This is a genomic window from Paraburkholderia sp. RL18-101-BIB-B (assembly GCF_046026985.1).
Classification (GTDB): domain Bacteria; phylum Pseudomonadota; class Gammaproteobacteria; order Burkholderiales; family Burkholderiaceae; genus Paraburkholderia.
In genome coordinates this window covers 1-57,204 of record NZ_JARESV010000025.1, presented here as the reverse complement: position 1 = coordinate 57,204, position 57,204 = coordinate 1, and the positions used below count along the sequence as shown (strand labels likewise).

Sequence of the window (57,204 nt, the reverse complement as noted above, 5' to 3'; positions counted from 1 at the left end):
TTCCGCGTGCTCAACTTCCTTGTAGCGATTGAGCGAAAGGTCGTAGGTGCCGGTAGCGGCAATATCAGCCTTGGGCACACAGAAGCTTTGCGCGGTGCGCGGATTTTCAAGCTCCCCCTCAGCCCGACGCAGCCAACGCGCCAGTGCGTCGGGCAGATTGTTCTTGGCGTGATCGTTGCCACTGAAGGGAGATGCGGGCAGCGCTCCCAACTTTGTATCGTCGAGCAGCGCCGTGCGCTTATCATCCAGTGAAAAGCCATCGGCCTGAAGATCGTAGAACCAGACGTTTTCGGTTCCACCCACGCCGGTCTTGGTGAAAAACAGGATGGCGGTGGACACGCCCGCATAGGGGCGGAAGACGCCAGAGGGAAGTTTCACCACACCCTCAAGCTTGTGCTTTTCGACCAGCATTTCCCGCAAGGATTGGTGAGCCTTTGATGAACCGAACAGCACGCCATCAGGCACAATCACCGCAGCGCGCCCGCCGGTCTTAAGCAGGCGTAGGAAGAGCGCAAGGAACAGAAGCTCGGTCTTTTTAGTCTTGACGATTTGTTGGAGGTCTTTGGCCGTGACTTCATAATCGAGCGATCCGGCAAAGGGCGGGTTTGCAAGGATCAGCGAATAGCGTCCAGCGTCGCCATCATGTTCCTGCGCCAGGCTGTCTCGGTAGCTGATATCCGGGTTATCGACGCCGTGCAGCGTCATGTTCATGTTGCCAATACGCAGCATGGTCGGGTCGAAATCGAACCCGTGGAACATATTGCCGTGGAAATGCTTGCGCAGGCGTTCGTCCCGGAACAATTGCGGATGATTGTCGCGGAGATATTCTCCTGCCGACACAAGGAAGCCGCAGGTGCCAGCGGCGGGGTCGCAGATTACGTCCTCCGGCGTGGGGCGCGTCATCTCGACCATTAAGCGAATGATGTGCCGTGGTGTTCTGAACTGCCCGTTCGTACCTGCGCTTGCGATTTTACCAAGCATAAACTCGTAGAGGTCGCCTTTGGTATCGCGATCCTCCATCGGAATCTTGTCGAGCATATCGACGGTTTTGGCAAGCAGGGCCGAGTTGCTGAATCCGAGCCGAGCATCTTTCATGTGCTGGCCGTAGCTAGACCCCTTCTCGCCCATTTCTCGAAGGAAGGGGAAGACTCGCTCGCCCACGACGCTCATCATTTCGCGAGCTTCGAAGTTTCGGAAGCGCGACCAACGAAGGTCCGAATATGGCCGTCCCTGATCATCGTTCCCTTCAGGGAAGATGAGCCGCTCAATACCTATACCGAGGTTGGCGGCCTTGTTCTCTTCCAGCGTCTGGAGATCGTCGAGTCGCTTTATGAAAAGCAGATATGTGATCTGCTCGATCACGGACAGCGGATTGGATACCCCGCCCGACCAGAAGGCATTCCAAATCTGGTCAACTTGATTGCGAATTTCCCCGGTAAGCACCCTTAGTCGTTCCCATTGTTTGATCGTCTCACATCGCAGGCCCGCGACATACGATCGCATTGATTCAAGTAAATCTGCGCGACGGCCCGATCCTGCCGGCGGCAAAAATTTCAATAAACTGGTCTCTAACAGACCACCGAAGCTCCGGATCGAGCTGAAAGCCTTGCCACAATCATTAGCTTCGCGGAGCTACGACGCCGACATGTTTGTAAAGCGTGGTTCGGGAAACCCCATACTGACGCGCAACATCCGCCACCTGGATATCGGGGTCACGCAGCAGCGCCTTGATCTCCCGCACTTGCTTTTCTCCGAGCTTGGGCTTGCGGCCGCCTGAGCGGCCTCTAGCACGGGCTGCGGCTAGTCCGGCGCGGGTCCGTTCACGGATCAGACTACGCTCGAACTCGGCGAGTGCCGCGAAAACGTGAAAGACGAGTTTGCCAGCCGCGCTGCCTGTCTCGATTTTCTCGGTCAGGCTTTCGAAGCTGACGCCAATGCGTTCCAATTCGGCCACGATTTGCACCAAGTCGGGAAGGCTCCGGCCGAGCCGATCCAACCGCCATACCACTAGCGTGTCCCCGCTCCGCAGTGCCTTCCTGCAATGCTCGAGCTCGAGACGCTCCGCACTCTTGCCGCTCGTGGCCTCCTCATAGATGACGCCGCACCCAGCCTGCTTCAGCGCATCACGCTGAATGTCGAACTTCTGATCCTCCGTAGAGACCCGGGCATAGCCGATCCGCTGATTCATTGACACAACCAGGACGTTGAAAACTTGACGCGAATGTTAACCCGACAAAGGGGGTTCGGCTAGCCACAATGGGCACTTTTTGCGTGTATAGAAAACCACGCGTTTGCGTGACACGCCGTAAGATCGTAACTAGCTGGGTCGCGCCCGGGCGAGACTTGGGAATCACTGTAGGGGCTAGGTCATGCATTCATGATTGAGCACGCAAGTAAAATCTTCTAGCGTAAGTCGCCCGCGATATCCTATGCCTCCCCTCGATCAGATCCTCAAACATGACTACGCTCTTGACCAACGAACGGCTGCTGGACATATGGACAAACGAGTTCAGGACCTATCTGAAGCAGCCGGGAATAGAGCGTTGGCGCGATCGTTACATCGGGCAGGTGCGCGTGGTCAACGACACGCCTCATGACGAGTGGATGAAACCGGACTTCCAGACAAGGCTCTGGAAAGACAACCCCGTGGCAAATATCGGACCGGGCAATTCGGTCACGGTGACGGGCGCGCTCACCGATTTGGAACTTGCGTTTTGGCTCTTCGAAGCGCGCGAAGCCAAGCGCGATGACGAGGCCTCAGTGCGCGGCGCGCGGATCGACGCGCTCTACACGAGGGTGTTGCAACGCGTCGCCGAGAAGCAGCACGCCACGAAACAGCCTAAAGCGCGTCTGATCCGCCTGCTTGCTTCGCTGTTCCCACACGACATGGCGTGCTTGATGGACGCGAACCGCCTCTGGCAGGTCCACCGGCTACTGGGACAGCACCGTGTGTCGAACCAGTTCATCGCGCATCATGCATTGCTGCGGCAGCATCTGCGCAGTGTGCTGGGACCGGACGACACCATCGAGCGCGCCGTCGAACAGTCGATGCTGACGTGGTATCTCTGGGACACCTATGTGAAGGCTCCCGACCAAGGAGCGATCGAATCGCCGAAGGCCGTGGAAGCTGAAGCGCTCCCGGAAATCCCGCTGCTTCCGGTGGATTCGCAGCGGCGCGGCCTGCCGTGCGTGAGTGCTAACGTCGCGTTGCTGGTCGCGATCGCGCGCGAAACCGAGCATGGTCTGAGCCGGGAAGATCTGATCACCACCATCATGCAAGAGGCGCCCCAGTTGAGTAGCAGTACGGCGGCGATAATCATCTCGCAAGCACTGGGTGGGCTTGGTCTCATCACGCTGGCGGACGGTGGATATCGCCCCACAACGCGCGGGCTGGATCTGCTGAATGCTCCCGATCCACGTGAAGTCCTGCGTGGCCCGTTGGTCGGCCGGGTGTTCGGCGTGGGGCATCTTCTGCTCTGGCTCGAAAAGGCGGAGGAGGGACTGCCGTTTGCGGAACTCTCAGCGAGGCTCAAGGCGCTCGTTCCTACCTGGAATTCGTCGCAGCCAGGCAATTACACAATCACTTGGGCGAAGATGGTCGAACTGATCCGCCCGGTCACGATGAACGGCGTGACGAGACTCGTCCTCACCGACCACGGCGAAGAATACGCCGAAGCATTACCCGACGAGTTCGAGCAGCGCTGGAAGATTCGCGATGACGAAGCAGCCGACGCTGTCAAGGAGATTGGCGCCGCCCTCCCTGCCGCCGGCGGCGAAGCGGACGCGAACGCGAACGGCCCATACAGCGTACAGAGCATCATCAACGAGGGCTGCTTCGTCGCGAGGCAGGACCTCGACACCATGCTCACGTTGCTCGACAGCAAGCGAAACATCATTCTGCAAGGGCCACCCGGGACGGGCAAAACTTGGCTAGCCAAGCGTTTGGGCTATGCGCTGCTCGGACGAAAGGACGCGAGCCGGCTCGTGTCTCTGCAGTTCCAGCCGTCGCTCTCCTATGAGGACTTCGTGCGCGGCTGGCGGCCCGGCGCGGACGGCCGGCTGGACCTGATCGACGGCGTTTTCATGGAGGCGATCGAGGAGGCGCGAAGCGACCAGTCTCGTCCCTATGTCGTAGTGATAGAGGAAATCAACCGCGGCAACCCTGCTCAAGTGTTCGGCGAGATGCTGACGCTCCTCGAACGTGACAAGCGCAAGGAAGAGGAAGCGCTGCGTCCCGCTTACGTGCGCGCACCCGACGAGCGGATTTTTATTCCCGAAAATCTCTACGTGATCGGCACGATGAACGTTGCAGATCGCTCTCTCGCGCTCATCGATCTGGCCTTGCGTCGCCGCTTCGCGTATTTCCCGCTCAAGCCCGAGGTCGGCGACAGATGGCGCGACTGGTGTATGAAAGAGAATGGCTTTTCCAAAACCGAGGCCGACGATATCGCCGAGCGCATGCGCCAGTTGAACAAGCGCATCGCTGATGACGAATCATTGAACGAGCAGTTCTGCATCGGTCACAGTTTCGTCACGCCTGCGCAGGGCAAGAAAATCGACAACGTGCGCGCCTGGTTTGCCCGCGTCGTGGAAAGCGAAATTAAACCACTGCTGCGTGAGTACTGGTTCGACAATCAGGCGACGGCCGAGGACGCGTGCAAGAAGCTCCTCGCCAATCTCGAGCCATTTTCAGGCGGGTAGCCGTGTCGAAGCCGATCCCGATCAAAAACCTCTGGTTTTTGTTGTCCTATGCGCATGGCCTCGCCAGTTTCTTCGACAAGCAGCCGGTGGAAATAGGCGAACACGATGATGTGCCGGAACTGCTCGCCCGTCTCCTCGCGGCGATGGTCGAGCGCCGCATCAAGCGCAATCTGGCCCGCGCCTATCTGCCGCGGGAAGCGCGACTGACGCGCGTGCGCGGACGCATCGATCTATTGGCGACGTTGTCCGCCGGCGAATTGCGGCAGGGGCGCGTCATCTGCCGTTTCGAGGAGCCCAGCGCGGACACGCCGCGCAACCAGCTTTTCCGCTTCGCCCTAGCGCGGTTGGCTTCGCTCGTCCGCGACAAGCCGCTCGCCCATCGCTGCCGCCGGCTCGGCTCCGAACTCGCGCGATTCGGCGTGTCGTTTCGAAGGCCGGAGCGATCGGAAATGACCCGCGAGCAGACCGGCAGAAACGACGCCGACGATGCGGCGCTCATCGTCGTGGCGAATCTCGCGCTCGATCCGCGGCTGCCGACCGAAGACGCAGGCGATGTTCGCCTCGCCCGTCTCAAAAGAGACGAACGGATGCTGCGCGAAATCTTCGAAAAGGCTGTCGCGGGCTTCTACAAGCAGGAACTCCCGAGACAGGAATGGAACGTCCGGTCTCAGAAGGCGCTTGATTGGCCGATTGAAGCGCCCACTGCGGGATTGACGAAATGGCTTCCGTCGATGTACGCCGACATCGTGATCGACAGCCGGGTTGCTCCCAGACGCATCATAGTCGATACGAAGTTCACGGACATTTTCACTACAAACCAATACGGCCAAGCCAGGTTCAAGAGCGATTACATCTATCAGATCTTCACATACCTGCGATCGCAGGCCGACCGAGGCGACGCCTATGCGAACAGCGCGGAGGGCCTCTTGCTGCATCCTGCCATCGGCGTGCACGTGGACGAATCCTTCACCGTGCGAGGTCACCGACTGCGCTTTGCAACGGTCGATCTCGCCGATGACAATGCTGGAATTCGCGCGGCGCTGAAGTCGCTGGTTACCGGACCCTAGCGAAGAGCGAAGCCAGTTTCCGCGTTCGGCGGATATGAAGCAGAGCGTGCGATCGGGTAGCTTGGCTGGTACGCTCTTGTCTATTGCACCGGCAGCCAAGTTCACCCTAGGTAGGTACTGCGCGTTGCGCGACCGGCTCTCGCGTGAAGTTTGACGTACCGAATGAGCTCGGCGGCGAACGGCGGCTATCGGTCGTGCGAGAGCCGTTAGTTTGACGGTGTACCGAACGGCCGAGTCACGCCCTGAGTCTGTCCGTCAAGGTTTTTGAGCGGTAAGTTGCGGCTCGCCCCGCTCGGCCCGCACGAGCCAAGCGGCGAGACAATCTTGTCCGTTATCCAGGGCAGATGAGCCTACATCCCGCCTTTAGCCGTGCGCCCGGTTGGCGAGTTGCCCACCGTCGGCCAGCGTCATGGTCATAACAGGCGGCCCGCCGGCCGGCCGGCCTGACTTCATCCTATTGCTCTGGGGGAGGCGTTCGGCGTTATTTCAACTCGATCTGTTGAGCGGGTATCGCGTTTAAGATCCAACATTCTTGGTGAACGTAAAGCAGCGCCAATTGCGATTGGTAGTTTGTGTAGGCCGCTTCCATCGCCACCTGCATTGACAAATCCGGATTTTTGTTATACGCGGCTCTCGCGACAATCCATTTTTCTTGGAGATCGACCGAATTCGCCAAGACATTAGCCTTCACATTTTTACTTACAAAATTGGACTGGACACCTGCGTATTTGTAAGAGTCAATGATCGTCAAGCGACCATCACCATCCACATCAACTGGATTGGAGAACCACTTAAATGCGTGAAGTAAAAAGAGATTAGCCGCCCACGGAACAGTGGCTCCCGACACGAAAGTTTCCTGAGTCGAGCAACTCAGACTTTCGTGTAAGTTAGTCGCGCCAATAAAAATGACATCCGGATCACTTACGCCTTTCGGATCCGTCTTCTTGCCAGCACCGATGTAATTGAAATTTCCGGCGAAGCATTGCCCAAGATAGACTATCGCCCGTTCGAGCGTGGGCGAGGACTTAATACAATTGAGCAGCTTATACGGGGTGATCGGAACAGCACCGTCAATGCCAAGCAGCCCACCATGTCCGGTAACAAACATCACCAAGTTCTCATGCGTGTTCGCGGCCTGATCCGCGAAGAAGTCATTCGACTCTTTTATCGTGAGCGCGGAATTGCTGCCATACTTCAATATGTTTTCTATGTTCGATCGGTCTTTTCCGTCGACGTAGATATAAATATCAGAAATGGGTATCCCTCCCGCCTCCAGACAAAGAAGGCCGAACGCCAAATCCAAGATGTGGCGATAATCAGCGGCGTCCGCGCCGGTAGAGAGAAAGAGCACCCATTTGGTGTGGCCATCCAACAGAGTCATTATTGTTTTTGCGCCGAAGCTTTTATTTATCGTGCCGCTCCTGCAATTACATAGTTACTCAAAGATCTCGGCCTAGGGAGATCTGCGAAATAGAACAACTCGCCTATTTCGAGACTGTCTTCGTCATTATCGACCTTTTGGAGCACTTTGCCGCTATCGCTTAGTTCGAATACACTTGAACCCGTTTTCAAGTAAAAAGCAACTTCATCGTGCCCATCGGCCTTAAACAGCAACCATTGCCCCAAGTTCACGCACTCCTTCACGGACTCGTCGATTTCTGGCAATTGCTTTGACAAAATATCGTTCTGTTTCATTTCATTCTCCTAGCTTTCTGCGTGCCGATACGCATTGTCTACTATCTATTTTCGGATTCGATAGAGTCCGACTATCCGTGCAGCACAGCAAAACCGGCGACAGTGTGACACAGAACCAATGTAGTCGAATTGTTCCTCGCGCGTATGCGAGTAATCCCGCATAACGAGCACCTGCAAGCTGCGTTCCTCGTCGAAATGAAGCAGCAAAGCGTCGATGCATCCTATCCTTGACGGGTTATCGGCAGCCCAGATGTCATCTTGAAAAAATTTTGAACAGATATTGAATGGGCTCCGGCGGATAACGGCTTACGACCGTGACGCATGTTCGAAATGGTATGAGCGCTCACGTGGCACCGCTTGAGGACTTTTGTCCGCTACCGCGTGTGTAACAGCCATTCGAGTGTCGGCGTGGCACATGCCGGTGAGTGCCGTAAATTGGCCGGCTGGATACAGCCTATTTACTATGCAATACGAAGTAATTACACGTGGATCCGTTCCACTTCATCGAGGCTGATGTCGTCGTGGCGCCGGTCATACAGCTGCGTGGTGCGCGTCGACGCGTGGTTCGCCATCGCCGCGGCGTTCTCGAGCGTGCCGCCATTCTTGAGATAGGCAGTGATGCCCGTGGCCCTGAACGTATGGTTGCCGATCCTGGTATCGATGCCGGCCGCGAGTGCGCGCCGTCGCACCATCGCATAGGCGTTCGCCTGCGGCAGTGGCGTCGTGCTCAGCCGCCCGGTGCCACGCGCAACCGTACGGAACAGCGGCCCCTTCGGGTCACCTGCGATGCCGGTCTCGTCCAGATATGCGTGCAGATACGCCTCCAGCGTGTGATGGCACGGCATCTCGTGGCGCTTGCCGCCCTTTTCGCGAAGACGGACCCACAGGCGCCGGTGCTGCACATAGACATCCTCGACGCGCATCGCGAGCGCCGCGCCGACGCGTGCGAACGAAAACACCATCAGTGCAATCAGTGCGCGATCGCGCAGGCCGATCGGCGTGCTCACGTCGATGCTGTCGAGCAGCTGGCGCGCCTCACTCGCATCGAGCACCGGCGTTTTGCCCTTTTTCGTGGTGTGGCTGGGGCCGCGCACCGACGCGGCCGGGTTGTGCGGCACGATCTGGCCCGTGACGAGCCAGTCGAACAGGTGGCGGATCGCCGCGAGCTGCTGTTTGACGGTCGGCGCCGAGGACGCCTGCGTCTGCCGCTCGATCCACGCGGCCACGTGCAATGGCTGCACCGCCGTGATCGAGCTCACGCCGGCGCCGGCGCACCAGTCGAGAAAATCCCCCGCCGCGCGCGCATACGCGCGACGCGTATGCGGATTGCGGATTGCCGACGCGAAAAATTCGAGGAAGCGGATACCGGCGCGCTCACCGGCGGCCATCACGAGCGCCGGTGTGGGAATGGCGTCGAGCGCGACAAGCGAATTCACAGCGAAAATGCCTTGTTCAGATCCACCTCGTGGCCTGCTGCCTTGAGTTCACGCGCCAGGGCCAGCTTCCAGCCGCCACCGTCATCCATCTTTTCCCAGACGACGCCGACGTAGTCGCTGGGCAGCTCGACATCACCACGTTTGAGAGCACAGACCTTGTTCCGTCCGAGACGGCCAATGAAGTACCCGAGCTCGAGCAGGACGTTCTGCCGCGCCCGTGGTTTGAGATCGTCCTCCTTGACGCTGCGGCCCACGTCATCGGGGGTCAGCAGCACGACGGCAAACCCCACATCGCTGTTGGCTTCGAACTTTTCGATGATGGTGCCGCCCTGGTTCGCCTGCTCGTGCAGGATGACCGGGTCGAAGTCCATCGCTTTTAGAAAGCGCGCGACCAGCTCGCGCGCCTCGCCGTCATGGCCATGGACCACAAATACGCGGCGAGTTGGCGAGACCTTTTCGGCCCATTGCGCGGGCGCGGCAGGCACCGTTACCGCCTCGTGCTCCACGTCCGCAAGATCCTCGCGCAAGACTCGTTGAGCCTCCTGCAAAAGCGCAACCGAGTGTTCGATTTTTTTCCTCACACCCTCTTGATACTCTCGCGGTGGAGTCGACGGCCCATATCCCATCTGGATAATCATCGGCCACCAAGATAGAGAGGTAGCCTCTACAAATCGCCCGAAAGTCGAGGTCTCTTCTCCAAAGCAACGCACCAAGGTGTCCTTGATCGCGGCAGAAAGTGCCTGCAATTCTGGAGAATCACCTTCAGGAACGGTAGCAAGGTCGAATGCTCGCAATTCTTTGGTGCGTTCGTCGAGTCGCTGAATGCTACGTTCGATCTGCGCAGGCGTAAGGATAAGTTTCGGTGCAGGCGCGCGCGGCGCAGCGGATTTTCGGGTAGCCATCGGTCTCTCTCTTTATATGTGATAAAGGACATTATCATATATACAAACGCCAGCGGAAGCCGCAACAGGTCAGTGGCCAAAAAATCACCGACCCGTCACGGACTGCAGGGTGACGGAGAAAAAGATCGGGATTGGCGCCTAGTGAATGAGGTGCTGGACCTGCGTCACCGTGATCGCCTCATGCGCATGAATCGCAGCAACCGCGATTGCCTTGAGTGCATGGATGAGGGCGATGATGATCAGGGTCCAATTGACCGTTTTCATTTTGCTTGTGCCAATAAAAAACCCGCCTCGATGGGCGGGTCAGAAATGCAAAAAGCCGCACGAGGCGGCTTTTTGCGAAAAAGCGGGGCGCACGAAGGCCCCACTTGCGAAATCTTACATGAAAAACAGCGGCACCGAATCCATCCAGATCGGCAACGTCCAGGAATCACAATCCTGGACTCTATGCATCTGTTGTCTACGACGTTTCGTGGCGCAGATTAGTTGGCCACGACGGTGTGTTGACGCAGCCCGGTCAATCCTGTCACCGGTTATGCTTTTTCAGGGCGAGCGCCGCTTACGCGGCTCGTGGAGTTTGGGCGACCATACTGGTCGTAGCATCCTGCAACGCCAGTTGTCGGCTGACGATGTTGCAGCGCGTCGCGCTGCCAGGACCTCGGATCTTCTTTCGCCTGCCAACCGGTCGGGCGCTCGCGCACGACGGCGCGACTTCCAATTAAGCACATCTCTCCTGTCCGACGACCAGCGGCGATGGCTGTTCTTTCGCCGATGTGATCAGATTCAGGGTGCGTTATTTTTGTCGAGTGCACTCGCTGGTTGTCCGGGGATTGCCGTTTGTCTACGGTAGCGCCTGCCGGGCCGGGCGAAATGCGATTGGATTCGCAGGTATGAAAAACAAGGACGCAACCGTCCAGGCCGAATTGTGGCGGTTTGCGTAACACTTTTCAATATATCTTAGTGGTGCGATAGATGCCGACATCGAGAACGCGAACAGTGGCGTTGGCTCAGCGATTATGAAACGCTCGGTGGACGGAAACTGCGTGTGCCGGTCAGCCCTGCGCATCAGCCTCACACTGAACATGTTGCGTACTGTCGTCGCAGTGCCAATCTGGTTAAATTAGCGCTTAACACGATTCTGTCCCGGCCGACTCTAGCGTTTCGCGCGGCTTGGTCGGGAATGAGGTTGAGTGTAATCACTTATGCCAGTGACCGTAGTAACCCGCGCGACGGTAATGCCACCAGCCGCGTGACAGATAGCGCGTGTCGTACTCCCAAGGACAGGTGAGCGGGCCGCACTCGGCTGTGGGCGCTACGACGGCGAGAAACGTCGCGACCGTTGCCGCGAACGCAATTTGCGCTGCACTATTCTGCCTCTCATATGAGTATGGATCCCCTGACGCGGTGGCATGCGTCACACAGTCCACAACCTCACTATCTGACGCCCCGTCGCAATCAGCAGGATTCTCCCCCGACGGCTTATGCACATAGCCCTCGGTGCCAGCACGCTCGATTTCCGCGATGATCGCTTTATCTGCCTCAGTCAACTTCTGGTCATGCGTGGCATACCAGACGCATTCACTCTGTTCTGAAGCCGACTTCGTCAGACACGCTCGGACAGCTGCTATCGCCGTTGACCCGTCGTTGGTTGGCTTTTCTTCACCCGGAAGCACGAATTGAGCACTAGCGTGCCCCGACAGCAACGTGAGAACCAGGATCACGGGCGCTATCGTTGTTTTATTCATCTCTCTGTCTCTTTTTGGTTTTGACCGATGCGCGCACAGTGTGCCATCCCTGCACCGTGAAAGGAACGGGATTCTGTCCAGGTATGCAGCGTGGTATACGCGTCGCGTAACGGCTTTAGCCCTCAAGGGCCAAGAGTTCGTCTTCAACGATCACGGCCGAGCCTTCTTCAACCCTAGCCTCGTAGGTCGTCACTTGGCCTTCGTACAGGGTCGACTGGATCAAAATTTTGAAGCGATCATCGGGATCGAAGTAGATGTGCAAAGCTTCGTACTGAAAGTCTCCATCACCGATGTTACGGTTACCGTCTTCTTCAAGTCCGAACTGGGCGCCGTTGATCTGGATTTCTTCGCCGTTGTACTTCACAACGATCGAGCCTTGGATGTTCAATGTAGCCATCGGGTTCACCTACGTTTAGGCAACGGCAACCGGCCGTCATGCGGGGCGAAAAAACGCCGTGTTCAGTGGTTTTTAGGTCCGAGCGCGGGCATCGTCATACGCCTGACGGATGGTTCGCTCGTGCTCGTCGGAGAGTCGCATGGTCTTGAGCAAGTCGTTTAGGTCGACGCCGAAGCGGCTACCGAGCGCGCCGGCCGTCGCGGCGGCCGTGGCATGGTTCGCGCGCTTGACTGCCTCGCTGAAGCTACGCCCCACGATGAAGCCGAGTTGGTACTGCTGCACCCTCGAGCAGAGTTCGAGTGGCGTGGGGTCTTCGTCGGCCTCAGCGCCGTGCTCGAAACCCAAGTCGAACGACGTCTGGCGAGCGCGAATGGGTTTGTCGACCATGTCACGCTCCCGCGTGAGGCGCAGATGCTTCGGGCGTGGCGCTGGCCTTGAGCTTGATGGCCGGTTTGTGCATCAGCTTCCAGGTGCCCTCGAAGGCGCGCAGAGCCAGGGAACCGCGGTACGCATGGAGGAATTCTTCGAGCGCTTCCTGCGTAACCGTGTCGCCGCTGCGACCGCGCGGCGGGCGTGCGTCGGCGAGCATTTCTTTTGCCGTGAAAACGGTGTGGCCCGTGTCGAAGCGCGTTTGCAGAATCTCCACGAGGTGGAGCGCATGGGGGCCGCTCTCCTTGCAGCGGTGGGGTGCGATGCGCGGCGCGAAAACCGCCATGCACGCCGGGCAGACGTGCACACGCGGCAGCGACATAAGGGGCGCGCCGATCATATCCGCCAGGGAGTGGCCGCCGCGCGCAACGCGATCGGTCTCATAGTACGTGGTCGACACGATACCGCTTGTGCGCCACTTGTTCGGCGTAGCGCGGTAGTGCAGGATCGGCGCGAAGAGCTGGTAGTTTTGCGACGGTTTGCGGCCCACGCCGGCGTACGGCTTCACGAGGCTAAAGCCGAGACCGAGTTCAGCCGAGAACGGCTTGTTATCGCGCATGTCCACACGGTCGAGGTAGACCGAGTCGACTTCACGCAGGTCGCGCGGCGGGCGGTTCCAGAGATACGTAGTGTCGCGCGAAACGACCTCTGCGAAGTTGAGATCCTGGCCGATCAGCTCGAGGCGCGCGGCGAGACTCGTTTCCGGCCACGGCAGCACGCCGGCGCCGATTGCCACCGACGCCTGCGCCGGCGGAAAATCCGGGTCGTGCAATGCTTTCAGGATCTTCGTGCGGGAGTGTTCGAGGTGCTCATCGAACAGGACTGAGTGCATGTCGATGCGCAGGCCGAATTTGCGCACCAGATCCAGCGTGATGGACGCCAGCTTCTGTGCCTTCCACTCGTCGACTTTCAGCAGCTTTTTGATGCGCTCGATCACCCAGCGCAGATGCAGGTGCGCTGGGAGTTCGGGATGCGTCGTGGGCACTGCGACAACGATGAACGGCGTCTCGTATTCCCTCGCGAGTTTCGCAGTCCAGAAGCCGAAAGCGGTAACGATGATCTCGGACACCGAAGCGGGCCCGATGTGTTCGCCTTCACGTGCGAACGCCGCGATCAGATCAGCGCTGATCGCCTTGAACAAGAAAGGGGCTTGCATGACTCTCTCTCCATGCAGCCGGGACGCGTCAGGGTACTACCTGGTTGCTGTTCACGTGACGTCCCGAGCCGACTGGAAAGTGGCCATGCCAAAGGTGGACATGCCGAAGGGGGGTACACGATGACGACGTTCGTAAGCCTCCGTTGACCAGCAACCAGCTGTGTCGTTTGGGCAAAACGTCGAGCAACAAGAATAGCGCGGCCGTGTCGGGCGTGTCAACGTGTGCTGCGGTCAGCGCGAGTTCTCGACGTATTGAGGCATGGGCGCGGCGGCCGAGATACCGGTGCCCAACCTAGGCGAGCCAGCCTGCGCAGGCGAGCTGCGCGTCGGGCTTCGATCAGTGGCATGCAAGATATTTTGCCCCCGGCATTGATACATGCGAAGCCTTGGAACCAGTCGTTGGTTTGTCACGAGTCCGAACAGCGCTTCAGGGTCGATCTGAGCCATTCACCAAACCCGGCGCCGCCTGTGATTGACATAAAACCTGATGTGCACGACAGGCCGTGCTCATCCGTCCGGACCTGGCGACGAGCGCCCACTAGCTTGCAACGCTTTCCGTATCTTGCGGTCCAGCCGCCGGGCCTCCTTCTCCAGCGCGTCAATCTGCTGGAGGAACGGGTACATCTCATCGAGGAGGTGGGCTTCCCGCTCCTGAAGTTTCGGGACCACGTACTTGTAATCCCACTCGTATCGTTTCAGGGCGAGCCGCGTATCGGACCACGCGCGATCGATTGGGCGCAGCTTAGCCCGCAGCTCGCGCAGCTCCTGCCAGATGTCTTTCTGCCGTCGCTGGTCGGCCTTGATAAGGGCCATTCGCCGCAGTTCTTCAGCCAGTTCGGGGCTTATGGTCATGAGTCGTGTTTCGTGGAGGAAGGAGCGTCAAGCTCCCGACTTCGGCGTTGCGAACACCGTAGTCTCCCATCTGAGCTATCCCCATCACCCGACAGAAAGTGCGCTGTTTATCGTTGCACTCGCCATGCTGATGCTCGCTATTGTAGTCGTCCGCCTCTCGGACCACGCCGCCGCAAATCGTCGTGACTAGGGCGCGCCGTCAGCTGTGCAGAGAAACACAGCCAATCGCTATACGTGAATCCGTCGGTTAACACCGAGCAAGCGAGCAACCTCCATGACACTCAACTCAAAGCGTTCCAGACATTGCTGGCGAACCAGTTCGCCAAGGATGAGAAAAATCGAGATGCACCATCAAGTTACATTAATGGCAAACGATCATGCCGCCAAGTGACAGGCGACACTTACGCGCAGGTTGCCCCCGCCGTTTGGACGATCGCGAATCCCCGCTCGCCACTGTTCCGCTGGTCATTTGCTCAGCAACAACCTTGTTAGATCATCCGCTCCAAAGTCCTAACGCACTCCGCCCCGATGCGCCGGAAATCTTCGTTGTCGAACTGTGCCTCGCCGCTGATGACGGCGTTGCGCAGTTGGCCGACTGCCTTCGCTAGATCGGTGATCGCCCCTACGGCGTCGGTGTCGTATCGGACGGCTATACGCCGCCCGAGCGCGCAGCGCCGAACAAATTCCGAAGCGCTTAATCCTGCTTTTCTCGCTCGCTCTGCAATATCCAAGGCTTCTTCCGGCAAAAGTCTCAGTTCCATTCGCGCGGTACGCGCGTTGTCAGTTTTTCTGAATCCCATCTGCGTTTGTCCATCCGTAGGCGTGTCGTTGTTCTCGGCGCAGCCGGGGTCTCGGGGCGAAGCCCTGAGTATCCCCAGAGGGTGATTGCGACGGGCGCGCAGCGACCTAGCAATCACCCGTGTGGACGGACAAACTTTAGTTTGTACGTACACCTGGCATCCTGTCCGAGATTTGTGCTGGTGGATTCACATGGTTTGAAGACGAGTTGCAGACGAGTTGAAGACGCTTTTCACATGGAGATGGGGCGTTATGCCGAACGTTTCCTGATGCCTTGATCAAGCTTCCTCAGGGTAGGCCGAACCAGCTCGCCACCTGCTCGCCGACATCGTCAACCCGGATGTTGTACGCCGCAGAAGCATCCGTAGCTCTTCTCCAAGAGGCTTACAATTTACCTTCCCCGCGTCTCCGTCGCGTCTCGATCGCATCCCCAAGTCGTCCTCAGATCATGTGAATTCCTCGGCGCAAGTTCGGGACAGGATGCGTGATGTACGTACAAACTGAAGTTTGCGCGTACCTAACGGGATGACTCAGGGCCGAGCCCCGAGACCCGTGCTCGCGTTCGCCACACAAACTTAGACGTATCGGACAAGTGGCAAAGGCCGTTCTGTGTACGACTCCCGCCGCCCCTCCTCTCCCCGGGCACAGCAGCAGGACTAGCGAAAGGCGAACGCATTCGCGCGGGCATCATGCAGCGCATGATGTTCTCCGCCGTGCTCTGCGATGTACTCGGTGAAGCGTTGCGCGTCGATCCTCTGGGCCACGTTTTCATTTTTCCACCCGCGCGGCAGCGGCCCATCAAGCAGATGGCCAAGAAGGTCGAAATCGCCCTGAAAGTCGTAACACAGCACGGGCTTGGGCTTGACTGGCACCGCCAGCAACCACGCCCGCAGTTCGACGCGCAGCTGTGCGAACGGCATCGATCGGCCCGGGAACTGGCCGAGCTGGGGCAGCACCACCTCGCGTACAAAGTCACTGCACAGCGGGCGTTCAAAGTCTATGGATTCGCCGTAGAACTCACGCCCGTCCTCGCCCACGATTGCTACGCTGATAAGCTGGAACGCATTGAAATCCGTAAACTCGGTATCAAGGAAGTAGCGGGTTTTCCACGGACTACGTGGTCCTTGGTTCCTGACCGATGCCGCCATAGTCGTCATTTTGTCCATATGCGCTCCATAAGCGGGTGCCCCTCAGCTCGCCCAGATCTCCCAGTTGCTCGCATAGTAACGTCGGTTGCATCCCGCGCAGAGCCGTTTGACCTCGCCGGACAGGTTCACCAGTATTGCCGGCATCGCCCCACACTGCTCGCAGGGCATGACCACGTCTCCCGGTTTCCGGGCGGCATCAAACAGTCCGTTCACATGCTCATGAGTCAATCTAGGTGGAAGTGCCATGTAGAAGTCCTAAGTTTTTCGGATTAAAAATCGCCCTTCCTCTCTGTGAGAAGGAAAGGCTAGAAAAGAGCCGGTTGCCGCTCTGATGCAACCGGTACGACATTCAATTCGGCAAGCCGCTCGCGAGCCCGCGCAAGATCATGCAGCAGTTGTCTTTGAAGCCAGGTTTCTGCACCATCACCGAAGGCCAGATCGAGCCGTAGCGCCATTTCAGGTGAAATGCCAGCCTTGCCGGTGATCAGGTTCGTCAGTGCCTGCCGGCTGACACCCAGCACGCGCGCGCCATCCGTAACGGTTAGCTCGAAGCGCTCCAGACACTGCTGACGTACCAATTCGCCAGGATGGGAAAAATCGGAATCGACCATTAGCACACGATAAGCCAACTCTAACGATTTGACAAGTGACACGTTACACTTATCAGGACGCTCGCGCTTGTGAAAAGCGACTTTCCCCTGCATAGCAGCCGCCTTACTGCGTAGCGGCTTCCGGCGAACCGTTTGCATGCGGCCTCTTCAGATCGGTAGTCGTTTTCGGCGTTAACATAACGCCGGGGCGAGGTAGTTCTGAAGAAACTCTTGGATATTTCTCGCGCTCAACGCTGTCGGACGTCGTAATTGTCGCGCTCTAGTTCTCGGTAGAGCTGCCGTGCCAGCCATGAATTGGCTCGCTTCGCAATAGTGAAAATTGAAGCGCTGCTCCCTCGAGGCCGACCGACTCATTTTCACCAGTGAAAATCCGCGACGTCCCTTAGCGGGACGCCGCGTCGGATGCCAAGTGGAAGATCGCTACCTTGTACAGTGAAATGCCCTGTCGAACCGACTCCAACTAAATCGAGAATGCGCGTCTTCATGGCCATATCTCCACTGTCCAATTAGAAATAGATTAAAAACTGATTAGAGCTAGCTGGGCTCAGTCAAAAATCTTCTTAGTTTCAAAGGCCTGCGACGATTGTTCCTGTGGATAGTTCGGATTCTGTGCCCCCTTTCCTCGTAATCTGTACCCCGTGTTCCTCGGAGTCTGCACCCCCGGCGTCGGGCTCTGTACCCCCTAGGCTTCGGGTTCTGTACCTCTCGATGCCAAGATCGAGCGAAGCTTCGGCCCTCCTAAGAGCCACTATGACCGGCCATCTTCCCTCGTCGGGCGGCAGCCTTTGAGCGCACATGCTTGAGCTGGGACGCCGACGGCGTTCGACTCACGCTTACCAGACCATCAGGGCTAATTTCCCATGAAAATGGCTGCCCGGCCTCATCGCTTATGTGCTTTAGCGCCTTAAAAGCTGGAACAAGACTATCTCCGGTCCAATCGAGCAGGGCCTTGTGCCGCTCCGCACTGGTCTGTGCGTTTTTCCCCGCCTCGCTGCCACAAAGGAAATGCAGCGTCTCCGCTTTGTAGGGCACCGGTACGGCGTGTGTCGAATAGAAACCGTGCAGCCATTGTGCGACTGGATGTCCGATTAGCGCGCGTCGAATACTCCAGTCGATACTCGTCCAGCCGCCGTGGTTGAAGAGCACTTTTAGCCGCGGGTTCAATATCAACACATTGCAACCGTTCGAACTGTCACGGACATAGTCATTGATCAATGACCCACAGTAGGTATGCGGCCCTTGAGTAATTTCGACGGCTGTTGCCTTCAATCTCGCGAGCACCTTCCGCAGCCATAGGCGGTTACTTTTGCCAATGTTGTTGCCGGTCGACCCACCCCTCCCTATAAGTCGAAGAAATCCCTTCTCTGTAAACGCAATGGGATCGCCAAGCTCGACCGTGCGCGCCAAGTGCAACGCGCCCGCGAATACATCGAGATCGGATTGGTCGAGCCGTGGACCGGTGTAGGTAACGTAGACACCCTTAACTGAAGCGATGGGCTCGCGCTCCATATACCGGCGCTTTCCGCGCTTGATCGCGCCAAACAATGCCGTGCGGAGAATGCCGTTGGGTACCCCTCGCATCAGTTCTGGCCAGGGCGGCAAGTGCGCGTCGGCCAGCGCTCGCTCAATATGTCTGCGATGAATCTTCGCAATTAGGTCGGCAGACGCGGAGAGCTGACGCGGCTCTCCCACGCTCGATGCAAATGTCGGTGTCTCCATCGCTCAAAGCCCGCTGGACGCATCAACATGGCTCGCCTCCGTCTCTCGGGAGCGCTGGCGTTGCCGTGCAATCTGTTCACCCTTGGTGGGTCGTCCGCGCCTCGGCTTGGCGTCGCTGTTATTTGATGAGACTAGCCCCGCCGCAGAATCGCCGTGGATGTGCCGTGCAATCCATCCTTCGACATCCTCTGTACGCCAGAGCAGCCGCTTCGTGCCTGGCAGCCGGCAAATCGGTGGCAACGATAATGGGTTACGCGTGGCATCGCTTCGGATGCTGGCGACAGACTTGTGAATACATGTGGAGAGTTCTTCTACTGTAAGCAGAGCTTTCATGGGCGTGAGTGGTCCGCGCCTGTCCGGTAAAAACCGAACAGACCCGGATGAGTCCACGGCAGCCATGGGGCTTTGAGATTTCACCGGCTCTGCCAAGCGGTGAAAGACCCAGCATGACGGGGTTGTGCCCCTCAGTGGTTATCACTCTCCTCGGAGCGCAGCACATTTGATCCGGCCTCATCCTGACCGGTGGCTCGCTCGCAAAGGCGATTGCCTTTCGGCATCCTTTCTTGCACTCTGCTACATCCGCTTTCGCTTCGTGGTTCCTGGACGGGCCGCGCCCTCGGCTATGGCGGTCCAATCCGGCTGCCGCCGGACTTGGCCGTTTACTATGCTGCCGAAGATCTCGTTACGTTTCCCCAGTGTGAATGTTCACAAGAATACACGCAAAGCGTTGCAGTGTGGCGCAAACGCCGACCATTGTCTTCATCACGCTCGCCACAAATTTGCCACACATACACTGCAAAAATCTGCTTCCGAATGCAAAACAACGCACTACATCGCAAGACGTAGTGCGTTGTTTTTAAACGAAATCTTGGTGGAGGAGAGGAGGATCGAACTCCCGACCTTCGCATTGCGAACGCGACGCTCTCCCAGCTGAGCTACCCCCCCGACGTGCAAACAATTCTAGCACAAGCATTTTCCGTTTTGCCAAGCCTCCAACCCCTGGCAACCCGACGAAAAACCATCATTTGGAAGGCGCACCCGCAAGCACCCAATCCACCACCGCACGAATATCCGCATCGCTCATCGATTGATGCGCGGGCATCGGAATCATGCCCCACACGCCGGAGCCGCCGTCCTTCACCTTGCGTGACAATTTCGCCGGCGCTTGCGCATCGCCCTTGTACTTCGAGGCGATCTGCTGAAACGACGGCCCGACGAGTTTGCGATCCACCGCGTGACATCCCATGCAGGCATTCGCGTTGGCGACCCGTTGACCACTCGACGCATCGGCGGCACGCGCAGCCGGCGCGACAACTCCCGCCAGCGCGCCAAGCATCAGCGCACTGACTGCACCGGCAACACCGCGCATCATGGCGTCGTCGCCTTCGGATTACCTGGATGCACGGCGTTCGAATTAGTGACCGGCGCGGGCGCCTGCTGTTCGAGCGGCCGCGAACTCACCGACGAATCAGGAATCGCGCCGACGGTCGCCGCGTTCGCGTCCGGTTGCGAAGCCGCCACAGGCGCCGTCCCCGCGGCGGCGGCTGCCGCCGCGGCTTCCGCCGGCTGGATATACTGGAACACCTTCACGACCTGCACCACGCCCGGCACACGGCTCGCGACGTCGGCGCCGCGATTGCCTTCGTCCATGGTGACGAGGCCCATCAGATACACCGAGCCACGCTCGGCCACCACCTTGAAGTTGTTCGCCGAAATGTTCTTCTCGGCGATCAGCGCGGTCTTCACACGCGTCTCGAGGTATGTGTCATTCGTGCGCGACGAGAACGAGCTGGCCGGCATGATCGTCAGTTCGTTGACGATCGTGCTGACGTTGTTCAAGCCACGCACGATGGTCTCCGCGCGTTGCTTCGACACGTCCCCCGCCACTTCTCCCGTCAGCAGCACGCGGCGGTTGAACACGGCCACGTTGACGTGCGCGTTGTCGGGCAAGTTCTGGCTGATCTGCGAGAGCGCCTTCACCTGCAACTCGCGATCCTCGGTCTGCGCGCCGAGCGTGCGCCGGTCTGTCGCCACCAGCGCGCTGCCGCCCGCCGCGCCGGCAACGGCGAGAAAGCAACCCTGCAACGTTGCGGACAGCCCCGCCGCGAACCCAACCACCAGCACGGTTCTCACCAGTGTCTTCTTGACGCGGAATACGCTCATCAACTAGCTCTCCTTCGGAATCAGTCTCAGTCTTCGCCCAGCAACATGGCATCGATGCCGTCGCACAGACAATGGATGGTCAGCAAATGCACTTCCTGAATACGCGCGGTGCGATCCGACGGCACGCACACATGGATATCGGTATCGCTCAATACTTCCTGCATGCGTCCGCCGCCCTTGCCGGTCAGCGCGACCACGATCATTTCGCGCTCGTGCGCGGCCTCGATCGCGGCGAGCACGTTGGCGGAATTGCCGGACGTGGTGATCGCCAGCAGTACGTCGCCCGGCTGGCCGAGTGCCCAGACCTGCTTCGAGAAAATCTGCTCGAACGAATAGTCGTTGGCGATGGCGGTCAACACCGACGTGTCGGTGGTCAGCGCGATCGCGGGCAAGCCCGGCCGCTCACGTTCGAAGCGGCCGATTAGCTCGGCGGCGAAGTGTTGCGCGTCGGCCGCCGAGCCGCCGTTGCCACACGAGAGAATGCGATTGCCGTTGGCCAGCGCGGCGAACATCGTGTCGATCGCGGCGGCGATCGGCATCGACAGGGTTTCGAGGGCTTCGAGTTTGACTGCCGCGCTGTCGCGGAAGTGTTGTTGAATGCGTTCGACTGACATCGAGTCTCTATCTTCTACCGCGAATGGACCGCACTGCGCGGTCGTGTTGTGAAGTCGTATGTGAAGTCGTGCCGCTCCGATGAACCTGGCCAGCAACGCGATGCAAGCGCGCAAACCATCGCTTATTGCGCTGCTTCCTGCGTTGTCGACGCTGCCCCGTGGCCTGCACGCGAGCGCAAGTTTATCGCACTCACGCGCGTTCTCCGCGCATGGCGTCAGACTTCGTCGGCACGGAACGCATCGCGCAACCACACGAGCCGGCCGGCTTCGAACGCAATCACGTCGAACCGGCACGCGGGTTGATCCCGCAAGTGCGAGACACGGGTCACCAGAAAATGCTGCGCGGCGCGTACGATGCGCTGCTTCTTCTGCCACCCGATACTCGCCGCAGCGCCACCATATCGGCGCTGCGCACGCGCGCGGACTTCGACGAACACCAGCGCGCCGTCACGCTCGCGCATCACCAGATCGATCTCGCCGCCGCGGCACGACACATTGCGCGCGACGAACCGCAAACGCTGGCGCTGCAAAAATTCCTGCGCACGCGCCTCGAAAGCCGCACCGACGAGTTTGGACCCGGCGCGTCCCGAAAAGTTGTGCGACGTGGCGAAGGCACCGATCGGCGCCGTCGCGCTCATGGCCGGTCCGCCGCGCGGGCCTCGCAGGCCGCGTGACACTGCGTGGCACAATGGCGGCCTCGTTCCGTCTGTTTGCGTCTTCTGCCTCATGACTCCTCTCTCCGAACTCGCGCAAGGGCAGCAGTACCCCACCTCCGCGCTGTATGTGGTGGCCACGCCGATCGGCAACATCGCCGACGTCACGCTGCGCGCGTTGCACGTGCTCGGACTGGTGGACCGTATCGCCGCCGAAGACACCCGCAACACCGGTCAGTTGCTCGCGCGCTACGGCATCTCGAAGCCGCTCGTCGCCGTGCATCAGCACAATGAACGGGCCGCGGCGCTGCGCCTGATCGAGCATCTACAAGCAGGCGAACGCGTGGCCTATGTGTCCGACGCGGGTACGCCGGGCATCTCGGACCCCGGCGCGAAACTCGTCGACGCGGTCCGTGAAGCCGGCTTTCCAGTTATTCCCCTACCCGGCGCAAGCGCGCTCGCGACCGCGTTGAGCGCTGCCGGCGACTGGGTCGCAACGTTCTCGTTCCTCGGCTTCCTGCCGCCGAAAGCAAAAGCCCGCGCCGCGACGCTACAGCCGCTCGCGACCCATCCTCACGCGATGGTGTTCTACGAAGCACCGCACCGGATCGTCGAAACGGTGCAGGCACTGGCCGACGCATTCGGCGGCGAGCGCAAGCTGCTCATCGCACGGGAATTGACGAAGTTACATGAAGCGCTGCACCGCGGCACCCTGGCCGAAGGGCCAACGTGGCTCGCCGCCGATCCGAACCGGCAACGCGGCGAATTCGTGCTGGTGGTGGAAGGCGCGCAGCCGGAAGCCGCCGGCGAACACGATCACGACGCGCTGCTGGGCATTCTGCTGGAGGAGTTGACGGTGAGCAGCGCGGCCAAAGTAGCGGCAGCCATCACCGGAGCGTCGCGCAACGCGCTGTACACGCGCGCCTTGGCGCTGAAGAAAGACGAAGAGTAAACCTGACGGACAAATGAAAAGGGCCGCGCAATGCGGCCCTTCGTTTTTCTGCGGACACAACCCAAGCGGCCGCTGTGCTGCGCGACGCTACGAGGAGCGCGCCTGACCGCGCTCGCCGCCGTTACATCACTTCTGGGCGCTCGAATCCGAGTTCGATGCCAGCATTTCATTCCGCGCGTCGCGTGCTTCCTGCTGCGTGAGCCCTTCGATCTGCACCCGCGCCGTACCGGCGTGGCGCATGTCGAGCACGGAGGCAGCGGCCATGGACAGATCGATCACGCGGCCACGCGCATACGGACCACGGTCGTTGATACGCACGACGACCGAGCGCGACGTGGCCGGATTGGTCACGCGCACATAGGAGCCGAGCGGCAACGTACGATGCGCCGCGGTCAGCGCGTGCATGTCGTAGCGTTCGCCGTTGGCGGTACGGCGGCCATGGAAGCCGCGGCCATACCACGAAGCGCGGCCGGTCTGATGAAAGTCCGAAATGCCGGAACCATCATCCGTAAGAGGCTTTGCGTCGGCCAGCGAGGAGCCCTTGGCGGTCGCGTCCGAGGCCGGCGCGCTACCGTAAGCTTGCGGTCCGAAGGAGCCCGCTTGCGTCAATTTCGTGCTCTGCGGCGCGCCGCTTTCCGACGTGTTGCTAGCGCCCGGAGGCGTGGCGCAACCCGCCAGCACAAAAAAGGCAAAAAGAGTCCCCAGACCACGGGATAACCGAGTTTTCATAAGACGTGCAATCACATTGTCGAGCCGCATCACGCAAAGTTGAGCGTGTTGCCTGCGACTCCGGCGGCAAAGGACGACAACGCGCCGCGCAGACGAGCGCAGAACGTCAAAGCCCGGATGCGGCTCACTCAGCCGCTACCGCACGGTTAATTTTCACGTCTGGCGCAACCTGTCCCCGGCAGCCTGACCAGACCCCACATGCCGCCATCGAACGTGGCAAACACGTTCTTGCGCGCGAAACTCAGCGTGCAGGAACGGCGGCGTAGGCCCCACCCAGCGTCACGGCAGTTAAGTCCGTAGCAGGCGCGCGGCGCCTGGCTGGGCAAGACGTGTGCATCGAATGCATCGATACTTGATGGCCGTCCAAAAGTGCGACAGCCCATACTTGAGTGGCAATCCGCGTGCCCATTTTTGATGGGGACGCATCGCCCTGTGGCAGCACAATTCCCTGTGCATGGAGTGCATTATACCTAAAACAGAATTTCGGGATGACAAGCGACTGAAAACCTTGATGAATTTTCACTCCTGCTGCAAAAATGAGCAGCGCAAAGCCCGCTGCGCCGGGGCTTCGGCGGCCTCGGCGAACGTGGGCGAGAGGCCGGTACAATCAACGTTTTTCCAGCGGCGCCGTCATCCATGAAAGTCACCTTGATCCCCGTCACGCCGTTCCAGCAGAACAGTTCGCTGCTCGTTTGCGAGGCAACCGGACGCGCGGCCGTCGTCGATCCGGGCGGCGACCTCGACGTCATTCAGGGCGAAATCGCGCGGCAGAACGTGACGGTCGAAAAGGTTTTCCTGACGCACGGCCACATCGATCACTGCGCGGGCGCGAAGACGCTGGCCACGCACTACGGCGTGCCGATCGAAGGCCCGCATCCCGACGAACGCTTCTGGCTCGACAAACTGCCGGATCAAAGCACGCGCTTCGGCTTTCCGGCCGCCGAAGCGTTTGAACCGGATCGCTGGTTGCAGAACGGCGAGACCGTGCAGTTCGGCGACGAAACGCTGGATGTGTATCACTGCCCGGGCCATACGCCGGGCCACGTGGTGTTCGTCAGCCGCCCGCATCGGCTCGCGCTGGTGGGCGACGTGCTGTTCGCCGGCTCGATCGGGCGCACGGATTTTCCGCGTGGCAATCATGCGGATCTGGTGCGCTCGATCCGCGAAAAGCTTTGGCCGCTCGGCGACGACATCACCTTCGTTCCGGGCCACGGTCCCACTTCGACGTTCGGCGCTGAGCGCCGCACCAATCCGTACGTCGCCGACGGAGTCGAGGCATGAGCAGCGAAATCTACGTGAGCACCGATGTCGAAGCGGACGGCCCGATTCCCGGTCCGCATTCCATGCTCAGTTTCGCCTCCGCCGCTTATACCGAAGACAAGCAACTGATCGCCACCTTCTCGGCGAATCTCGAGTTGCTCGAGGGAGCCAAGGCGCATCCCGTGCAGGAAGCGTGGTGGAAGACGCAGCCCGAAGCGTGGGAAGCCTGCCGCAAGGACTTGCAGACACCGTTGGCCGCATTGACGGCGTATGTCGACTGGGTCGAAGCCTTACCGGGCAAACCGGTGTTCGTGGCAATGCCGGCCGGCTTCGACTTCACTTATATGTTCTGGTACATGATGCGGTTTGTCGGCCGCTGTCCGTTTTCGTGGTCGGCGCTCGACATCAAGACGCTGGCCTTCGCCATGACCGGGCTGCCGTACCGCAAGAACATCAAGCCGCGCTTTCCCAAGCACTGGTTCGACGAACATCCGCACACGCATGTCGCGCTGGACGACGCGATCGAACAAGGCGCGCTTTTCTGCAACATGTTGAAGGATCTGCGCGCAAGTCAGGCGATCACGCTCGCAGCGGGTAGAGATGGGGACGGCACAGGACAAAACGCCGCTGAGGAACCGGCAAATTAGGTAATCTCCCTCGTCCAACCCGTTTTACATTGCGTTTCGTTTTCGCGCCCTCTACCATGCGTTGATACGGCGACGCAAACGGAGGCGCAGTTGACACTCGATACGTTCTCTCAAAAAATCCTGCGCCTATTGCAGCTCGACGCACGCCGCTCGGTGCAAGAAATTTCCGACCAGGTCGGCCTGTCGAGCACGCCATGCTGGCGGCGCATTAAGGACATGGAACAGTCGGGGGTCATCCAGCGCTACACGGCGCTGCTGGATCGGGAAAAGCTCGGGCTGCACGTGTGCGCCCTCGCGCATATTCACCTCACGCGGCACACCGAAGGCGGCGTGGAACAGTTCGAGCGGGAAATCGCCACCTGCCCGGAAGTCACCGAGTGCTATAGCACGACCGGCGAATCCGACTACATTCTCAAGATCGTCGCCCCGGATATCAAGGCGTACGACAGCTTCCTGCACGAACGCATCTTCAAGATTCCCGCCGTCGCCCAGGTTCGTACGAGCGTCGTGCTGCGCGAAATCAAGTTCGACACGCAATTGCCGCTGTGATCCGTTGATGGCTTAACGGCACCACCCCGCAGCATGCTCGAGTGGCGCCGCGGGCGTCAGGTGGCGCTGTGCGGTTCCGTCGCCTTCGCGGGTTCCTCAAGAGCCCCGCCGGCCTTTGGGTCGAGCGTCGCCGGATCGGCGTCCCCGGACAGCGCGTCCAATTCCAGTAGCAGGTCCACTTTGCGCGCACCCAGGCGCGCCTTCAGCGCCGCCAGATCCACTCGCCGAGCGCGTTGCGTTTCGCTGTCCAGCGCGCGCGACGACAACGCGGCCGGCAGCGCCACTTCGACATCCAGTCCCGTGCTCAGGTAGTGGATATTCACCGCCGCCGCTTTTACGCCGTGAGGCGCCAGGGCAGCGTTCACTTCCGCGATGACCCGCTCGCGCGTAGGCAGATCGAAGGGCGGACGCGCAAGCGCATCGTTCTCGGGATCGACATGAATCAAAGCGTCGAGCACGCGGTTGTCCGTCAGCACGCGCAAACGCGCCGACTCGGCGATGTAATGCCCCTCCGATACCGAGATCAGCGGATCGACCAGAATATGCGCGTCGACGAGCGCGAAGTCGCCCATCTTGCGCGTGCGCATTTCGTGCACGTCGCGTACGCCGGGCGTCGAGAGCAGCAGCGCGCGCATGTCGGCGGCGGCGGCGTTGTCGAGCGCGCGGTCGGAGAGATCCTGCAGCGCGTCCCAGCCGAACATCCAGCCCATGCGCGCCACCATGAAGCCGACGATCGCCGCGGCAATCGGATCGAGCAGCCGCACGCCAGCAAGGCTGCCGACAATACCGATCGCGACCACCAGCGACGACGCCGCATCCGAGCGCGCGTGCCACGCATTGGCGATCAACATGGCGGATCGCACGCGTTGCGCTTCGCGCAGCATGTAGCGAAACAGACCCTCTTTGGAAAACAGAACTAGCACCGCGACCGCGAGCGCGCTCATATGCACGGCGGGGATGTTTTGCAAATCGGCGAGACGCGTTCCGGCCCGCCATAACATGCCGACACCTACCGCGATCAGAAGCGCGCCCAGAAATAACGACGCCACGGTTTCGTAGCGGCTATGCCCGTAATTGTGATCCGCGTCGGGCTTTGCGCCACTATGCCGATTGGCAAACAGCACGACAAAATCGGAAATCAGATCGGCGAGGGAATGGATACCGTCGGCGACCAATGCCTGCGAGTGAGCAAACACGCCGATGACGATTTGCAGCGTCATCAACACTGTATTGAGCGCAATACTGACAAAGGTACTTTTGCGCGCAACGCGATGTTTTTCGGCGGATTGGGCAGCGGCGGCGGCAGGCATCTCTGAAGCGGAATGAAAAGTTCAATCCCTACATTCTACTCGGCGCATCTCGAAACGCGCTGGAGATACCTAAAAAATTCCTTTTAAATCAGCCGCTTATCTAAACGAAAAGCATTCGCGTTCAAGTTGGATGGAGTTCACGCGATAAAAACCGACGGCATTGGACGCGGCAATAAAAAACCGCGCCCTCGACGGTACGCGGTTCTCTCTTGCAACGGCAGACGCGATAGGTGCATCTGGATTGAAGCTATTCGTATTACTTAACGGCCAGAGGCATTAGTTGCTGGCAAAGGGGCCGGCAAAAGCGGCTGGCCAGAAGCATTACTTCTGGATCAGAAACTTCTCGCGATCCAGACCTGCGATCCAGCGGGGCGGCTTGCCACGGCCAGACCACGTGCTGCCGCTATCCGGGTCGCGATACTTCGGCGCGACACCTGCGCGCGGACGCGCGGCTTTAGCACCCTTGGCGGCACGACCACCACCGAGTTCTGTCAGAGAAATGCCGTAGTCGGTCATTTTCTGCTTGATCTCATTCAACACTTCCGCGTATTCGCGCGACTTCGCTTCTTCGATCTGCTTTTCGAGCTTCTCGCGCTGAGCGAGTAGTTCCTTGTAGGAAGACATAGGTTCCCTTTGTGGTTTGGATAAATGACTGCCAGTCTTAAGCCAGCTTGCCCTTTGAAGGTGGATCATGCCTCGGAATTTGACGGCGAGATTAACACAAAATAGAAAGATTACAAAAGCGCGCGCGTTAAATTAATCCCAATTCGTTTCAAAAAATTTCCGGCCGCCAGCGCGTTTCACCACTCCCTTTCAAATAGCTGATTTCGCATTTTGCTGAAAAACGCAGTCGGCATGAGTAATTATGGGATTAACTATCAAAAGATGAAAATTAAGACGGTGATTTGGCACCAACATTTCACGCCATGAGAGCTTTAACATGAAACTTCGTAACATATTGCGACAGCCGTTCTGCGCTGGTATTCGCATGAGTGTTTTCCCCAAACGCCGGTAAAAAAATCTAATTCATGTAGCGCTGCATGCAATCTTCGAGCGCCGCGTGCAAGGTTTCGATTTTGAGTTTCGCGTCGTCAAAGACAAAACGGCTGCGCGCACCGTTCAGTTTCACATCGGCGCCATATCGATCGACACCGAGCAGTTGAAATTCGCCCTTGCTGCCGGAATGGCTAGCGAATTGCGCGATCAGCGCGTTCTCTTCATCGAAACCGAGTGGCGGCAATGGATCGAGTTCGGCCCCGGCGAGCCATCCCATCGCGCCGAAGCCACCGATATAACGCAGCCGCTCGAGCCTCATCGCCCAGAACGTGAAATCGCCAAGCACGAGGTAGCGCTCCGCGTCCGGGTGATAGCGCAGATAGCGCTGCACCACCTCGGGCGTCGAGTCGACCGGCTCGAAGGTGCCTAGCAAAGTGACACGCTGGCCGCTCAGCACGTCGCCGTCGGGAGCGTCGACGGCCAGAAAACCGGCGCGCGGGTCGGCGTGCAGGTTATGAGTGTGCTCGGCCAGCCGACTCACGAGGATCGTCGGACGGTGTTGTGGGTCCGGTGCGAACGGCAGCACGGACGGATAAGGAAAACCTTCCGGCTGGCGCGCGTGAGTGGCGAGCGTGCCGACAGCGGCCGTGTGCAGCAGATGCAGCGGAGCGTGAGCGGGAATATTCAAGTGCGCGTTCCTCGATAGATGTACGGCGAATCACAAAAAGACCGGCCAGCGGACCACAATGCCCAACACACGCCCAACGCCTGTTACGTCCGGGCCGAACAATCGCAAAAATGCGGATTCCGCCTTCCAAGCATAAGACAGCACGCTTCGTTAGAATCGGGAATTCGCTTTCAACGCGCTTTCCCCGCGTCAGCGCTCCTCGAGATTTCCGTGTCAGACCGCTCCTCCGAATTCGCCGCCCTTCCCGCCGCTCACCGCGACCTGTCCGATACCGCCCGTCAGCGAGCCCGTATCGCCACGATGGCGGTGTTCTTCATCGCCGGCATGATGTACGCGTCGTGGGGGGTGCACGTACCGACGGTGCGCGACCGTTTCCATCTGAACGCGGCGCTGCTCTCCGTTGCGCTGCTGGCCGTGGCGGGCGGCTCGATCGGCGCGATGGCGGCCAATGCCTCGTGGATCGCGCGGGTCGGCACACGCCGCGCCTGCCTCACCGGCGGGCTGGTGATGGCGGTATGCGCGGCGCTGATTCTGGTCGTGCCCACTTACTGGCTGCTGCTGGTCGTGCTGGCCACTTTCGGCGCGGGCATGGCCACGCTCGATGTCGCGATGAACGCCGAGGCCAGCGCCGTCGAGAAAGCGCTCGGCAAGCCGATCATGTCGTCGTTGCACGGCATGTTCAGCGTCGGCGGGATGTTCGGTGCGGCGGTCGGCGGCGCGCTGCTGTCGCGCGGCATGGCGCCGGCGGTGCATCTCGTGCTGGCTGCCGCGGTCAGTGCGCTCGTACTGATCGCCGCCTGCCCTTCCGTGCTGCCGCACGTGCCGCACGCCGATCACCCCGACTCCGCCACGCCGCGCGCCAACCGCTGGCGCTCGCCGGCGTTGTGGGCGCTCGGCGCGATGGCGCTGGTCGCACTGATCGCGGAAGGCGCGATGTACGACTGGGCCACCGTCTATATGCGCGACGTCGTGCTGTCCACGCCCGCGCTCGCGAGCGCGGCCTACGCGGCATTCTCGGGCGGCATGGCGGCCGCGCGCTTTGCCGGCGACGCGGTGCGCGCCCGCTTTGGCGCGCCGCAACTGGTGATGGCAAGCGCGACGCTCGCCTGCGTCGGAATGGTCGGCGCGCTGTTGCTGCCGAATGCGGTTGTCGCGCTGATCGGCTTTACGCTGATGGGCCTCGGTCTGGCGAACATGATGCCGGTGCTGTTCGCGGCGGCGGCGAACGTCAAAGGCATTCATGCGGCGGAAGGACTCGCGCATGTTGCCGGGTTGGCGTACTTCGGGCTGCTGCTCGGGCCGGTGATCATCGGCGCGGTGACGCAGGTGACCAGTTTGCCGATCGGGTTGTCGGTGGTGGCCATCTGTTCCGCGTTGATCGCGCTCGTCGGTCCGAAGGTGCTGCGGCGTTTGAAGATCTGATGCGAAAGCGCGCCGCTGCTGCTTCGGGGCGTGCGGCGCCAAGCGAAAGGCGCTCGCTTTACGTTACGTCGACACCGCGATCACGCCGATCACCAGCACGCTCGCGCAGACGCCCCAAACCGTGGGCGACACAACCGGTCTCGGCGCACCGCTGACCGTAACGGCGCGGAAAAACAAGCGTCGAAGGGGGCGGTGAGCCCGGCAACCTGCTCGCTGTTTTTTATCCGCGCAATCGCCGCCAGCATCACATTCCGCCGGCGCCGCGTGAAAGCAGCGGCCTTTTATCCGCGTGTCACAGTTCGTGATACGTATCGTAGTGACGCGAGAAGTCGTTACTGCGGAGAAAATTGGTGAACGTCATCGTCACCGACGCATCCAGTCCTTCCACGTAATGCCACCAGCCGATCTGCAGAAACAGTAATTCACCGGGCGCGAGCGAGCATTCGATCAACTGCGCTTGCCGCATCGACGGGAAACTGTCGTAGTCGATTGCGCCACCGTCCACGTGCGAATAGCAATGCAGATGGTTTGCCATATACGGCGTGTCGGACAGCGGCACGAGTTTGATCTGTTTGCGGCCGATCACCTGCGCCATGAAGTTATTGGTCAGGTCGTGGTGAAACGGCGTCTTTGTTCCGGCCGGTCCCATCCAGAAGAAACCGGTGTCGGGAGACGCGCCGTCGAGATATTCGTCGATTGGCGGTACATCGGACCATAACGCCGCGAGTGCCGCGCGATCGTGCGAGGTGTTATTGGCGGTCATGTAGAAATCGTTAGTCCGCCCGCTCCGCTCGACGAGATCGACATAATCGGCAAAGCGCATCATGCGGCTGAGCCTGAGCTGATTGATTTCGTAATTCGCGTCCGTTTCGCGGCCGAACTGCACTTCCACGTCACAATTGCCGCACCGTTCGCGAAGGTAATCCCAGTTCCATCGCGAACGCGCAGGCCAGAAATCGAATGCGCCGGTGATGATCACCGGCCGGTTCTGAAAGTAGTACTGCTCGAAGAACGCGTCGCGCGATAAACGTTCGCGCCGTTCGATTACACCGCTCGCCGCTCGCATGCGATTGAGCTCGCCATACACCGACAATATCCATTCGCGCTTACGCAAACGATTGCGCAGACGTGTTGCACCGTGAAAATAAGGACTCGCGAGCGCCGCATCGATTTCTCGCGTGGCATCCGCCGCGTCGAAACCATGGCCGACCAGCGCGCTGTGCAACGCGGACGATGGTGCGTCGAGCAGCAGATTCTCGGCGATCCAGCGGCGCCACGCATCGTCGAACGAACGGGTCACGGTGGTCACGGCAGTCCCTCCGAGCAATGCGGATCGGCAAAAAGAATCCGCAAAACAAAAGGCACGCGAACCTCGCGGCGCGCGTGCCTCTTTTCTCATGCAACCGAAGACAGACAACACGCTGCCCTTCGGTCACGCGATTTTTACATCTTCACTACGTCGAGCAGCGTCTTCTTGCCTGCCTTGTAGTTGTACAGCGAGATCACGCCGTGCTGAAGGTCGCCCTTCGAGTCGAACGTGGTTTCACCGATCACACCCTTGTAATCCGTGCTCGGCATCGCTGCCAGGATCTTCGCCGGATCGGTCGAGTTAGAACGCTTCATAGCGTCGACGATGATGTACACAGCGTCATACGTGAACGGAGCGTAGATCTGGATCGGCTGACCGAAACGCTTCTGATACTTGGCGAGGAACGCCGAGCCGCCAGCCATCTTTTCGAGCGCCATACCGGCTTCCGAACAGACGATGTTGTCGGTTGCGTCGCCAGCCAGGTCCGACAGCTTGTCGGTACACACGCCGTCGCCTGCCAGCACCTTCGCGCGCAAGCCGAGTTGCTTGGCTTGCTTGGCGAACGGGCCGCCGGTGGCGTCCATGCCGCCGTACATGATCGCGTCCGGGTTTTCGCCCTTGATCTTCGTCAGAATCGCGCGGAAGTCGACAGCCTTGTCGTTCGTCGCGTCGTGCGACATCACGTTCAGGCCCAGCGACTTGGCGGTCTTTTCGAATTCGTTTGCGAGACCCTGGCCGTAAGCGGTCGAGTCGTCGACGATCGCGACGCTCTTCACTTTCAGACCCTTCGCTGCGTAGTTAGCCAGTGCCGGACCTTGTTGCGCGTCGGTCGCGACGACGCGGTACGTCGTCTTGAAACCTTGTTGCGTGTAGGCCGGGTTCGTTGCCGACGGCGAGATCTGCACGATGCCAGCATCGCTATAGATCTTCGAAGCCGGGATCGACGTGCCCGAATTCAAGTGGCCAACGACCGCGACGACCTTATCGTCGACCAGTTTCTGCGCGACTTGAGTTGCCGTACGCGGGTCGGCTGCGTCGTCCTGCGGATCGAGTTGCAGCGTGATTTTCTGGCCACCGATCGTCAGGCCCTTGGCGTTGATTTCTTCAACTGCCAGGCGCGCGCCGTTTTCGTTGTCTTTACCCAGGTGAGCGATACCGCCGGTCAGCGGTGCAACGTGACCGATCTTGACGACCGTGTCGGCTGCAGCCGAAGTTGCCAACGTCGCGAACAGCATCGCCGCAGCGCTGATCGGCAACAGCTTTTGAATCTTGATGTTCATGTAAGTCTCCAGTTTCGGTCCCAAAAACAACGTAATCGCCCTGTGCCCCCGCTTCCCCAACACGTGTCGCTCAGTCCCGTGGACGACCACGCCGGTTGCATCGTTCATGCACTTGGCCAGCACGCTCGCCGGACTGTTTGTGGCAGGCGGCAAACCGTACTTGCGCGCAAGTGTAGGCCATCAAATTAATTTGTGGGGCTTTTTTAAGGAAGTGGGATGAACACTAATAGCGTTTATCCAACAGGCGCTGATTCCGGCTGGAAAGAGAGACTGGAAAGCACCAGCCCATGCGGGTTTCCGCTATGTGAGGCTTTCGTCTAACAGCACGGCCTAAAGCTTTTAGCGTGTTAAACCGTTAATCATCCGAATAGGCTTCGTGCTTGAAAAGGAGGCACGTCCGGAGCCCGTCCGGATCGTGCTGAATCAGCGTTTGAACGCGGCGATACGCGCCGTCGCCTCGCGCCATTCGTGTTCGAGTTGGCCCATCAGTTCGGCGGCGCCGAGACCTTCGCGGCGGGCGCGGCCCATAGGCGCGCCCTGGCCTGACCAGAGCGAGAGATAGTCGCCGTTTTCCGCACGGCTCGCGGTTTGCCGCAGCTCCTGCGTCAACGCGTTTTGCACTGGATACGGCGCGATCTTCTGCGCCGCTTCGCTCAACCGCCGCATCAGCGGATTGCGTATGCCGCGAGCATGGCGGCCGGTAATCGCGCGCGTGACCGAAGTCGACGTGTCGGACGTGGAGCGCACTCGGGTTTTCCATGCCTGCGGAATCGCGCTCTCGTGACAGGTGAGAAACGCGGTGCCCATCACCGCGGCTTGCGCGCCGAGCGCGAGCGCGGCGACGATGCCGCGTCCGTCCATGATGCCGCCGGCGGCGAGCACCGGCAGCCCGGTTGCGTCGACGAGCTGCGGCACGAGCGCCATCGTGCCGACCAGCGCGTCTTCGAATGCGCCGATAAATGTGCCGCGATGCGCGCCGGCCTCCGCGCCTTGCGCGGCAATCGCATCGGCGCCCGCGTCGCGCCAGGCCACACCTTCGGCGGCATGCGTCGCCGTGCCTATTACATATAGACCGTTGGCGTGCAACCGGGCGACGTCGTCGGCTGGCAGCAATCCGAATGTGAAGCTCGCCAACGGCACGCGCAATTCGATCAACATGTCCAGTTGCGCGCGGAAGTCCGGCGCGTAGCGTGCGAGCGGTGCGCCCGGCGGCAAACCGAGGTCGTGGCGCAACGGATCGATGGCTTCGAGCGCGCTACGCACCGTCGCATCGTCCGGCGTGGCCGGCTCGAGCACGAACAGATTCACCCCGAACGGACGATCCGTCAGCGCGCGAATCGCCGCGACTTCGCTTGCGATCTTCTCGGGCGAGAGCGCCGCGCCCGCCAGAAAACCGAGACCGCCCGCGTTCGATACCGCGGCGACCATCGCCGGCGTCGTTGCGCCGCCCGCCATCGGCGCCTGCACGACCGGCACGCGCAACCCGAAACGCTGCGCAAACGGCGTCACAAAACTGCCTTCACTCATGATGATTTCCTTTCCCGTCAATGCGCTCGCGACATGAGCGAGCCGATACGCTTCAATGTACCGAGGCGGCCCGCACGGGAAAAATGAATTATCGAGAACGTTTCAATCGCCTTACGAGATTTCCGCTTCGCGGGGCCACGCTGCAGGGCGTTTCTTTTGATGGCAAACTGACCGCCCCGCTTCAGGTATTGAAGCCTCTGGTATTCAATCAGACCGACCTCGCGCAGCCGCGCGCGAGTCAATGGAGAGCAACATGAGCACCACTTCCCGATGGATCGACATTCCCGCCGGTAACGACAGTTTCGGCGGCTACCTGGCGTTGCCCAAAGGCGGCAAGGGACCGGCGGTCATCATCATTCAGGAAATCTTCGGCGTGAACAGCCATATCCGTTCGGTCGCGGATCAGTACGCGCAAGACGGCTACGTCGCGCTCGCACCGGACGTGTTCTGGCGCGTGCAACCGCGCGTGGAATTGACGTACGACGGCGCCGATCGCGAGAAGGGCATCGAACTGATGCAGAAACTCAAGGTCGATGAAGCCGTGGCCGATATCGGCGCAGCCGCAGCCGCACTGCGCGCCATGCCGGAAGTGACTGGCAAGGTGGCGGCAATCGGCTTTTGCTTCGGCGGCCGGCTCGCGTATCTGGCCGCGGCGCAAGGCACGCTCGACGGCGCGGTCGCCTACTACGGCGGCGGCATCCAGAACCAGCTCGACGAAGCCGCAAAGGTCAAAGTGCCGATGCAATTTCACTACGGCGAACTCGACGCGCATATCCCACTGTCGGCCGTCGGTCAGATTCAGGAACGCTTCGCCGGCCGCACCGACGCCGAATTCCACATCTATCCGAACGCCGATCACGGCTTCAACTGTTCGGACCGCGCGTCGTACAACCAGCGCGCCGCCGCGTTTGCGCATGGCCGCACGCTGACGTTCCTCGGCGAACGTCTGTAACGCGCGGTTCTAATTGGTGCGCTGATTGCTGCCGCTGTTCGCGACGCTTATCAGCGCGCGTCAATTGCGCTTTTTTGTTGGCGCTTTTCATGTGCGTCAGTAACTCGCGCGCATAACTCAGTTACTCTCTCAAAGACGGCGTGTCTGTGGCACGCCGTCTTTTCCATGTGCGGCAATCAATCCGGGCGACGAAACCTCGCGGCGCGGTTCAGCGCGCGCATGGACCGCCGGCCGGTTCAACACTCGATAGCGAGGGCTCATCCGTCGTGCATTCAGACTATCTCGCTCATGACGCCACCGGCCTCGCCGAATTGATACGCAAGCGCGAAGCAAGTGCGCGCGAGTTGCTCGACATTGCGATTTCACGCACCGAAGCCGTCAATCCCGCGATCAATGCGATTGTCCTGAAGGACTACGACGCAGCCCGTCAACGCGCTTCACGCGACGACGCGAGCCGTGCGAACGGTGCAAACAACGCCGATGGCGTCAGCGCGCAAACAGCGCTGGCCGGCGTGCCCTATCTGATCAAGGACCTCGGCGCGCCGGTCGCCGGACTGCGCATGGCCATGGGCAGCCGCCACTACCGCCACTTCATTCCCACCGAAGACGCCCCGGTGGTCGCGCTGGCGAAAGCGGCCGGCCTGAACATCTTCGCCAAGACCAGCACGTCCGAGCTCGGCCAGATGCCTTATACGGAGCCCGAACTGTTCGGCGCGTGCCGCAATCCGTGGAATCTCGACCATACGCCGGGCGGCTCGAGCGGCGGTGCGGCGGCGGCGGTTGCCGCCGGCATCGTACCGCTCGCGCATGCATCGGACGGCGGCGGCTCGATCCGCATTCCGGCGTCATGCTGTGGGCTCTTCGGCCTCAAACCTTCACGCGGACGTGTGCCGCGTGCGACCGCGGAGGCTGAGGCCGGTGAACTCGGCGTCGATCATGCGGTGTCGCGCAGTGTGCGCGACAGTGCGCTGCTGCTCGATCTGCTTGGCGGCAATGCCGACCGGCCGCTCGGCGCGCCGGGCACGTTTCTGAGCGCGAGCCGCGAGCCGTGCAAACCGCTGAATATCGCGTACGTCACCGAGCCGATGCTCGCACCGTCGCTTTCCGCCGACGCGCGCGCCGCGCTCGAAGACGCCGCGCAACTTGCCAGCTCGCTCGGCCATAACATCGAACCGGTGTCGCTCGGCATCGACTTCGCGACGGTTCGCCACGCGTTCCTCACGCTCTGGTCCGTGACGGCGGAAGATCTGGTGCTGAACGCCGAGCGCATCAGCGGCCGCAAACCGCTGCGCGCCGAATTCGAAATCTCGACATGGGCGATGGCGCATGTGGGTCGCAAACTCGGCGAACGCGGCCTGCCCGCCGCGCTCGAAGAACAACGCCGCATCACCGGGCTGCTCACCGATCTGCTGAATCGCTACGACGTGATTCTGTGCGCCACGCTCGCCGCGCCGCCGATCAAGATCGGCGAGATGCGGCCCACGTCGGCGGAACGCATGCAGATGCGCGCCGTCACCACCATGCCTCTCGAGGCGCTGATGAAGAAGGTGCTGATGGAAGCGTCGAACAAGGCGTTCACGTGGGCCGGTTGCACGGAACTGTTCAACCTGAGCGGCCAGCCGGCGATGTCGGTGCCGCTCTACTGGAATGCGCGCGGGCTGCCGATCGGCGTGCAATTTGCCGCGCGCGACGGCGGCGAGGCGACGCTTCTGCGTCTGGCCGCGCAGCTCGAAACGGCAAGGCCGTGGTTCGACAAGCGGCCGCCTTTGATACAGGCACGCAACTAGACGAGAGGTTTAGGAGAAGGTGTCGCAGCGAAGTAGCGGCAATGGTCCGCTGCCGGCAGCAAAGCCTGACTGAAACTCGGCCGCCGTTCAGGCCGGCTTGCGATGCGCGTCGAGATCCGCGTGGCGCTTACCCGGAATGCAGGCCACCGCGACGATCGACAGCGCCAGTCCGCCCATCACGTAGTAAATCGGCGCGAGCGGCGAGCCGGTGGTGTTGATGAGCCATGTCACGACGAATGGCCCGAAGCCGCCGAACACCATCACCGCGATGTTGTAGGCGAGCGATAAGCCGGTCGAGCGCACGTTCGCGGGAAACAACTCTGCGATCAGCGCGCCGAACGGTCCGTAATAACCGGAGAGCGTGATCGACAGCAGCGCCTGGACGAGAATCAGTTTCGACACGCTCGGCTCCGCCGCGAGCCACGCGAACAGCGGATAGATGATCACGAGCGTAATCACCAGCGACCACAGCGACAGCCCCTTGCGCCCGATCCTGTCCGACCATGCGCCGGTCAATGGCGACAGCACCGTCAACAGCAGATTGCCGACGATCACCGCGTAAAAGGATTGCGCGTAAGGCAGCTTGAGCTGATTGACCGCGAAGGTCGGCAGATAGCTGATCAGCACGTAGATCGTCACCGTGAGCGCGATTACCGAGCCGAGGCCGCAGAGCACGTCACGGGTATGAGTTCTGAAAACTTCGCCGAGCGTCGCGCGCCGCGCGGTTTTTTGCGCGAGTAGAAACGCTTCGGAATCCGCGAGATGCCGGCGGATATAAAAGCCGATCGGCCCGATGATCAAACCCAGAATGAAGGGCACGCGCCAGCCCCAGGATTGCAGCGCCTCGGGCGACAGTCCGCGCGTGATCAATGCGCCCACCAGTGCGCCGAGCAGCAGCGCCGCCGCCTGGCTCGCCATCTGCCAACTGCCGTAGAAGCCGCGCTTCGAAAACGGCGCCGCTTCGATCAGCAACGCCGTCGAACTGCCGAACTCCCCGCCGGCGGAAAAGCCTTGCAGCGAGCGTCCGACTACGATCATCAACGGCGCGCCGATGCCGATCGCCGAGTACGGCGGTGCGATCGCCAGCAGCAGAATGCCGAGCGTCATCAGCGCGATGACGAGCGACAACGCCGCTTTGCGTCCCGCGCGATCCGCATAGAGTCCGAGTACGATGCCGCCGATCGGCCGCATGACGAAAGCGACGCCGAACGTCGCGGTGGCGAGGAGCAGCGACGCATAGTCGTTGCCGGCCGGGAAGAACAACTGCGCGATCACCACCGTCAGAAAACCGAACACGGTGAAGTCGTACCACTCGAGTGCATTGCCGATCACAGCCGCGACGACGGCTCGCGTATGAAGGCTCCTTGACGCTGGTTTCATTCGAATCTCCAGCCTGCCAAAAGTATCCTGTGGTGCGTCGTTTTAGTGCAATGCCGTATTAGCGCGAGCGAGAAAAAAGAGCGCGAGCCGTTGAGGTCGCCTTGGAGTGTAAAGAGCGCACAAGCGGTTTTCAAGCAGCAAAAAGGCGTCTGCCGCGCGGGGTGGCAGACGCCTGAATGACTGGGCCTCGAATGCGCACCGCCATGTTGCGGCGCATTTCGCGCAACACTGAGTGCGTGTGCGGCTGATGGCTAATCAGGCCTTCTTGTTATATGCGCTGCACCAACCCTTGCTCGCCACCTGCTTGCCGGCGAACATCGGACAGCCGCCGTAGGGGTCGGTCGGCTTGGCCTGGTAGAAGCTGCAGTTGCCGCAGTCCTGGCCCGGTGCGTACTTGGCGAATTTCGCCTTGTCGACTTTCGTGGCGTCTTCCTTGTAGCCGAGTGCTTGCGCGGTCGGATCGGATTCGGCGACTTTCGGTGCGTCGGCGAATGCCTGGCGCGACAACGCAAAGGTGGACGCCACACCAATGCTGGTGATCAAAAACGTACGACGGGAAGGTTTCATGGGGACTCACTCCATTTCTATTGAACTGATCGCCGTTCTAGTGACAGCGGTTCTCAAGGATAGCAATGAAGCTGTCGCGCGTGACGGTCCAAATGATAGAGATAACCGAATTGGTACGACCGCGCGGCTGAATGTCGCGCGGAATGCGAATCGATCGCATGCGAGGTGACACTTTGCGGGGAAACACGCGATGCGCAAACCGCGCGCGAGTCGAGGCGCTCGCAGTGAAACCGTTGGCGCGAACCGCGTGAATCACGCGCGTCCGCTCAACTCGCACACTCGCTGCGCGATCGCAAGCGACGCCGTCAATCCCGGCGACTCGATACCGAACAGATTGACGAGTCCACGCACACCATGCGCGGCCGGACCTTGAATCACGAAGTCGGCAGCGGGTTCACCGGGACCGGAAAGCTTCGGACGAATCCCCGCATACGCGGGCTGCAATGCATCGTCCGGAAGCGCCGGCCAATAGGCGCGAATCGCCGCGTAAAACGATTCCGCGCGACGCGGATCGACGTCGTAATTGATCGCATCGACCCATTCGACATCGGGACCGAAACGCGCCTGGCCGCCGAGGTCGATGGTCAGATGTACGCCGAGGCCCGCCTCGTTCGGCATCGGATAAATCAGGCGGCTGAATGGCGCGCGCCCCGAGATGCTGAAGTAGTTGCCGCGCGCGAGATAGAGCGGCGGCACATGCCGCGCGTCGAGTCCGCGGATCTTGCGCGCCAGTGCGTTCGCCTGCAAACCGGCGCTGTTGATCACGCACGCTGCGCTGATCGTGGTCGGCGCATCGCCGCCCACCTTGATGATGAAGCGGCCATTGCTCGCTTCGATCGCCTGGACCGGCGAGTGAAACGCGCACACCGCGCCGTCGCGTTCGGCGTCGCCCTGCAGCGCCAGCATGAACTGATGACTATCGACGATGCCCGTCTGCGGCGAGAACACCGCTTCGATACATTCGAGCGCGGGTTCGAGTGCTTGCGCCTGGTCGCCGGTGATCCGCATCAGGTCGAGCACACCGTTGTCGCGGCCTTTGGCCATGATGCTTTCGAGCTGAGGAATCTGGTTGCGCGAAGTGGCCACCAGCAATTTGCCGCAGCGTGAATGCGGCACGTTACGCTCGACACAGTAGTCGTAGAGCATCTCGCGGCCGCGCACGCAAAGCCCGGCTTTGAGCGAGCCACGCGGATAGTAGATGCCCGCGTGAATCACCTCGCTGTTGCGCGAGCTGGTGCCCACGCCGATTGCTTCGGCCGCCTCCAGCACGATGACGTCGCGGCCTCGAGCCGCCAGTGCGCGCGCCACCGCGAGACCGATCACGCCGGCGCCGATCACTACACATTCGATTTGGTCCATGTCCCTTGACGCGGCCAACTTCGCCGCGCGCTACCTCGTTCACCCGATCAAGATGAAGACAGGGTGCGGCTGTCGCGTGCCGTCCACCGCTCGCTGCCGAACGCTCCTGTCCATTCGCAACCGCTACGTAAAATTGTACGACGCCGTACAGACACAAATGCCCGCAGTCGGCAATGACTGCGGGCATGCGGTCTTGAGCGGGTCTCAAACGTAGCGGCCGGACTAATTAGTGTACGCCGTCGAGGGTCGCCGCGCTCGCTTCTTCGCGTGGCCGGTGAATGTGGCACGCGGCCCGGTCGGGCCGCGGTGTTTGCGGGACGGCCGGGGCTTAGTCCTGCGTGCTGACGCCTCGATGCGCAGCTTCCGCCACATGGGTCTTTTGCGCGCGCGGCACGGTGTAGCCGCCGACCGCGAGTTCCTGCTGATAAGCCGGCGCGTTCGGATTCAGGCTCAATTGACCGTTGGCGCGAGCTTCGGCCAACTCAGCCTTCACCTGGGCACGGGTCTTCGGACCGTTGTCGGGCGTCGCGCTCACGCTATCGGCTGAAATCGGCGCGTACGGATTCTGGTTCAACTCGCCGGCTGCGCGAGCTTGCGCGACGTCCGCGTGCACTTGCGCGCGGGTCACGCCGCTCGGTTGCGTGTACGTGGCGACTTCGGGACGGTACGACGCAGCCGGTCCGTAGCCGCTCGCGAAGGCCGGTGCGGCGATAGTGGAGGAAAAAAGCAAAGCGAGGGAAGCCGTTCGCATGATGGTGGTTTCCAATAGTCGTTGAATTGGGGTTCTGTGCGTTGCGGAGTGACGTCTGGCGTGTCGCGCGGATGTCATCTCGTTGGGGGCTCAGTTTATTCCCTGACTATCGAAAAGCTAGATCGATTGACTACAACTTAGCATCTCATTAATAGCAACAATTGCCGCGGCATTCACCGCGTTTCGGGCACGGATTCCCGGCTTCGGCCATAAAAAAGCCGCTCAGCGGCGGCTTTTCTACGAAAAAGTGGCAAAAATGCTCAAAAACCAATGGGTTTTCGCCGGTTTCCGTGGTCGAGGCGAATGTCGCCGGCTTCAACATGATCCCGTCCGTCGATCCGCGCCGCGCCGAAGCCGTTGAGAATCGCGCGGCGCATTTCGCGCGGCGATGCCCGCATCAGCGCATCGAGTGCGGCGTCGCCGAGCACTTCGGGAAAGCGCAGTCCCCAGTTGTGCGCGCAGCGGATCTCGTCGTAGATCGCCTGTGCGATACGGCGCGCGCCGTCGTGGTCCGGCGGCGGGATCTCGTACACGTTCATCCGGTTCAGGATCGGCTCGGGAATCGAGCGTTCGTCGTTTGCGGTCGCGATCCAGATCACGTGGCCGGCATTGATCGGAATCTCGGCGAACTCGTCGATGAAGGTCTGCGCCGTGTCGTGCTCGAGCAGCGCATACAGCGCGCCGAGCGGATCGTATTGCGAATCGCCCGTGGCCTTGTCGATTTCGTCGACGGCGATCACCGGGTTCGCGTAGCTGCCGTTCACGAGCGCATCGAACACCTTGCCCGGTTTTGCGTTCTTCCACTGCGACGAGGCGCCCGAGAGAATCCAGCCCGCCGTCAACGAACTCATCGCCACGTATTGATACGCGGTGCCGAGCAGGCGCGCCAACTGCTTGGCGAAGTGAGTTTTGCCGATGCCGGGGTCGCCGAGCAGGAGGATCGGCATCAGTTCGAGCCGGTCTTCTGTTTCGAGACACAACGCGACCTGCTTGCGGATGTCGTCGAGCGGCGCGGAAAAGTTGGGCAGCGCGTCGATCAGATCGTCGATCGACGGCATGCGGTTCGGCTTCACGCAAAAGCGCATATTGCCGGTTTTCAGCATCTTTTCGTATGTCGCGCGCAGTGCCTCGTTCGCGCCTTCACCGAGATCGTTCAGCGCGGTCTCGACCTGATCGAGGTCGTACACCCTGCTGAAAGACGCCACGGCGATTTCCTGTTTGACCATTGCTGTTGTCATCGCTCACCCCGTCTGGCTGGTCTTGCTGCTGCGGCGCCTGGTGGGCACCGTTTCAGGTCCAGTGTAACGAGGCCATATTCGCGTGCAAGCCAGCAGTCGTGCCGCTCTGCTGCTAACAGCGGGTTGTTTTTGGGGATTCCCAGCCTTATCTGAAATGGATTGTTGCTGAACCCGGCCCCGTTTGAAGTGTCAGAAAGGCGTTCCGCCCATCAGGGGTAAGATGGCCCTCTGGCTACGCTGCCGGATCTCGTGACCGGAGACTTCTTCTATGTGGAAAACCAGTATCGCGGCCGTATTGCTCGGCACCTCGTTGCTTGCGAATGCACAACAAAGCGCACAACAACGGCCCGCGCAGCAGGTCGTGCAATGGCAGTTGCAAGTCATGCGCGATGGCCAGCAAATCGACGCGTTCGACGGCACCACTACCGTCGGCCAGGCGCGCACGGACACGCATCACAAGATCGTGCAACATAACGTCGGCTGCAAGGATCAGCCCGCCGGCAGTATCGATCTGGCGCGCACGCTGACCGTCTCGCCGCTGCAGGCGGATGCAAGCGGCGTCACACTGTCGATCGAAGCGCAGGAAACGTTCGAGGAAAACGCCGCGCGGCAAACCGACACCGGCTGCAAATTGCCGCCGCAACCGCGCCAGGTGAGCGCGAGCCATCCGGGTCTGAAGGTGGCGACGGGGCAATGGGCCAGTTGGACCATTGTCGACAAGGACCCAAACCTGGTCTACCGCGTGCGTGCGAGTCTCGCGGACAGCGCAAACACGGCAAACTGATCGAACCGATGCAAAGAACACGCAAGAGAATGCGCAAACAGCACGCGACTAACCGACGCCCCCAACCAGAACACGTGGACAACGCGGCATGCGAAACCCCGAAGAATTGATCCGCGAGAGCGTAGCGCCCAAGGATTTCATTGCGGTGAGCTGGAACCTGCATAAAGGCCGTACACCGCTCGGCTTTCAGGCCTGGCAAGCCATGCAACGCTGGGTGCAATCGACCCACGCGGACGCCTATTTTTTACAGGAAGCGATGGCGCGGCGCATGCCGTCGCCGGTGCTGGCGAGCAGTTTCGGCGCGCCCCTCTCCGATCCGTTGAGCGACGTCTGGCATTGTCAGGCCACCGAAATCGCGCGCGCGCTCGAACTCGAAATCGCGCTCGGACCGAATGTTTTCAAACCGTCGTGGCGGCATGGCAATGCGATCCTGTCGCCGCATCCGCTCGATCTCGGCGGACGCTGGGACATCTCCGCGCATCGCTTCGAAAAGCGCGGTTTGCTGGTGGCGCGAGCGACCTTCGGTGGTCACTCGGTCACGCTGCTGTGCGCGCATCTTGCGCTCACGCGCTCGGCCCGCTTGCGTCAGATGAACTGGATCGCGCACTGGATCGCGAAGGAAGCGCCTGAAGGTCCGCTGGTGCTGGCCGGCGACTTCAACGACTGGCGCAACGATTCCGTGCCGCTGTTCGGCGAGCATGGTTTGCAGGAAGTGGCCACGCTGCTCGGCGAGTCCGGCCGCACCTTTCCGGCTTTCTCACCCGCACTCGCGCTCGACAAGATGTTCGTGCGCGGCATGAAGCCGATCGAATGGATCCAGCCGACGCAAGAAACCGCGTGGCTCTCGGATCACTTGCCGTATATGGCTCGCTTGCGGGTCGAATAGACACAGACCAAACCACAGGCGCCGCATATTAGCCCTTGTGCGGCGTCCATTTCAGCGTCGCGGCGATCTCCTCGCCCGGCTGCAACACGCAGCCGCCCACGTGCTCACGCATGCCGACCGCGTTGAAACAATCGGTGGTGTTCGTCACCGGTTCCACGCACAGTTGCGCATCATTGGCCGGCGCGAATATCACCATGTGATCGAACGGCGCGCCGGCGGTCATCGTCAGTCGACGGTGTTCGTCGGGCCACGCAATGGTCGCCTCGCGCGACCAGTTCGCAAAGTTGTTGTCGAGATCGAAGGCGTCCGGCGACATGCCTTCGCGCAACGCGGTCACAGCGGGATGCGGGCCGAGATGCGTCGGCAATACCTCGGCGTCGGCGTGCCACATGGCTGCCACGTCGGCGTACACGCGAGTCTGCGCAGTGCGCGGATAGTACGGGTGATGCCCCATGCCGAACGGCATCGGCTGCCCGGCCAGGTTTTGCGCCGACAGCGTAATGTGCAATGCGCCGCCGCTCAACTCGATACGCTGCCGCGCGCAATAGCGAAACGGCCAGTCGCCGGGTACGCGCGAATCCGGTTCATGTTCGAAGTGCAGTTCGACCGAGCTTTCCGTGCGTGCCCCGACTTGCCAGGGATGCCGCCACGCATTCCCATGCAGCGCATGGCCGAAACGCGTGTCGTTGCCGGCGAGATCGATCGTGCGGCCGTCGAAGTCGAAACGCGCGTCGCGAATCCGGTTGCAGTAGGGAAAGAGCGGAAAGCTCGCCATGCGCAGCGGATCGCGTTCAGCGAAGGCCGCCGGCACGGCCGGCCGCAGCCAATGCAGCGGGCCGTTGGGCGTCGTCTCGTAGAACGCCGCCAGCGCGCCGCCCACTTCGGGCGCAATCACGGCACGCAGCGCGCCGGCCGAGAGCGTGACGACCGTGGCCACGACCGCGGGATCATCGAGCCACATGAGCCCGGTCGCGAGCGGGCGGATCGAATTCAAGGAAACGTCGCGCATGGTCAGAAAAGTCGGGGCCTCAGGCGGATGGCGGCATGAACGCGCATCGGTGTCTCCTATGACGTGCCGCGCAAAACGCGCGGCCGGCGGACTGTCAGAATCCGCGCGACCGAGAATCGCACGCCAAAGCGCAGTCGTCAATATTATTAGTAATAAATTGCTGGCCTGAGGTCGTGCAAACGGTGATGAAGCTCTCCCAAATGACGGGTTAGCGCGCGTTGCCGCGCGCATATTATTAGTGGTACCGTCAAGCACCGAGATGCCCACGGCATGCCCCAGCTTTAGCGCCGCTGCAGCGGCCCGCACAATGAAAAAATCGACTCAACGCCGTCCGACCATGACCGACATCGCCAAGCTCACTGGCGTGTCGCAATCGACTGTCTCGCTGGTGCTGAACAACGCGACCGGCGCGAAGTTCTCGGAGACTACCCGCAACAAGGTGCTGAAGGCCGCGCACGACCTCGGCTACCGGCTGTCGCTGCGCGAGCCGGTGTCGGCCTCGGCCGATGAACGCAATCTGATCGTCTATCTCGCCGACGAAATTTCCACCAGTCCGCATCCGGTCGTAAACATCGACGGCGCACGCGATGCGGCCTACGCAAGCGGCAAGATGCTGGCGGTCTATTCGACGCACGGCAACGCCGACATCGAGAAGCAGGTGCTGGACACCACGCTGTCGAATCCGCATGTGTTCGGCGTGATTTACGCGACCGTCTATACGCGCAAGGTGACGCCGCCGACGGCGCTGTCACAGGTGCCGACCGTGCTGCTGAACTGCTATACGGGCGAAGGCGGGTTTTCTTCGGTGGTGCCCGCCGAAGTGGCCGGCGGCCATCTGGCGACCGACTATCTGCTGCAAGCCGGACATCGGCGGATCGGCTATATCAACGGCGAGCCCTGGCAGGATGCCTCGAAGGACCGCCTCAAAGGCTACCGCACCGCGCTCGCGACCGCCGATCTGCCCTACGCGCCGGAAATGGTGCGCGACGGCGACTGGAGCTCGGGTCTCGGCTTCGAACTGACGCTCTCGCTGATGCGCGAACCCAATCCGCCGACCGCGATTTTCTGCGCGAACGACCTCACCGCCATCGGCGCGATCGAAGCGCTGAAGCAACTCGGCCTGCGCGTGCCCGAAGACGTCTCGGTGCTCGGCTACGACGACCAGGAAATTGCCCGCCACACGCATCCGCCACTTTCGACGGTCGTGCTGCCGAACTACGAACTGGGGCGCTGGGCTGTCGAGACCTTGCTGCAGGAAGAACACAACCGTGCCGCCGGCGCGCCGGTTCGGCATCGCATGGTCAAGCTCGACGGTCCGCTCGTCGAACGCGGTTCGGTCAGGGTAATTACCGAGGCAAAAAAGCCAATAATTAATATTATTAGTGATTGACCGATAATAATTCAGGATGGAATAATCGGCACGTCCGGTGGGGCGGATCAACGCCGGCCGGCAGGAGAAATTAAAAGCAAATACACCTACCTCACCAGGTACTGGAGGAAGACATGGCGTCGCTCAACACGCAGTCGCGCAGTCACGTGCGCAAGCAGCAGATTCGTCCGCTGGCGGGTTCGCTGCTGGCTCTGGCAATCGGTTTCGGTGTCGCCGCCGCGCACGCCGACGACGCGCTGCCGAAGTTATCCAGCAAGACTCCGCTGAAGGTCGGCTTCGCGCAGACCGAAAGCAACAATCCGTGGCGTCTGGCGGAAACCAAGAGCTTCAAGGACATCGCCGCGAAGTGCGGCTGGCAGTTGGTCATGACCGACGCCAACAGCTCGAACTCCAAGCAGGTATCGGACATCCAGAACATGATCGCGCAGCACGTCGATCTGCTGGTGTTCCCGCCGCGCGAAGAAAAGCCGCTTGCACCGGTCGTGCTGCAAGCCAAAAAGGCTGGCATTCCGGTCATCCTGGTCGACCGCGACGTCGATCAATCGGTCGCCAAGGCGGGCCGCGACTACATCACCTTCATCGGCTCGGACTTCATCGATCAGGGCCATCGCGCCGCTGACTGGCTTGTCAAGGCGACGGGTGGCAAGGCGAAGATCATCGAACTCGAAGGCACCACCGGCGCGTCCGCCGCGAACGATCGCAAGAAGGGCTTCGACGAGATCATCGCGAAGAATCCGGGCATGACGATCATCGCGTCGCAGAGCGGCGACTTCGCGCGCGACAAGGGCCGCCAGGTCATGGAAACGCTGCTGCAGGCGCATCCGGACGTGACCGCCGTCTACGCGCACAACGACGAAATGGCGCTCGGCGCGATCGCCGCGATCAAGGCTGCCGGCAAGCAGCCGGGCAAGGACATCCAGATCGTCACGATCGACGGCACCAAGGGCGGCATGGACGCGATCGCGGCCGGCGAACTCGGCGCGAGCGTGCAGTCGAGCCCGTTCTTCGGCCCGCTCGCCTGCGACGTCGCACAGCGTTACGCGAAGGGCGAAAAGATCCCGACGTGGGTCAAGGTGTCCGACAAGTTCTACGACAAGAGCAACGTGCAGCAGAACATGCAGTACGGCTATTGATGGCTAAGCGCCGCTGTATGCGCGGTCTTGAAGTTTGAGCGCTGCGCTGTAGCAGAGCGTCCACGCGCTCCGGCGGCGCCCCGAAGAAGGAAGTCGCCCCGCCCGAAGTAAGTTCTGTTTGAAACATCGGGGGTCCGGGGATTGCTTTGCAGGACGTCCCCGCCCCGAATCTGTCTCCTCGGGGGGCGGGCGGCGGGAAGGGTTCGGAGCGACGCGTTCGTGGCAGCACGAGCCGTCGCTTCGCTTTTATGCGGCGTAACATGGTCCGGCGACACCGCCCGCATCTGAGCCCGAACGAAAGGCCGCACCGGCTCGCACGTGCAATGCATGGCGCGCACGCGGCAAATCAGGCAGCACACGCATCAGGAGGACACCCGTGACGGAATCCGGCGAAGAGACGCCACACTCTCCCCTTACCCGTTCGCCGCTGCTCGAGATGCAGGACATTGGCATCAGCTTCGGCGGCGTACCCGCGTTGCGCGCCGCCAATCTGAGCGTCGCCGCCGGCGAAGTGCATGCGCTGATCGGCCAGAACGGCGCGGGCAAATCGACCATGATCAAGATCCTGACCGGCGCGTATCGGCGCGGCTCGGGAAGCGTGCGCTTCGAAGGCCGCGAGGTCGATTTCCGCACGCCCAAGCAGGCGCGCGAAGCCGGCATCAGCACGATCTATCAGGAGATCAATCTGGTCCCGTTCCGCTCGGTGGCGGAGAACATTTTCCTCGGCCGCGAGCCGCGCCGGTTCGGCTTGATCGACTGGCGCGCGGTGCAGCAACGCGCCGCCGCACTGCTCGAATCATTCGGTTTGCAGATCGATGTGAAGAAACCGGTCGGCCGGTATTCGACCGCCATCCAGCAGATGGTGGCGCTTGCGCGCGCGGTGTCGTCGGATGCGAAGATGGTCATCATGGACGAGTCCACTTCATCGCTCGACGAACGCGAGGTGGAGTTGCTTTTCACCGTGGTGCGCAAGCTGCGCGACGACGGCCGCGCGGTGATCTTCGTGTCGCATCGGCTCGACGAGCTCTATGCGCTGTGCGACCGCGTCACCGTGATGCGCGACGGCCAGACCGTCGCGCAAAGCACGATGGCAGACATGGACAAACTGCAGCTCGTCACGACGATGCTCGGCCGCACGCTCGCCGCCGTCGTGCAGGACGACGCCGACGCGCGCGAAGCGAACCTCGCGCGGCGCGGCAAGCAGATGATTGCGGCGACACAACTGAGCGCGCATCCAAAGGTGAGCGACGTCTCGCTCGAAGTGCATGCGGGCGAAGCAGTCGGTCTCGCGGGCCTGCTCGGCTCGGGCCGCACGGAAACCATGCGGCTGATGTTCGGCGCCGATCCGCTGGAGCAAGGCTCGCTCTCGATCGGCGGCGAAACGGTGGCGCTGAAGTCGCCACAGGACGCAATTGCGCGCGGCCTCGCGTACCTCACCGAAGACCGCAAGGCCGAGGGCATCGTCCCCGAACTCTCGGTGCGTGACAACCTCACGCTCGTCTGTCTGCGCACGCTGGCAAAGAACGGCGTGGTCGACGTGAAGAAGCAGCAGGCGATCGTCGATCGTTTCATTGCGTCGCTCGGCATCAAGCTGCGTTCCGCTGATCAGCCGATCCGCGAACTGTCGGGCGGCAATCAGCAGAAGGTTCTGCTGGCGCGCTGGCTCGCAGCCGAGCCTTCGCTCTTGCTGCTCGACGAACCGACGCGCGGCATCGACGTCGGCGCCAAAGCGGATGTGGCGAAGATCGTGCGCGAGTTGCGCGACGCGGGCCTCGCCGTGCTGCTGTCCGCCTCCGAACTGGAGGAGCTGACCGCCGTGGCCGATCGCGCGGTGGTGATCCGCGACGGCCGCACGGTCGCCGAACTGAACGGCGCCGACATGAGCGAGAGCGCGATCATGGGCGCCATCGCCTACGGCAGCGACGGCCATTCGCAACTGGCCGAAGCCGCGCAAACGGCAAACGCCGCACACATCGAAGACGCGTTGGAGGGCGACCGTCATGGCGCTTAAGTTGCACACGGAATCGTTGCATACCGAGCCGCGGCTCGGCGAAACCGCCCAGCAGATGACGGCCGCGCCGGCCGCCGCCCCGGCAACGACGGTGCGTAAATGGCGCCATCTCGCGATGCAGCGGGAAGTCATCGTCCTGCTCGCGATGGTGCTCTTCAATCTGATCTTCACGCCGCACTTCTGGTCGCTGCAAACCTTCAACGTCAATATGACGCAGGTGGTGACGATCGTGATCGTCGGCATTGGCATGACGCTGGTGGTGGCGACCGGCGGCATCGATCTGTCGGTGGGCGCGTCGATGGCGATCTCCGGTGCGCTCGCGCCGATGCTGTTCCTGAACATTGCTGGACCCGGCGGCATTGCGCTCGCGTTCGTGCTGCCGGTGCTCGCCGCCGCGCTGTGTGGCGTCTTCAACGGCTTGCTGGTGACGAGGTTATCCGTGCAGCCGATTGTCGCGACGCTGGTGCTGTTCATCGCCGGACGCGGCATCGCGCAAGTGGTCACCGACGGCAGCCTGCAGGCGTTCAACACGCCCGCGTTCCAGTGGATCGCGCTGGGCAAGGTTGCAGGCGTGCCCTTCCAGGTGCTGCTGATGCTGGCGCTGGTCGCCGTATTCGTGTGGGTCGTGCGCAAGACACTGTTCGGCCAGTATCTGCTGATCACCGGCGGCAACGAAAAGGCCGCCTATCTGTGTGGCGTGCCGACGGCCACGGTGAAGCTGATCGCCTACACGCTGTGCGCTGCGCTCGCGGGGCTGGCGGGGCTGATCTCGATCTCCGTGAATTCGTCCTCGGATGCGAACGTGGTCGGGCTCGGCGTCGAGCTCGATGCGATCGCGGCAGTCGCCGTCGGCGGCACGGCGCTCACCGGTGGCAAGGCGTATATCGGCGGCACGCTGATCGGCGCGCTGATCATCCAGTTGCTGCGCTACACGCTGCTCGCGCACGGCATTCCCGACGCGGCGGCGCTGGTGGTGAAGGCCGGCATCATCGTCGCGGCGGTTTATGTGCAGCGGCGCTCGCGCTAAGTCTCGCTAAATCACGCGCCTCAGAGAAAATTCCGGACTCGAAGCGATGAAAAAGAATCTCCCTATCTTGCTCGCACTAGCCGCGCTAGTCGTATTCGGCCTCGTGCGCTACGAGCATTTCGGCTCGGCGTACAACATCACGTCGTTCTGGCGCTACAACTCGATGTTCGCGCTCATCTCGGTCGGCATGGCGTTCGTGATCATCACGGGCGGCATCGACCTGTCGGTGGGCACAGTGGCCGCGCTGGCGAGTGTCGTCGCCGCGCTCACCAGCGTCTATGGCGGCTGGGTCGCCGTGCTGGCAGGATGCGCCGCGGGACTCGCGGTCGGCGTGCTGAACGGATTGATCATCACGCGCCTGAAAATCCTGCCGTTCATCGTCACGCTCGCGACGAGCCTCGGCGCGCACGGCGTCGCGCTGCTGCTCGGCAAGAACGATGCGGTGTCGATTGCCGCCGATTCGAACTTCGGCAACTTCGGTCAAGGCGATCTGTTCGGACTGCCGATTCCGGGCCTCGTCGCTGTCGTGGCGGCGTTAGCCGGCTGGCTCGCGCTGCGCAGTACGCGCTTCGGCCGGCATTCGCTGGCGATCGGCGGCAGCGAGGAAGCCGCGCGGCTGATGGGCCTGAACGTCGACCGCACGCTCGTGATGGCCTATGCGGTGAGCGGCCTGCTCGCCGGCATGGCGGGCGTGATCCTCGCCGCGCAGTTCGGCGCGGGACAACCGAACGAAGGCGTCGGCTGGGAGCTGTTCGCGATCTCGGCGGTGGTGCTCGGCGGCACGCTGCTCACGGGCGGCGAAGGCTCGATCGCGATGACGATCGCCGGCGTCTTGCTGCTCGGGCTGGTGTTCAATCTGCTGAACTTCGAGAACGGGCTGGGGTTTATCAGCTTGTCGGCGTATTGGCAGTCGGTGATTCGAGGTGTGTTCCTGCTGCTGGTGATCGTGTTGCAGGCTCGCGTGCTGAAGCAGCGCGGGAAAAAGCGGGTCGTGGCTGCGGCGTGATTGACTGATTCACGCTGAACGGTCGATCGATGCGGCGAGAGCTCGCGGGGGTTTTGTGCTCACGTTCATGAGCATCGAGGTAATCAAAGCGGAAAACGCCAGAATCCTTAATACAACTGGGATTCCGGCGTCTTTATCAATCACCCGCACGCCTTTGTGTACCAACCTATCACGGTCAGAACGGGCCCGATAGAAACGCCGTCGCGCGCACGCCGCGCAGCTCGCCGCGTTCCGCTTCCTCACCGTCCACTACGCTTTTGCCAGTTTTATCAACAGGGTCAATGCTGCAGCGCATGGCGGGTTTCGGTATCATCCTGAAAATGTTGCCCGCGCGGCGCGCCTACCCGGCGCATCCCGGATAACCGATGGCAGCCGCCCTGCGCGGCATTCGCCCATCGCCGCACCCCTGCTGAAGCGCGTAGCCGCACCACGCCAACGTACTCCGCGGCGCCGATCGCAAAGACAGCCGGCGCCGACGCTTCCAGGTCCGGTAACCCGCTTCACCACGCTCAACCGCCGCGTCGCAGCCCTCAGGCAGCGGGCGCGGTAAAATAGCGGATTGCGCGTGATTCCCGTATGGGTTAGCGCAGCATCGCCCTTGCCGTGCCGGCCGGCTCAAAACGACTGGCCGCCTTTGTTTTCGCACTATCCAAGAAGCCATGAGCAACCTGAATTCACAAACCGTCCTGAGCGTCCATCACTGGACCGATACGCTTTTCAGCTTCACCTGCACGCGCGATCCGTCGTTCCGTTTCGAAAACGGCCAATTCACGATGGTGGGCCTCGAAGTCGATGGCAAGCCGCTGATCCGCGCCTACAGCCTCGCGAGTGCGAACTACGAAGAGCATCTCGAATTCCTGAGCATCAAGGTGCAGGACGGCCCGCTCACGTCGCGTTTGCAGCATCTGAAGGTCGGCGACGAAGTCCTGATCGGCAAAAAGCCGGTCGGCACGCTGATGGCCGACAACCTGCTGCCGGGCAAGACCCTGTGGCTGTTGTCCACCGGCACGGGGCTCGCGCCGTTCATGTCGATCATCAAAGATCCGGACATCTACGACCGCTACGAGCGCGTCGTGCTCACGCACACCTGCCGTTTCGTCGACGAACTGGCGTACAAGGAATACATCACGGATCACCTGCCGGCGCACGAACATCTGGGCGAGCTGGTTCAGGAAAAGCTGCTGTACTACCCGACGGTCACGCGCGAAGCGTTCCAGAACCGCGGTCGTATCACCGAGCTGATCGAAACCGAAAAGCTGTTCGCCGACCTCGGCGTGCCAGGTTTCTCGCTCGAAAACGACCGCGTCATGCTCTGCGGCAGCCCGCACATGCTGCGCGACACGCGCAAGCTGCTCGACGAAGCGGGCTTCCAGGAAGGCAGCAACAACGCGCCTGGCCACTACGTGGTCGAAAAGGCCTTCGTCGGCTAAGTCACGGTCCGAAATTCGCGGCCCGCGCCGCGAAATCAGCAAAAGGAGCCTTCGGGCTCCTTTTTTTTCGCAGTTACAATTTGGCGTCCCCGGACTGACATTGTGCGTCGGTATTCTTCCTACAAAGCGGGCGTTGCAAATCATCAACCATTGCGTGAAATGTAGGCGCTAACCCTTGGTGGAACTGCATTTTTTCTTTTTATGAGATATCATCGCGGCGCATCGTCAGTCGAATTGACACGCCTGTCGTGGCACACCCGCCATGTTACTGAATGTAAATTTCGTTACTTCACACCGTAGCGATTCGGCCGTTGCGTCCTAAGCGCGACGGCCTGCACCTGGAGGCCAGAGACCCACATGCGTTCTTTCGTCTTCGCGCCGCCGATGCGCATCCGCTTCGCTGTCCACAGCGCTTCCTGAGAGGGAAAGTCATGGATACGTCGACTGTCGTCCCGTTCACCGCCCCGCTTCCATCGTCACCGGCACGTGACGGATTCGACGCATCCGTCTCGGCCGAGCCCGTTGCGCTCGCTTCGTCGGCCGAACGGGAACTCGCGCGGCTGCGCGCCCGGGTGCGCGAACTCTCGGCCGAGCTGGTTCAGGCGCAGGAAGCCGCGTGCCGCCATGTGGCGCGTGAGCTGCACGATGGCGTGGGTGCCGAACTGACGGCGACGCGTTTCGCGCTCGCCGGCGTCGAAACCTGGCTGCCCGCCGACGCGCCGCCGCAGTGCGCCGCCGCGCTCGCCGTGGCGAACCGGTCGCTCGACGCCGTCTGCGAAGCCAGCCGTCAGGCTGTCGCGGAACTGCATGCGCCGTCGCTCGAGGCCGGCATTGTCGGCGCGCTGGCCCACTGGACCGGCGACTTCGCCGCGCGCACGCAACTGCGCACAAGCTTCGTGTGCGCCGCCGACGTGCGTCTGACGCGCCTGCCCGCCGACGCCGCGCTGGCCGTATTCCGCGTCGCGCAGGAAGCGCTGAACAATATTGCCAAGCACGCGCGCGCCGAATCGGCGGACGTGCGCATCGAAACCAGCCGCCGTCACCTCACGCTGATCATCAGCGACGACGGTGTCGGCGTCACGCGCAACGCCCGCAGCCGCCTTGGCCATTTCGGCCTGAGCGGCATGCAGGCGCGCTGCGCGGCGTTCGACGGCACGCTGCGCGTGAGCGCACGGCGCGCCGGTCAGGAGCGCGGCGAGAGCGGCAACGCGTCGCGCGGAACCCTCGTGCGCGCGCGCTTTGCCTGGGACGCGATGCTGGCGCACGCGCCGCGCGCTGCTCGGCACGCGCTGCAATCGTGAGTACGCCATCATGAGTCTGCGCATTCTGCTCGCCGACGACCACGCGGTGGTTCGCCAGGGCGTCCGCCAATTGCTGCTCGACCGCGGCGTGGCGCGCGAAGTCACCGAAGCGCAAAGCGGCGCCGAGGCGCTCGACGCCGCCGCCCGCCACAGCTACGACGTGGTGCTGCTGGACATTTCGCTGCCCGACATGAACGGCGTGGAAGTGCTCAAACGCCTGAAGCGCAAGGCGCCGCGCGTGGCCGTGCTGATGTTCTCGATGTACCGCGAAGACCAGTACGCCGTGCGCGCATTGAAGGCCGGCGCCGCCGGCTACCTGTCGAAAACCGTCGACGCCGCGCAGATGATCGGCGCGATCAAGCAGGTCGCGGCGGGCCGCAAATACGTGAGTCCGGCGATGGCCGAAGCGCTCGCCGACTACGTTTCCTTCGACGGCGAACAGTTGCCGCACGAAAAGCTTTCCGACCGCGAGTATCAGACGTTATGCATGCTCGCGTCGGGCAAGCGGCTGACGGATATCGCCGTGGCGCTCTCGCTGTCGGTGAAGACGGTCAGCGTCTACCGCACTCGGCTGCTCGAGAAAATGAAGCTGCGCAATAACGCCGAGCTGACGTTCTATGTGATGAGCAACCGGCTCATCGATCTGAATCCGGCGATGGCGGGCTGACGTCCCTTCGACGCCAGCGCGACTCTGTGTCGCTGCATAGCTCGGCCTTGCCGCGACTCATTTGCAAGAGAGCGATTCCCGTCCGGTTGGCCACGCATCAAGCTAAAGCCTTGCGGCCATTGCCTGTCCGGCGGACAAAGGTGCCGCTGGAATCGTCTCTGCCGGGGATTTTCAGCCCGGCGCATCGGCCCTGAAAAGCACGTCCCAAAATGGTGCAAGGTCATGCATCCGCTAAAATCGCGGGTTTCCCGACATTCGGCGCGCAACACGCGTGCACTACTGGAGACCCCGCCAATGTCCCTGTTTCGCAAAAAGAGCGTCGAGCACATGATCGCCGCGAGTGCTCAGAACGCCGGCTTGAAGAAAGCGCTCGGTGCGCTCGATCTGACCTTCCTGGGTGTAGGCGCCATTATCGGCACCGGCATTTTCGTGCTGACCGGCACGGGTGCCGTGCAGGCCGGCCCGGCGCTGATGATCTCGTTCCTGATCGCCGCTGTCGCCTGCGGCTTCGCTGCGCTCGCCTACGCCGAATTCGCCTCGACGATTCCGGTGGCCGGGTCGATCTACACCTACTCGTATGCGACGCTTGGCGAACTGGCCGCGTGGATTATCGGCTGGGACTTGATGCTCGAGTATGGGCTGGCCACCTCGGCGGTGTCGGTTGGCTGGTCGGGTTATCTGCAATCCTTGCTGTCGGGCTTCGGCGTGTCCTTGCCGGTCGCGCTGACGGCCGCGCCGGGCGCGTTGCCAGGCCATGACACGCTCTTTAACCTGCCCGCCTTCCTCGTGATGATGGCGATCACCGCGCTGTTGTCGGTCGGCGTGCGCGAGTCGGCGCGGATCAACAACATCATGGTCGCGATCAAGGTCGTCGTGGTGTTGCTGGTGATCGGCGTGGGCGTGTTTCACGTGACGCCGGCCAACTGGCATCCGTTCATGCCGAACGGCTGGAACGGCGTGTTCGGTGCGGCGGCGGTGATGTTCTTCGCGTTCATCGGCTTCGATTCGGTGTCGTCCGCGGCGGAAGAGGTGAAGGATCCGAAGCGCGATCTGCCGATCGGGATCATTGCGTCGCTGGGCGTTTGCGCGGTGTTGTACGTGGCAGTGGCTGCCGTGGTCACCGGCATCGTGCCGTCGGCGCAGTTCGCGAATATTTCGCACCCGGTGTCCTATGCGTTGCAGGTGGCGGGGCAAAAGTGGGTGGCGGGTTTTATCGACCTCGGCGCCGTGCTGGGCATGCTGACGGTGATTCTGGTGATGGCTTATGGGCAGACGCGGGTGATTTTTGCGATGTCGCGGGATGGGTTGTTGCCTGCTCGGCTTTCGAAGGTGCATCCGCGGTTTGCTACGCCGTTTTTTACGACCTGGCTCGTTGGGATTTTCTTTGGGTTGATCGGGGCGCTCGTGCCGTTGAATGTGTTGGCTGAGTTGATCAATATCGGTACGTTGGCCGCGTTTTCGATGGTGTCGATTGCGGTGCTGGTTTTGCGGAAAACGCATCCGGATTTGCCGAGGGCGTTTCGGTGTCCTGGGGTACCAGTTGTGCCGGTTTTGGCGGTCGCTTCCTGTCTGTTTTTAATGGTTAACCTTCAGGGGATTACCTGGGTGGCGTTTGTGGTTTGGTTGCTCATTGGGATGGTTATCTATTTCGGCTATTCTCGGCGGCATTCCAAGTTGAGCAAGTGATTTTTTTGCCTGCTTATTGGCTGTTTTTTTTGCCCATGGTCTTTGGGGTGTTGGCCTTTCCTTGAATTCATAGTGGTCCATTAGC

Annotated in this window: 53 protein-coding genes and 1 tRNA gene (1 of these 54 only partly in view); 20 read left to right on the top strand and 34 right to left on the bottom strand. The window is 61.2% G+C overall.

The features are described 5' to 3' along the window. Positions 1 to 1,443, bottom strand: partial view of a type I restriction-modification system subunit M gene (locus P0D73_RS28805; RefSeq protein ID WP_408433919.1) — the 5' portion only. 99 nt of this gene lie to the left of the window's left edge; 1,443 of the gene's 1,542 nt are visible here — the first part of the coding sequence; the start codon lies at positions 1,441 to 1,443; the stop codon falls past the left edge of the window. Between the two features lie 175 nt (positions 1,444 to 1,618). Beyond that, a complete protein-coding gene (locus P0D73_RS28800) occupies positions 1,619 to 2,188 on the bottom strand; it encodes a recombinase family protein (RefSeq protein WP_408433859.1) in 570 nt (189 codons plus the stop codon). 281 nt (positions 2,189 to 2,469) lie between these two features. Between P0D73_RS28800 and P0D73_RS28795 the strand changes: the two genes are divergently transcribed. Continuing rightward, positions 2,470 to 4,701 carry an McrB family protein gene (locus P0D73_RS28795; protein WP_408433856.1) on the top strand — a complete coding sequence of 744 codons (2,232 nt, stop codon included), beginning with the start codon at positions 2,470 to 2,472 and terminating at the stop codon, positions 4,699 to 4,701. A gap of 2 nt (positions 4,702 to 4,703) precedes the next feature. Then, positions 4,704 to 5,768 (top strand): 5-methylcytosine-specific restriction endonuclease system specificity protein McrC, encoded by a 1,065-nt coding sequence (mcrC, locus tag P0D73_RS28790; RefSeq protein ID WP_408433853.1) that lies wholly within the window; start codon positions 4,704 to 4,706, stop codon positions 5,766 to 5,768. Between the two features lie 481 nt (positions 5,769 to 6,249). On the opposite strand, the gene P0D73_RS28785 is transcribed toward mcrC, so the two are convergent. From P0D73_RS28785 to P0D73_RS28695, 19 genes are all read right to left on the bottom strand, one after another. Then, positions 6,250 to 7,149: a hypothetical protein gene (locus tag P0D73_RS28785; protein WP_408433850.1), complete on the bottom strand. Its 900-nt coding sequence runs from the start codon at positions 7,147 to 7,149 to the stop codon at positions 6,250 to 6,252. Positions 7,150 to 7,175: 26 nt separating this feature from the next. Then, positions 7,176 to 7,463, bottom strand: a complete 288-nt coding sequence (locus P0D73_RS28780; RefSeq protein ID WP_408433847.1) for a hypothetical protein — start codon at positions 7,461 to 7,463, stop codon at positions 7,176 to 7,178. A 479-nt stretch (positions 7,464 to 7,942) separates the two neighbouring features. Beyond that, the gene (locus P0D73_RS28775) at positions 7,943 to 8,851 is read right to left on the bottom strand and encodes a tyrosine-type recombinase/integrase (RefSeq protein WP_408433915.1); all 909 of its coding nucleotides are present in this window, start codon (positions 8,849 to 8,851) and stop codon (positions 7,943 to 7,945) included. A 44-nt stretch (positions 8,852 to 8,895) separates the two neighbouring features. Beyond that, complete coding sequence (locus tag P0D73_RS28770; RefSeq protein ID WP_408433844.1) at positions 8,896 to 9,801, bottom strand: TIR domain-containing protein; 906 nt, start codon at positions 9,799 to 9,801, stop codon at positions 8,896 to 8,898. Positions 9,802 to 9,939: 138 nt separating this feature from the next. Beyond that, the gene (locus P0D73_RS28765; RefSeq protein ID WP_408433841.1) at positions 9,940 to 10,065 is read right to left on the bottom strand and encodes a hypothetical protein; all 126 of its coding nucleotides are present in this window, start codon (positions 10,063 to 10,065) and stop codon (positions 9,940 to 9,942) included. A 932-nt stretch (positions 10,066 to 10,997) separates the two neighbouring features. After that, positions 10,998 to 11,546: a hypothetical protein gene (locus P0D73_RS28760; RefSeq protein WP_408433838.1), complete on the bottom strand. Its 549-nt coding sequence runs from the start codon at positions 11,544 to 11,546 to the stop codon at positions 10,998 to 11,000. Positions 11,547 to 11,661: 115 nt separating this feature from the next. Beyond that, positions 11,662 to 11,943 (bottom strand): hypothetical protein, encoded by a 282-nt coding sequence (locus P0D73_RS28755; RefSeq protein ID WP_408433835.1) that lies wholly within the window; start codon positions 11,941 to 11,943, stop codon positions 11,662 to 11,664. A 72-nt stretch (positions 11,944 to 12,015) separates the two neighbouring features. Then, complete coding sequence (locus tag P0D73_RS28750; RefSeq protein WP_408433832.1) at positions 12,016 to 12,330, bottom strand: DUF2623 family protein; 315 nt, start codon at positions 12,328 to 12,330, stop codon at positions 12,016 to 12,018. A 1-nt stretch (position 12,331) separates the two neighbouring features. After that, complete coding sequence (locus P0D73_RS28745) at positions 12,332 to 13,528, bottom strand: hypothetical protein (protein ID WP_408433829.1); 1,197 nt, start codon at positions 13,526 to 13,528, stop codon at positions 12,332 to 12,334. Between the two features lie 507 nt (positions 13,529 to 14,035). Continuing rightward, positions 14,036 to 14,380, bottom strand: coding sequence for a hypothetical protein (locus tag P0D73_RS28740; protein ID WP_408433826.1), 345 nt, complete (start codon positions 14,378 to 14,380; stop codon positions 14,036 to 14,038). A 488-nt stretch (positions 14,381 to 14,868) separates the two neighbouring features. Further along, entirely contained in the window at positions 14,869 to 15,180 is a 312-nt protein-coding gene (locus tag P0D73_RS28735; RefSeq protein WP_408433823.1) for a plasmid mobilization protein, read from the bottom strand. A 654-nt stretch (positions 15,181 to 15,834) separates the two neighbouring features. Then, a complete protein-coding gene (locus P0D73_RS28730; protein WP_408433820.1) occupies positions 15,835 to 16,344 on the bottom strand; it encodes a 3'-5' exonuclease family protein in 510 nt (169 codons plus the stop codon). A gap of 287 nt (positions 16,345 to 16,631) precedes the next feature. Next, the gene (locus tag P0D73_RS28725; protein WP_408433817.1) at positions 16,632 to 17,075 is read right to left on the bottom strand and encodes a HigA family addiction module antitoxin; all 444 of its coding nucleotides are present in this window, start codon (positions 17,073 to 17,075) and stop codon (positions 16,632 to 16,634) included. A gap of 600 nt (positions 17,076 to 17,675) precedes the next feature. Then, positions 17,676 to 18,656: a plasmid replication initiator TrfA gene (trfA, locus tag P0D73_RS28720; RefSeq protein WP_408433815.1), complete on the bottom strand. Its 981-nt coding sequence runs from the start codon at positions 18,654 to 18,656 to the stop codon at positions 17,676 to 17,678. An 869-nt stretch (positions 18,657 to 19,525) separates the two neighbouring features. Then, positions 19,526 to 19,601, bottom strand: a tRNA-Ala gene (locus P0D73_RS28715). Positions 19,602 to 19,677: 76 nt separating this feature from the next. Further along, entirely contained in the window at positions 19,678 to 20,028 is a 351-nt protein-coding gene (locus P0D73_RS28710) for a c-type cytochrome (RefSeq protein WP_408433812.1), read from the bottom strand. Further along, positions 20,025 to 20,819, bottom strand: coding sequence for a BON domain-containing protein (locus P0D73_RS28705; protein ID WP_408289754.1), 795 nt, complete (start codon positions 20,817 to 20,819; stop codon positions 20,025 to 20,027). Before P0D73_RS28705 ends, P0D73_RS28710 begins: the two co-directional genes overlap by 4 nt. 26 nt (positions 20,820 to 20,845) lie before the next feature. After that, positions 20,846 to 21,433, bottom strand: a complete 588-nt coding sequence (locus P0D73_RS28700; protein ID WP_408180411.1) for a phosphoheptose isomerase — start codon at positions 21,431 to 21,433, stop codon at positions 20,846 to 20,848. Between the two features lie 215 nt (positions 21,434 to 21,648). Beyond that, a complete protein-coding gene (locus tag P0D73_RS28695) occupies positions 21,649 to 22,071 on the bottom strand; it encodes a YraN family protein (RefSeq protein WP_408180410.1) in 423 nt (140 codons plus the stop codon). Between the two features lie 88 nt (positions 22,072 to 22,159). Between P0D73_RS28695 and rsmI the strand changes: the two genes are divergently transcribed. After that, a complete protein-coding gene (gene rsmI, locus P0D73_RS28690) occupies positions 22,160 to 23,038 on the top strand; it encodes a 16S rRNA (cytidine(1402)-2'-O)-methyltransferase (RefSeq protein ID WP_132376338.1) in 879 nt (292 codons plus the stop codon). Between the two features lie 126 nt (positions 23,039 to 23,164). Here rsmI and P0D73_RS28685 read toward each other — a convergent pair whose 3' ends face one another. Then, positions 23,165 to 23,767, bottom strand: a complete 603-nt coding sequence (locus P0D73_RS28685; protein WP_408289757.1) for a septal ring lytic transglycosylase RlpA family protein — start codon at positions 23,765 to 23,767, stop codon at positions 23,165 to 23,167. A 636-nt stretch (positions 23,768 to 24,403) separates the two neighbouring features. Between P0D73_RS28685 and P0D73_RS28680 the strand changes: the two genes are divergently transcribed. From P0D73_RS28680 to P0D73_RS28670, 3 genes are all read left to right on the top strand, one after another. Then, positions 24,404 to 25,048, top strand: a complete 645-nt coding sequence (locus P0D73_RS28680; protein ID WP_408433810.1) for an MBL fold metallo-hydrolase — start codon at positions 24,404 to 24,406, stop codon at positions 25,046 to 25,048. Beyond that, on the top strand, positions 25,045 to 25,674 hold the full coding sequence (locus P0D73_RS28675; protein WP_132376342.1) for a 3'-5' exonuclease family protein: 630 nt from the start codon (positions 25,045 to 25,047) through the stop codon (positions 25,672 to 25,674). Before P0D73_RS28680 ends, P0D73_RS28675 begins: the two co-directional genes overlap by 4 nt. 90 nt (positions 25,675 to 25,764) lie before the next feature. Continuing rightward, the gene (locus P0D73_RS28670) at positions 25,765 to 26,223 is read left to right on the top strand and encodes an Lrp/AsnC family transcriptional regulator (RefSeq protein ID WP_012431468.1); all 459 of its coding nucleotides are present in this window, start codon (positions 25,765 to 25,767) and stop codon (positions 26,221 to 26,223) included. A gap of 56 nt (positions 26,224 to 26,279) precedes the next feature. On the opposite strand, the gene P0D73_RS28665 is transcribed toward P0D73_RS28670, so the two are convergent. From P0D73_RS28665 to P0D73_RS28655, 3 genes are all read right to left on the bottom strand, one after another. Then, a complete protein-coding gene (locus P0D73_RS28665) occupies positions 26,280 to 27,533 on the bottom strand; it encodes a cation diffusion facilitator family transporter (RefSeq protein WP_408433807.1) in 1,254 nt (417 codons plus the stop codon). Between the two features lie 321 nt (positions 27,534 to 27,854). Then, the gene (locus P0D73_RS28660; protein ID WP_132376344.1) at positions 27,855 to 28,157 is read right to left on the bottom strand and encodes an H-NS histone family protein; all 303 of its coding nucleotides are present in this window, start codon (positions 28,155 to 28,157) and stop codon (positions 27,855 to 27,857) included. 397 nt (positions 28,158 to 28,554) lie between these two features. Then, on the bottom strand, positions 28,555 to 29,217 hold the full coding sequence (locus P0D73_RS28655) for a HugZ family pyridoxamine 5'-phosphate oxidase (protein ID WP_132376345.1): 663 nt from the start codon (positions 29,215 to 29,217) through the stop codon (positions 28,555 to 28,557). A gap of 210 nt (positions 29,218 to 29,427) precedes the next feature. Here P0D73_RS28655 and P0D73_RS28650 point away from each other — a divergent pair, with 210 nt between their 5' ends. Then, positions 29,428 to 30,639: an MFS transporter gene (locus tag P0D73_RS28650; protein WP_408433803.1), complete on the top strand. Its 1,212-nt coding sequence runs from the start codon at positions 29,428 to 29,430 to the stop codon at positions 30,637 to 30,639. Between the two features lie 292 nt (positions 30,640 to 30,931). Here P0D73_RS28650 and P0D73_RS28645 read toward each other — a convergent pair whose 3' ends face one another. From P0D73_RS28645 to P0D73_RS28635, 3 genes are all read right to left on the bottom strand, one after another. After that, positions 30,932 to 31,948 (bottom strand): cupin-like domain-containing protein, encoded by a 1,017-nt coding sequence (locus tag P0D73_RS28645; RefSeq protein ID WP_408433800.1) that lies wholly within the window; start codon positions 31,946 to 31,948, stop codon positions 30,932 to 30,934. Between the two features lie 134 nt (positions 31,949 to 32,082). Next, the gene (locus tag P0D73_RS28640; protein WP_132376348.1) at positions 32,083 to 33,228 is read right to left on the bottom strand and encodes a branched-chain amino acid ABC transporter substrate-binding protein; all 1,146 of its coding nucleotides are present in this window, start codon (positions 33,226 to 33,228) and stop codon (positions 32,083 to 32,085) included. A gap of 423 nt (positions 33,229 to 33,651) precedes the next feature. After that, positions 33,652 to 34,755: an NAD(P)H-dependent flavin oxidoreductase gene (locus P0D73_RS28635; RefSeq protein ID WP_408433797.1), complete on the bottom strand. Its 1,104-nt coding sequence runs from the start codon at positions 34,753 to 34,755 to the stop codon at positions 33,652 to 33,654. Positions 34,756 to 35,008: 253 nt separating this feature from the next. On the opposite strand from P0D73_RS28635, the gene P0D73_RS28630 reads away from it, so the two are divergent. Both P0D73_RS28630 and P0D73_RS28625 read left to right on the top strand, forming a co-directional pair. Then, on the top strand, positions 35,009 to 35,707 hold the full coding sequence (locus P0D73_RS28630) for a dienelactone hydrolase family protein (protein WP_408433794.1): 699 nt from the start codon (positions 35,009 to 35,011) through the stop codon (positions 35,705 to 35,707). Between the two features lie 266 nt (positions 35,708 to 35,973). After that, positions 35,974 to 37,494, top strand: coding sequence for an amidase (locus P0D73_RS28625; RefSeq protein WP_132376351.1), 1,521 nt, complete (start codon positions 35,974 to 35,976; stop codon positions 37,492 to 37,494). A gap of 87 nt (positions 37,495 to 37,581) precedes the next feature. On the opposite strand, the gene P0D73_RS28620 is transcribed toward P0D73_RS28625, so the two are convergent. The 5 genes from P0D73_RS28620 to P0D73_RS28600 form a co-directional block, all read right to left on the bottom strand. Beyond that, the gene (locus P0D73_RS28620) at positions 37,582 to 38,874 is read right to left on the bottom strand and encodes an MFS transporter (protein ID WP_408433791.1); all 1,293 of its coding nucleotides are present in this window, start codon (positions 38,872 to 38,874) and stop codon (positions 37,582 to 37,584) included. A gap of 255 nt (positions 38,875 to 39,129) precedes the next feature. Further along, the gene (locus P0D73_RS28615; RefSeq protein WP_132376353.1) at positions 39,130 to 39,441 is read right to left on the bottom strand and encodes a high-potential iron-sulfur protein; all 312 of its coding nucleotides are present in this window, start codon (positions 39,439 to 39,441) and stop codon (positions 39,130 to 39,132) included. Positions 39,442 to 39,693: 252 nt separating this feature from the next. Next, a complete protein-coding gene (locus P0D73_RS28610) occupies positions 39,694 to 40,800 on the bottom strand; it encodes an NAD(P)/FAD-dependent oxidoreductase (protein ID WP_408433788.1) in 1,107 nt (368 codons plus the stop codon). A gap of 328 nt (positions 40,801 to 41,128) precedes the next feature. Continuing rightward, positions 41,129 to 41,551, bottom strand: a complete 423-nt coding sequence (locus P0D73_RS28605; RefSeq protein WP_132376355.1) for a DUF4148 domain-containing protein — start codon at positions 41,549 to 41,551, stop codon at positions 41,129 to 41,131. A 260-nt stretch (positions 41,552 to 41,811) separates the two neighbouring features. Continuing rightward, on the bottom strand, positions 41,812 to 42,789 hold the full coding sequence (locus P0D73_RS28600) for an AAA family ATPase (RefSeq protein WP_408433785.1): 978 nt from the start codon (positions 42,787 to 42,789) through the stop codon (positions 41,812 to 41,814). A 268-nt stretch (positions 42,790 to 43,057) separates the two neighbouring features. Here P0D73_RS28600 and P0D73_RS28595 point away from each other — a divergent pair, with 268 nt between their 5' ends. After that, positions 43,058 to 43,573 carry a hypothetical protein gene (locus tag P0D73_RS28595; RefSeq protein ID WP_408433782.1) on the top strand — a complete coding sequence of 172 codons (516 nt, stop codon included), beginning with the start codon at positions 43,058 to 43,060 and terminating at the stop codon, positions 43,571 to 43,573. Between the two features lie 88 nt (positions 43,574 to 43,661). Next, positions 43,662 to 44,459: an endonuclease/exonuclease/phosphatase family protein gene (locus P0D73_RS28590; RefSeq protein ID WP_132376358.1), complete on the top strand. Its 798-nt coding sequence runs from the start codon at positions 43,662 to 43,664 to the stop codon at positions 44,457 to 44,459. A 28-nt stretch (positions 44,460 to 44,487) separates the two neighbouring features. Here P0D73_RS28590 and P0D73_RS28585 read toward each other — a convergent pair whose 3' ends face one another. After that, positions 44,488 to 45,468, bottom strand: coding sequence for an aldose 1-epimerase (locus P0D73_RS28585; RefSeq protein ID WP_408433778.1), 981 nt, complete (start codon positions 45,466 to 45,468; stop codon positions 44,488 to 44,490). Positions 45,469 to 45,805: 337 nt separating this feature from the next. On the opposite strand from P0D73_RS28585, the gene P0D73_RS28580 reads away from it, so the two are divergent. The 9 genes from P0D73_RS28580 to bcaP all read left to right on the top strand — a co-directional run bounded on the left by P0D73_RS28580 (position 45,806) and on the right by bcaP (position 57,119). Beyond that, positions 45,806 to 46,858 carry a LacI family DNA-binding transcriptional regulator gene (locus P0D73_RS28580; RefSeq protein WP_132377006.1) on the top strand — a complete coding sequence of 351 codons (1,053 nt, stop codon included), beginning with the start codon at positions 45,806 to 45,808 and terminating at the stop codon, positions 46,856 to 46,858. A gap of 113 nt (positions 46,859 to 46,971) precedes the next feature. Further along, a complete protein-coding gene (locus tag P0D73_RS28575; RefSeq protein ID WP_132376360.1) occupies positions 46,972 to 47,991 on the top strand; it encodes an ABC transporter substrate-binding protein in 1,020 nt (339 codons plus the stop codon). 436 nt (positions 47,992 to 48,427) lie between these two features. Next, positions 48,428 to 50,002: a sugar ABC transporter ATP-binding protein gene (locus P0D73_RS28570; RefSeq protein ID WP_408433912.1), complete on the top strand. Its 1,575-nt coding sequence runs from the start codon at positions 48,428 to 48,430 to the stop codon at positions 50,000 to 50,002. 55 nt (positions 50,003 to 50,057) lie between these two features. Then, positions 50,058 to 51,029 carry an ABC transporter permease gene (locus P0D73_RS28565; RefSeq protein WP_408433909.1) on the top strand — a complete coding sequence of 324 codons (972 nt, stop codon included), beginning with the start codon at positions 50,058 to 50,060 and terminating at the stop codon, positions 51,027 to 51,029. A 46-nt stretch (positions 51,030 to 51,075) separates the two neighbouring features. Next, positions 51,076 to 52,035, top strand: coding sequence for an ABC transporter permease (locus P0D73_RS28560; protein ID WP_132376362.1), 960 nt, complete (start codon positions 51,076 to 51,078; stop codon positions 52,033 to 52,035). Positions 52,036 to 52,694: 659 nt separating this feature from the next. Continuing rightward, positions 52,695 to 53,465, top strand: coding sequence for a ferredoxin--NADP reductase (locus tag P0D73_RS28555; RefSeq protein ID WP_408180394.1), 771 nt, complete (start codon positions 52,695 to 52,697; stop codon positions 53,463 to 53,465). Positions 53,466 to 53,896: 431 nt separating this feature from the next. After that, positions 53,897 to 54,766: a sensor histidine kinase gene (locus tag P0D73_RS28550; RefSeq protein ID WP_408433775.1), complete on the top strand. Its 870-nt coding sequence runs from the start codon at positions 53,897 to 53,899 to the stop codon at positions 54,764 to 54,766. 10 nt (positions 54,767 to 54,776) lie between these two features. Next, positions 54,777 to 55,433: a response regulator transcription factor RqpR gene (gene rqpR / locus P0D73_RS28545; protein ID WP_132376365.1), complete on the top strand. Its 657-nt coding sequence runs from the start codon at positions 54,777 to 54,779 to the stop codon at positions 55,431 to 55,433. 294 nt (positions 55,434 to 55,727) lie between these two features. After that, entirely contained in the window at positions 55,728 to 57,119 is a 1,392-nt protein-coding gene (gene bcaP, locus P0D73_RS28540) for a branched-chain amino acid transporter BcaP (RefSeq protein ID WP_408289784.1), read from the top strand. The last annotated feature ends 85 nt before the right edge of the window (positions 57,120 to 57,204 follow it).

Bases quoted from the DNA above. Each gene is read 5' to 3' on its own strand.
- P0D73_RS28660 (WP_132376344.1), bottom strand. From the start codon at position 28,157: ATGTCTTCCTACAAGGAACTACTCGCTCAGCGCGAGAAGCTCGAAAAG.
- P0D73_RS28765 (WP_408433841.1), bottom strand. From the start codon at position 10,065: ATGAAAACGGTCAATTGGACCCTGATCATCATCGCCCTCATCCATGCA.
- P0D73_RS28620 (WP_408433791.1), bottom strand. From the start codon at position 38,874: ATGAAACCAGCGTCAAGGAGCCTTCATACGCGAGCCGTCGTCGCGGCT.
- P0D73_RS28755 (WP_408433835.1), bottom strand. From the start codon at position 11,943: ATGGCTACATTGAACATCCAAGGCTCGATCGTTGTGAAGTACAACGGC.
- P0D73_RS28725 (WP_408433817.1), bottom strand. From the start codon at position 17,075: ATGCAAACGGTTCGCCGGAAGCCGCTACGCAGTAAGGCGGCTGCTATG.
- rqpR (WP_132376365.1), top strand. From the start codon at position 54,777: ATGAGTCTGCGCATTCTGCTCGCCGACGACCACGCGGTGGTTCGCCAG.
- P0D73_RS28550 (WP_408433775.1), top strand. From the start codon at position 53,897: ATGGATACGTCGACTGTCGTCCCGTTCACCGCCCCGCTTCCATCGTCA.
- trfA (WP_408433815.1), bottom strand. From the start codon at position 18,656: ATGGAGACACCGACATTTGCATCGAGCGTGGGAGAGCCGCGTCAGCTC.
- P0D73_RS28665 (WP_408433807.1), bottom strand. From the start codon at position 27,533: ATGCCTGCCGCCGCCGCTGCCCAATCCGCCGAAAAACATCGCGTTGCG.
- P0D73_RS28775 (WP_408433915.1), bottom strand. From the start codon at position 8,851: ATGGCCGCCGGTGAGCGCGCCGGTATCCGCTTCCTCGAATTTTTCGCG.
- P0D73_RS28630 (WP_408433794.1), top strand. From the start codon at position 35,009: ATGAGCACCACTTCCCGATGGATCGACATTCCCGCCGGTAACGACAGT.
- P0D73_RS28580 (WP_132377006.1), top strand. From the start codon at position 45,806: ATGACCGACATCGCCAAGCTCACTGGCGTGTCGCAATCGACTGTCTCG.
- P0D73_RS28695 (WP_408180410.1), bottom strand. From the start codon at position 22,071: ATGAGCGCGACGGCGCCGATCGGTGCCTTCGCCACGTCGCACAACTTT.
- P0D73_RS28760 (WP_408433838.1), bottom strand. From the start codon at position 11,546: ATGAATAAAACAACGATAGCGCCCGTGATCCTGGTTCTCACGTTGCTG.
- P0D73_RS28745 (WP_408433829.1), bottom strand. From the start codon at position 13,528: ATGCAAGCCCCTTTCTTGTTCAAGGCGATCAGCGCTGATCTGATCGCG.
- P0D73_RS28735 (WP_408433823.1), bottom strand. From the start codon at position 15,180: ATGGGATTCAGAAAAACTGACAACGCGCGTACCGCGCGAATGGAACTG.
- P0D73_RS28565 (WP_408433909.1), top strand. From the start codon at position 50,058: ATGACGGCCGCGCCGGCCGCCGCCCCGGCAACGACGGTGCGTAAATGG.
- P0D73_RS28710 (WP_408433812.1), bottom strand. From the start codon at position 20,028: ATGATGCGCGGTGTTGCCGGTGCAGTCAGTGCGCTGATGCTTGGCGCG.
- P0D73_RS28615 (WP_132376353.1), bottom strand. From the start codon at position 39,441: ATGAAACCTTCCCGTCGTACGTTTTTGATCACCAGCATTGGTGTGGCG.
- P0D73_RS28800 (WP_408433859.1), bottom strand. From the start codon at position 2,188: ATGAATCAGCGGATCGGCTATGCCCGGGTCTCTACGGAGGATCAGAAG.
- P0D73_RS28555 (WP_408180394.1), top strand. From the start codon at position 52,695: ATGAGCAACCTGAATTCACAAACCGTCCTGAGCGTCCATCACTGGACC.
- P0D73_RS28785 (WP_408433850.1), bottom strand. From the start codon at position 7,149: ATGACTCTGTTGGATGGCCACACCAAATGGGTGCTCTTTCTCTCTACC.
- rsmI (WP_132376338.1), top strand. From the start codon at position 22,160: ATGACTCCTCTCTCCGAACTCGCGCAAGGGCAGCAGTACCCCACCTCC.
- P0D73_RS28575 (WP_132376360.1), top strand. From the start codon at position 46,972: ATGGCGTCGCTCAACACGCAGTCGCGCAGTCACGTGCGCAAGCAGCAG.
- P0D73_RS28640 (WP_132376348.1), bottom strand. From the start codon at position 33,228: ATGAACATCAAGATTCAAAAGCTGTTGCCGATCAGCGCTGCGGCGATG.
- P0D73_RS28605 (WP_132376355.1), bottom strand. From the start codon at position 41,551: ATGCGAACGGCTTCCCTCGCTTTGCTTTTTTCCTCCACTATCGCCGCA.
- P0D73_RS28600 (WP_408433785.1), bottom strand. From the start codon at position 42,789: ATGACAACAGCAATGGTCAAACAGGAAATCGCCGTGGCGTCTTTCAGC.
- P0D73_RS28635 (WP_408433797.1), bottom strand. From the start codon at position 34,755: ATGAGTGAAGGCAGTTTTGTGACGCCGTTTGCGCAGCGTTTCGGGTTG.
- P0D73_RS28590 (WP_132376358.1), top strand. From the start codon at position 43,662: ATGCGAAACCCCGAAGAATTGATCCGCGAGAGCGTAGCGCCCAAGGAT.
- P0D73_RS28680 (WP_408433810.1), top strand. From the start codon at position 24,404: ATGAAAGTCACCTTGATCCCCGTCACGCCGTTCCAGCAGAACAGTTCG.
- P0D73_RS28770 (WP_408433844.1), bottom strand. From the start codon at position 9,801: ATGGCTACCCGAAAATCCGCTGCGCCGCGCGCGCCTGCACCGAAACTT.
- P0D73_RS28570 (WP_408433912.1), top strand. From the start codon at position 48,428: ATGCAGGACATTGGCATCAGCTTCGGCGGCGTACCCGCGTTGCGCGCC.
- P0D73_RS28610 (WP_408433788.1), bottom strand. From the start codon at position 40,800: ATGGACCAAATCGAATGTGTAGTGATCGGCGCCGGCGTGATCGGTCTC.
- bcaP (WP_408289784.1), top strand. From the start codon at position 55,728: ATGTCCCTGTTTCGCAAAAAGAGCGTCGAGCACATGATCGCCGCGAGT.
- P0D73_RS28585 (WP_408433778.1), bottom strand. From the start codon at position 45,468: ATGCGCGACGTTTCCTTGAATTCGATCCGCCCGCTCGCGACCGGGCTC.
- P0D73_RS28750 (WP_408433832.1), bottom strand. From the start codon at position 12,330: ATGGTCGACAAACCCATTCGCGCTCGCCAGACGTCGTTCGACTTGGGT.
- P0D73_RS28675 (WP_132376342.1), top strand. From the start codon at position 25,045: ATGAGCAGCGAAATCTACGTGAGCACCGATGTCGAAGCGGACGGCCCG.
- P0D73_RS28740 (WP_408433826.1), bottom strand. From the start codon at position 14,380: ATGACCATAAGCCCCGAACTGGCTGAAGAACTGCGGCGAATGGCCCTT.
- P0D73_RS28685 (WP_408289757.1), bottom strand. From the start codon at position 23,767: ATGAAAACTCGGTTATCCCGTGGTCTGGGGACTCTTTTTGCCTTTTTT.
- P0D73_RS28705 (WP_408289754.1), bottom strand. From the start codon at position 20,819: ATGAGCGTATTCCGCGTCAAGAAGACACTGGTGAGAACCGTGCTGGTG.
- P0D73_RS28700 (WP_408180411.1), bottom strand. From the start codon at position 21,433: ATGTCAGTCGAACGCATTCAACAACACTTCCGCGACAGCGCGGCAGTC.
- P0D73_RS28560 (WP_132376362.1), top strand. From the start codon at position 51,076: ATGAAAAAGAATCTCCCTATCTTGCTCGCACTAGCCGCGCTAGTCGTA.
- P0D73_RS28595 (WP_408433782.1), top strand. From the start codon at position 43,058: ATGTGGAAAACCAGTATCGCGGCCGTATTGCTCGGCACCTCGTTGCTT.
- P0D73_RS28780 (WP_408433847.1), bottom strand. From the start codon at position 7,463: ATGAAACAGAACGATATTTTGTCAAAGCAATTGCCAGAAATCGACGAG.
- P0D73_RS28730 (WP_408433820.1), bottom strand. From the start codon at position 16,344: ATGGACAAAATGACGACTATGGCGGCATCGGTCAGGAACCAAGGACCA.